This is a genomic window from Rhodococcus oryzae, assembly GCF_005049235.1.
In the GTDB taxonomy this organism is placed as follows: domain Bacteria; phylum Actinomycetota; class Actinomycetes; order Mycobacteriales; family Mycobacteriaceae; genus Rhodococcus_G; species Rhodococcus_G oryzae.
This window is the reverse complement of sequence record NZ_SUMD01000010.1, coordinates 1-56,811: the sequence shown is the minus strand read 5'-3', so window position 1 is coordinate 56,811 and position 56,811 is coordinate 1. Positions and strand designations below refer to the sequence as shown.

At 69.0% G+C, this 56,811-nt stretch carries 52 protein-coding genes and 1 tRNA gene; 42 read left to right on the top strand and 11 right to left on the bottom strand.

The features are described 5' to 3' along the window. The first annotated feature begins 126 nt into the window (after positions 1–126). The 4 genes from FCG67_RS19325 (at position 127) to FCG67_RS19310 (ending at position 5,535) form a co-directional block, all read left to right on the top strand. On the top strand, positions 127–783 hold the full coding sequence (locus tag FCG67_RS19325; RefSeq protein WP_211243272.1) for a HEAT repeat domain-containing protein: 657 nt from the start codon (positions 127–129) through the stop codon (positions 781–783). A 79-nt stretch (positions 784–862) separates the two neighbouring features. Beyond that, a complete protein-coding gene (locus FCG67_RS19320) occupies positions 863–4,093 on the top strand; it encodes an arabinosyltransferase domain-containing protein (RefSeq protein WP_425467861.1) in 3,231 nt (1,076 codons plus the stop codon). A gap of 162 nt (positions 4,094–4,255) precedes the next feature. After that, positions 4,256–4,561, top strand: coding sequence for an ArsR/SmtB family transcription factor (locus FCG67_RS19315; protein ID WP_136911313.1), 306 nt, complete (start codon positions 4,256–4,258; stop codon positions 4,559–4,561). Then, a complete protein-coding gene (locus FCG67_RS19310) occupies positions 4,558–5,535 on the top strand; it encodes a TIGR03086 family metal-binding protein (protein WP_136911312.1) in 978 nt (325 codons plus the stop codon). The genes FCG67_RS19315 and FCG67_RS19310 overlap by 4 nt, the downstream gene beginning before the upstream one ends. A 51-nt stretch (positions 5,536–5,586) precedes the next feature. On the opposite strand, the gene bfr is transcribed toward FCG67_RS19310, so the two are convergent. Further along, complete coding sequence (gene bfr / locus FCG67_RS19305) at positions 5,587–6,072, bottom strand: bacterioferritin (protein WP_097213714.1); 486 nt, start codon at positions 6,070–6,072, stop codon at positions 5,587–5,589. Positions 6,073–6,161: 89 nt separating this feature from the next. Further along, on the bottom strand, positions 6,162–6,368 hold the full coding sequence (locus tag FCG67_RS19300; protein WP_136911311.1) for a (2Fe-2S)-binding protein: 207 nt from the start codon (positions 6,366–6,368) through the stop codon (positions 6,162–6,164). A gap of 195 nt (positions 6,369–6,563) precedes the next feature. Between FCG67_RS19300 and FCG67_RS19295 the strand changes: the two genes are divergently transcribed. The 3 genes from FCG67_RS19295 to FCG67_RS19285 are packed head-to-tail and all read left to right on the top strand — an operon-like array spanning position 6,564 to position 10,232. Beyond that, on the top strand, positions 6,564–7,595 hold the full coding sequence (locus FCG67_RS19295) for an iron ABC transporter substrate-binding protein (RefSeq protein WP_136911310.1): 1,032 nt from the start codon (positions 6,564–6,566) through the stop codon (positions 7,593–7,595). A gap of 4 nt (positions 7,596–7,599) precedes the next feature. Next, a complete protein-coding gene (locus FCG67_RS19290) occupies positions 7,600–9,165 on the top strand; it encodes an ABC transporter permease (RefSeq protein WP_136911309.1) in 1,566 nt (521 codons plus the stop codon). Continuing rightward, positions 9,162–10,232 (top strand): ABC transporter ATP-binding protein, encoded by a 1,071-nt coding sequence (locus tag FCG67_RS19285; RefSeq protein ID WP_136911308.1) that lies wholly within the window; start codon positions 9,162–9,164, stop codon positions 10,230–10,232. Before FCG67_RS19290 ends, FCG67_RS19285 begins: the two co-directional genes overlap by 4 nt. On the opposite strand, the gene FCG67_RS19280 is transcribed toward FCG67_RS19285, so the two are convergent. Then, the gene (locus tag FCG67_RS19280) at positions 10,229–10,867 is read right to left on the bottom strand and encodes a TetR/AcrR family transcriptional regulator (protein WP_136911307.1); all 639 of its coding nucleotides are present in this window, start codon (positions 10,865–10,867) and stop codon (positions 10,229–10,231) included. The two genes, FCG67_RS19285 and FCG67_RS19280, sit on opposite strands and share 4 nt — an antisense overlap. Positions 10,868–10,967: 100 nt before the next feature. On the opposite strand from FCG67_RS19280, the gene FCG67_RS19275 reads away from it, so the two are divergent. From FCG67_RS19275 to FCG67_RS19265, 3 genes are all read left to right on the top strand, one after another. Continuing rightward, positions 10,968–12,761: an N-acyl-D-amino-acid deacylase family protein gene (locus tag FCG67_RS19275; RefSeq protein WP_136911306.1), complete on the top strand. Its 1,794-nt coding sequence runs from the start codon at positions 10,968–10,970 to the stop codon at positions 12,759–12,761. Further along, positions 12,758–13,603 carry an alpha/beta fold hydrolase gene (locus tag FCG67_RS19270; protein ID WP_136911305.1) on the top strand — a complete coding sequence of 282 codons (846 nt, stop codon included), beginning with the start codon at positions 12,758–12,760 and terminating at the stop codon, positions 13,601–13,603. The genes FCG67_RS19275 and FCG67_RS19270 overlap by 4 nt, the downstream gene beginning before the upstream one ends. A gap of 131 nt (positions 13,604–13,734) precedes the next feature. Next, positions 13,735–14,283, top strand: coding sequence for an arsenate reductase/protein-tyrosine-phosphatase family protein (locus tag FCG67_RS19265; RefSeq protein ID WP_136911304.1), 549 nt, complete (start codon positions 13,735–13,737; stop codon positions 14,281–14,283). Positions 14,284–14,305: 22 nt separating this feature from the next. On the opposite strand, the gene FCG67_RS19260 is transcribed toward FCG67_RS19265, so the two are convergent. Genes FCG67_RS19260 through FCG67_RS19250 form a run of 3 tightly spaced genes read right to left on the bottom strand, consistent with a single transcriptional unit; the run spans position 14,306 to position 17,419 of the window. After that, entirely contained in the window at positions 14,306–15,442 is a 1,137-nt protein-coding gene (locus tag FCG67_RS19260) for a sulfotransferase family protein (protein WP_136911303.1), read from the bottom strand. 20 nt (positions 15,443–15,462) lie between these two features. After that, positions 15,463–16,245, bottom strand: coding sequence for an SDR family oxidoreductase (locus FCG67_RS19255; RefSeq protein ID WP_136911302.1), 783 nt, complete (start codon positions 16,243–16,245; stop codon positions 15,463–15,465). 7 nt (positions 16,246–16,252) lie between these two features. After that, positions 16,253–17,419 carry a DUF1214 domain-containing protein gene (locus FCG67_RS19250; protein ID WP_136911301.1) on the bottom strand — a complete coding sequence of 389 codons (1,167 nt, stop codon included), beginning with the start codon at positions 17,417–17,419 and terminating at the stop codon, positions 16,253–16,255. A 91-nt stretch (positions 17,420–17,510) separates the two neighbouring features. Here FCG67_RS19250 and FCG67_RS19245 point away from each other — a divergent pair, with 91 nt between their 5' ends. The 5 genes from FCG67_RS19245 (at position 17,511) to FCG67_RS19225 (ending at position 23,532) form a co-directional block, all read left to right on the top strand. Further along, positions 17,511–18,482 (top strand): IclR family transcriptional regulator, encoded by a 972-nt coding sequence (locus FCG67_RS19245; RefSeq protein ID WP_136911300.1) that lies wholly within the window; start codon positions 17,511–17,513, stop codon positions 18,480–18,482. 95 nt (positions 18,483–18,577) lie between these two features. Further along, a complete protein-coding gene (gene cysD / locus FCG67_RS19240) occupies positions 18,578–19,504 on the top strand; it encodes a sulfate adenylyltransferase subunit CysD (RefSeq protein WP_136911299.1) in 927 nt (308 codons plus the stop codon). Then, on the top strand, positions 19,504–21,366 hold the full coding sequence (gene cysN, locus FCG67_RS19235; RefSeq protein ID WP_136911298.1) for a sulfate adenylyltransferase subunit CysN: 1,863 nt from the start codon (positions 19,504–19,506) through the stop codon (positions 21,364–21,366). The genes cysD and cysN overlap by 1 nt, the downstream gene beginning before the upstream one ends. Next, on the top strand, positions 21,363–22,490 hold the full coding sequence (locus FCG67_RS19230; protein ID WP_136911297.1) for a 3'(2'),5'-bisphosphate nucleotidase CysQ: 1,128 nt from the start codon (positions 21,363–21,365) through the stop codon (positions 22,488–22,490). The genes cysN and FCG67_RS19230 overlap by 4 nt, the downstream gene beginning before the upstream one ends. 7 nt (positions 22,491–22,497) lie before the next feature. Continuing rightward, entirely contained in the window at positions 22,498–23,532 is a 1,035-nt protein-coding gene (locus tag FCG67_RS19225) for a TIGR03617 family F420-dependent LLM class oxidoreductase (RefSeq protein ID WP_136911296.1), read from the top strand. Here FCG67_RS19225 and FCG67_RS19220 read toward each other — a convergent pair. Beyond that, the gene (locus tag FCG67_RS19220) at positions 23,492–24,367 is read right to left on the bottom strand and encodes a helix-turn-helix domain-containing protein (RefSeq protein ID WP_136911295.1); all 876 of its coding nucleotides are present in this window, start codon (positions 24,365–24,367) and stop codon (positions 23,492–23,494) included. The two genes, FCG67_RS19225 and FCG67_RS19220, sit on opposite strands and share 41 nt — an antisense overlap. A 101-nt stretch (positions 24,368–24,468) precedes the next feature. Here FCG67_RS19220 and FCG67_RS19215 point away from each other — a divergent pair, with 101 nt between their 5' ends. The 3 genes from FCG67_RS19215 to FCG67_RS19205 all read left to right on the top strand — a co-directional run bounded on the left by FCG67_RS19215 (position 24,469) and on the right by FCG67_RS19205 (position 26,618). Beyond that, positions 24,469–25,164, top strand: coding sequence for an SDR family NAD(P)-dependent oxidoreductase (locus FCG67_RS19215; RefSeq protein WP_136911294.1), 696 nt, complete (start codon positions 24,469–24,471; stop codon positions 25,162–25,164). A 125-nt stretch (positions 25,165–25,289) separates the two neighbouring features. Then, positions 25,290–26,129: an SDR family NAD(P)-dependent oxidoreductase gene (locus FCG67_RS19210; RefSeq protein ID WP_136911293.1), complete on the top strand. Its 840-nt coding sequence runs from the start codon at positions 25,290–25,292 to the stop codon at positions 26,127–26,129. Positions 26,130–26,249: 120 nt separating this feature from the next. Beyond that, on the top strand, positions 26,250–26,618 hold the full coding sequence (locus FCG67_RS19205; protein ID WP_136911292.1) for a nuclear transport factor 2 family protein: 369 nt from the start codon (positions 26,250–26,252) through the stop codon (positions 26,616–26,618). A 135-nt stretch (positions 26,619–26,753) separates the two neighbouring features. Here the strand turns inward: FCG67_RS19205 and FCG67_RS19200 are convergent. Then, positions 26,754–26,829, bottom strand: a tRNA-Arg gene (locus tag FCG67_RS19200). A 136-nt stretch (positions 26,830–26,965) separates the two neighbouring features. On the opposite strand from FCG67_RS19200, the gene FCG67_RS19195 reads away from it, so the two are divergent. After that, on the top strand, positions 26,966–29,383 hold the full coding sequence (locus FCG67_RS19195; RefSeq protein WP_136911291.1) for a phosphoketolase family protein: 2,418 nt from the start codon (positions 26,966–26,968) through the stop codon (positions 29,381–29,383). 18 nt (positions 29,384–29,401) lie between these two features. Here FCG67_RS19195 and FCG67_RS19190 read toward each other — a convergent pair whose 3' ends face one another. Continuing rightward, positions 29,402–30,169: a DUF305 domain-containing protein gene (locus tag FCG67_RS19190; protein WP_136911290.1), complete on the bottom strand. Its 768-nt coding sequence runs from the start codon at positions 30,167–30,169 to the stop codon at positions 29,402–29,404. A gap of 1 nt (position 30,170) precedes the next feature. Then, the gene (locus FCG67_RS19185) at positions 30,171–31,091 is read right to left on the bottom strand and encodes a thioredoxin-like domain-containing protein (protein ID WP_136911289.1); all 921 of its coding nucleotides are present in this window, start codon (positions 31,089–31,091) and stop codon (positions 30,171–30,173) included. Between the two features lie 121 nt (positions 31,092–31,212). On the opposite strand from FCG67_RS19185, the gene argS reads away from it, so the two are divergent. The 22 genes from argS (at position 31,213) to FCG67_RS19075 (ending at position 54,389) form a co-directional block, all read left to right on the top strand. After that, complete coding sequence (gene argS, locus FCG67_RS19180; RefSeq protein ID WP_136911288.1) at positions 31,213–32,865, top strand: arginine--tRNA ligase; 1,653 nt, start codon at positions 31,213–31,215, stop codon at positions 32,863–32,865. After that, the gene (lysA, locus tag FCG67_RS19175) at positions 32,862–34,289 is read left to right on the top strand and encodes a diaminopimelate decarboxylase (RefSeq protein WP_136911287.1); all 1,428 of its coding nucleotides are present in this window, start codon (positions 32,862–32,864) and stop codon (positions 34,287–34,289) included. Before argS ends, lysA begins: the two co-directional genes overlap by 4 nt. Further along, positions 34,282–35,595, top strand: a complete 1,314-nt coding sequence (locus tag FCG67_RS19170; RefSeq protein WP_136911286.1) for a homoserine dehydrogenase — start codon at positions 34,282–34,284, stop codon at positions 35,593–35,595. Before lysA ends, FCG67_RS19170 begins: the two co-directional genes overlap by 8 nt. Continuing rightward, positions 35,588–36,676, top strand: a complete 1,089-nt coding sequence (gene thrC, locus FCG67_RS19165; protein ID WP_077042250.1) for a threonine synthase — start codon at positions 35,588–35,590, stop codon at positions 36,674–36,676. The genes FCG67_RS19170 and thrC overlap by 8 nt, the downstream gene beginning before the upstream one ends. A 29-nt stretch (positions 36,677–36,705) precedes the next feature. Next, positions 36,706–37,638, top strand: a complete 933-nt coding sequence (gene thrB, locus FCG67_RS19160) for a homoserine kinase (RefSeq protein WP_136911285.1) — start codon at positions 36,706–36,708, stop codon at positions 37,636–37,638. A gap of 364 nt (positions 37,639–38,002) precedes the next feature. Continuing rightward, the gene (gene rho / locus FCG67_RS19155; RefSeq protein WP_136911284.1) at positions 38,003–40,066 is read left to right on the top strand and encodes a transcription termination factor Rho; all 2,064 of its coding nucleotides are present in this window, start codon (positions 38,003–38,005) and stop codon (positions 40,064–40,066) included. A 234-nt stretch (positions 40,067–40,300) separates the two neighbouring features. Further along, positions 40,301–40,534: a 50S ribosomal protein L31 gene (gene rpmE, locus FCG67_RS19150; protein ID WP_027503018.1), complete on the top strand. Its 234-nt coding sequence runs from the start codon at positions 40,301–40,303 to the stop codon at positions 40,532–40,534. Positions 40,535–40,683: 149 nt separating this feature from the next. Beyond that, positions 40,684–41,763, top strand: coding sequence for a peptide chain release factor 1 (gene prfA, locus FCG67_RS19145; protein WP_077042248.1), 1,080 nt, complete (start codon positions 40,684–40,686; stop codon positions 41,761–41,763). Between the two features lie 60 nt (positions 41,764–41,823). Beyond that, positions 41,824–42,723: a peptide chain release factor N(5)-glutamine methyltransferase gene (gene prmC, locus FCG67_RS19140; protein ID WP_136911283.1), complete on the top strand. Its 900-nt coding sequence runs from the start codon at positions 41,824–41,826 to the stop codon at positions 42,721–42,723. Between the two features lie 42 nt (positions 42,724–42,765). Continuing rightward, a complete protein-coding gene (locus FCG67_RS25250; protein ID WP_136911282.1) occupies positions 42,766–43,434 on the top strand; it encodes an L-threonylcarbamoyladenylate synthase in 669 nt (222 codons plus the stop codon). Further along, positions 43,431–44,783 carry a serine hydroxymethyltransferase gene (locus FCG67_RS19130; protein ID WP_136911281.1) on the top strand — a complete coding sequence of 451 codons (1,353 nt, stop codon included), beginning with the start codon at positions 43,431–43,433 and terminating at the stop codon, positions 44,781–44,783. Before FCG67_RS25250 ends, FCG67_RS19130 begins: the two co-directional genes overlap by 4 nt. Beyond that, complete coding sequence (locus FCG67_RS19125; RefSeq protein WP_136911280.1) at positions 44,770–45,990, top strand: glycosyltransferase family 4 protein; 1,221 nt, start codon at positions 44,770–44,772, stop codon at positions 45,988–45,990. The genes FCG67_RS19130 and FCG67_RS19125 overlap by 14 nt, the downstream gene beginning before the upstream one ends. 19 nt (positions 45,991–46,009) lie before the next feature. Next, positions 46,010–46,498 (top strand): Cg1360 family ATP-synthase-associated protein, encoded by a 489-nt coding sequence (locus FCG67_RS19120; protein ID WP_136911279.1) that lies wholly within the window; start codon positions 46,010–46,012, stop codon positions 46,496–46,498. Positions 46,499–46,818: 320 nt separating this feature from the next. Beyond that, positions 46,819–47,637, top strand: a complete 819-nt coding sequence (gene atpB, locus FCG67_RS19115; RefSeq protein ID WP_484335619.1) for a F0F1 ATP synthase subunit A — start codon at positions 46,819–46,821, stop codon at positions 47,635–47,637. Between the two features lie 70 nt (positions 47,638–47,707). Next, positions 47,708–47,956, top strand: a complete 249-nt coding sequence (locus FCG67_RS19110; RefSeq protein ID WP_027503025.1) for an ATP synthase F0 subunit C — start codon at positions 47,708–47,710, stop codon at positions 47,954–47,956. A gap of 7 nt (positions 47,957–47,963) precedes the next feature. Then, complete coding sequence (locus tag FCG67_RS19105; protein ID WP_136911277.1) at positions 47,964–48,524, top strand: F0F1 ATP synthase subunit B; 561 nt, start codon at positions 47,964–47,966, stop codon at positions 48,522–48,524. A 5-nt stretch (positions 48,525–48,529) separates the two neighbouring features. Then, on the top strand, positions 48,530–49,354 hold the full coding sequence (locus FCG67_RS19100) for a F0F1 ATP synthase subunit delta (RefSeq protein WP_136911276.1): 825 nt from the start codon (positions 48,530–48,532) through the stop codon (positions 49,352–49,354). 67 nt (positions 49,355–49,421) lie between these two features. Next, positions 49,422–51,065 (top strand): F0F1 ATP synthase subunit alpha, encoded by a 1,644-nt coding sequence (atpA, locus tag FCG67_RS19095; RefSeq protein WP_136911275.1) that lies wholly within the window; start codon positions 49,422–49,424, stop codon positions 51,063–51,065. Between the two features lie 49 nt (positions 51,066–51,114). Beyond that, on the top strand, positions 51,115–52,086 hold the full coding sequence (locus FCG67_RS19090) for a F0F1 ATP synthase subunit gamma (RefSeq protein WP_077042242.1): 972 nt from the start codon (positions 51,115–51,117) through the stop codon (positions 52,084–52,086). Positions 52,087–52,090: 4 nt separating this feature from the next. Continuing rightward, entirely contained in the window at positions 52,091–53,539 is a 1,449-nt protein-coding gene (atpD, locus tag FCG67_RS19085) for a F0F1 ATP synthase subunit beta (RefSeq protein WP_072753560.1), read from the top strand. A gap of 6 nt (positions 53,540–53,545) precedes the next feature. Further along, the gene (locus FCG67_RS19080) at positions 53,546–53,914 is read left to right on the top strand and encodes a F0F1 ATP synthase subunit epsilon (protein ID WP_027503031.1); all 369 of its coding nucleotides are present in this window, start codon (positions 53,546–53,548) and stop codon (positions 53,912–53,914) included. 52 nt (positions 53,915–53,966) lie between these two features. Next, positions 53,967–54,389, top strand: coding sequence for a DUF2550 domain-containing protein (locus tag FCG67_RS19075; RefSeq protein ID WP_246045165.1), 423 nt, complete (start codon positions 53,967–53,969; stop codon positions 54,387–54,389). A 49-nt stretch (positions 54,390–54,438) separates the two neighbouring features. On the opposite strand, the gene FCG67_RS19070 is transcribed toward FCG67_RS19075, so the two are convergent. Then, complete coding sequence (locus FCG67_RS19070) at positions 54,439–55,032, bottom strand: cob(I)yrinic acid a,c-diamide adenosyltransferase (protein ID WP_136911273.1); 594 nt, start codon at positions 55,030–55,032, stop codon at positions 54,439–54,441. Positions 55,033–55,114: 82 nt separating this feature from the next. On the opposite strand from FCG67_RS19070, the gene murA reads away from it, so the two are divergent. Next, positions 55,115–56,386: a UDP-N-acetylglucosamine 1-carboxyvinyltransferase gene (gene murA, locus FCG67_RS19065; protein ID WP_136911272.1), complete on the top strand. Its 1,272-nt coding sequence runs from the start codon at positions 55,115–55,117 to the stop codon at positions 56,384–56,386. The last annotated feature ends 425 nt before the right edge of the window (positions 56,387–56,811 follow it).

Sequence of the window (56,811 nt, the reverse complement as noted above, 5' to 3'; positions counted from 1 at the left end):
CGGTACGGGATCGCTATGGTTTGTTCCGTGGCCCTACTAGTTCACCTGACGCCCGAGAAGAACGCTCGGCGAATCCGCCGTTCGGGCATCATCCCCGCGCGTGGCTCGGGGCGCGGAGTGTTCTGTATGCCGGTGCTGCCGTCCTATGTGCTGTCGCATCAATGGTTGCGCGAGCTGCGCCGCGGCGGGCAGCGACTGATCGTCGCGGTGCATTTCCGGATACCCGACGACGAACCTGTTCTTGTCGGACACTACTCAGACGCCAGCATAGAAATGACTGCCGCCGAGGCTGTTTCGATGATTCTCCACGCCGAGGACGCGCGCGGATACCAGATCGTCGTACCTCGTTCGATCGCCCCCGCCGAGCTGCATCGGGTTCGGCACGTACGGCAGGTGACGGGGTGGCGGTATCACCCGGACGCACACGGTCGTCCGCCCTGCGCCTGTCCGGCATGCCTGGGACGTGGAGAATTCAAGGCCGCCGACCTTCGCCGCCGGTTCCCCATCGAACCCCCGGAGCTCACGAAGCCTCAACTACTGGACCAACTACGTAACGCGGACGATGATGACGAGCTGATCGACGCTCTCTGCGGCTTGGCCCGTCGTAGTCGTGGCGATGTCGCCGATATCGTGCCCCTGCTCGACCATGCCAACCCCGAGGTCCGTTACGCACTCGCGTTGGCACTGCGCAGTTACCGTGGCAGCGAGGTCCGCGGACTGCTGGCCCGCTTGGCTGCCGATCCCGATCCTGAAGTGCGCGAGGCGGCGGCGACGCGCCCGTAGCAACTGGCCACCTGGATCCTCTGGACGGAAGAGACCATTTGGAACGTTTCGGATGGACGGCCGTCTAGCATCGGTCGGCGTGACCGTTAGCGCCGTAGACGAACGACCGCAGCCCAGCCGACCGGACCCAGCAGGGGTGGCCCGAGTGGAGGCCGGTCGGGTTCGCCTCCTTGCCGTGGTGTCGTCCGTTCTCGCGATCCTGGCCGCACTCTCGGTACCGATCCTCCCGGTGCAGCAGGAGAGCGCGAGTCTGTCCTGGCCGCAGGCGGACTCGATCGCCGGCGTCGACGCTCCGCTGGTGTCGTACGCACCCCTCGAATTCGACGCGACCATCCCCGCCGCCGCGGCGGCGCAGCTGTCCGACACCGGGGGAGTCGTGGTCTCGACCGCCCCGGTCGGGGCGGCGGACGCGGCCCGCTACGGCGTCGTCGCCCGGGTCACCGCCGGGGCCGACGGCGGGCCCGCGCAGTTCGAGATCGTCCAGCGCGACCACACCCTGCTCTCGATCCCGGTCGACGAACTCGACGGGCGTTCGGTCACCGTCACCTCGAACGCGGAGCGGACCACCGCCACGCTCGCGGGTGACGACCCGATCACCCTCGCGGGCGACTTCCGGCCGCAGATGGTGGGGGTGTTCAGCGACCTCCGGGGCGCCGTTCCGGAGGGCCTGGCCGTGCGCGCGGACCTCGATACACGGTTCACGTCGACGCCCTCGGCGATCAAGCTCGTCGCGATGATCGTCGCGGCGCTCGCGACCGCCGTCGCCCTCGTCGGGCTGCACCGCATCGACGGCCTCGACGGTCGCCGGGCCCGGCGGTTCCTGCCCGCGCGCTGGTGGAGGTTCCGTCCGATCGACGCGGTGGTGATCGGAACGCTGCTGCTGTGGCACTTCATCGGCGCCACCACCTCCGACGACGGTTACCAGTTCACGATGGCCAGGACGTCGCTCGAGTCGGGCTACATGGCGAACTACTTCCGCTGGTTCGGCGTCCCGGAGACGCCGTTCGGCACCCCGTACTACGACCTGCTCGCGCTGCTGACGACGGTGTCCACGGCCAGCCCGTGGGTCCGGCTCCCCGCACTGGTCGCGGGGATCGTGTGCTGGCTGGTGATCAGCCGCGAGGTGGCCCCGCGACTCGGCGCCGCGGTCCGTAACAACCGGGTGGCGTTGTGGACCGGCGGTCTGGTGTTCCTCGCGTTCTGGCTGCCCTACAACAACGGCCTGCGGCCCGAGCCGATCGTCGCCGCCGGTGTGCTGCTGACGTGGTGCTCGGTCGAGCGTGCCATCGCGACAAGGCGCCTGCTCCCCGCCGCCGTCGCAGTGCTGGTCGGCGCGCTCACGGTGACCGTCGGGCCATCCGGGATCATCTGCTTCGGCGCGCTGATCGCAGGCGCCAGGCCGGTGCTGGCGATCGTCGCCGCGCGCGCCAAGGCCGTCGGCTACCTCGCCGTTCTCGGACCGATCATCGCGGCGGGCCTGGTCATCCTGGTCGCCATGTTCGCGGACCAGACCCTCACCGGTGCCCTCGAGATGCAACGCGTGCACGCGATCCCGCCGACGAACGCGTGGTTCGAGGAGTACAAGCGGTACGACTGGCTGTTCATGATCAACGCCGACGGGTCCCTGGCCCGACGGTTCGGGGTGTTCGTGATGGTGCTCTCGATCGTCGCGAGCCTGGTGGTGATGCTGCGCCGCGGCGGGCGGATCCCGGGAACCGCGGCGGGCCCGTCCCGCCGGATCATCGGCATCACGATCGCCGCGATGGTGCTGATGATGTTCACGCCAACGAAGTGGACGCACCATTTCGGGATCTACGCCGGCCTGGCCGGTTCGCTCGCCGTGCTGACCGCCGTCGCCGTCGGCCCGCTGGTGCTCCGGTCGCGCCGCAACCGGGCACTGTTCGCGGCCGCGGTGCTGTTCGTCCTCGCGCTCGCCTTCACCAGCAGCAACAGCTGGTGGTACATCTCGGCCTGGGGCGTCCCTTTCTGGGACAAGCCGGTGATGATCGCCGGGGTCGGCGCGGGCACCATCCTGCTCGCCGCCACGGTGGTGATGCTGCTCGTCGCCGCCTGGTGCTTCCTCCGGGAACCCCACGAGGATCCGGCCGACCGGCCGGGCCGACTCTGGTCGATTCCCCCGCTGACGGTCGCGGCCGGGGCGTTGGTCGTGTTCTTCGTGCTCTCGATGACCAAGGGCGCGATCGCCCAGTACCCGTCCTTCTCTGTCGCAAAATCCAACTTCGGTGCCCTCGCCGGACACGCTTGCGGCCTGGCCGAGGACGTACTGGTCGAGACCGACACCAACGCCTCCATGCTGCAACCGCTCACCACCACACCGGCGAACGCGCTCGCAGCGCAGAGCGCCGGATTCACCCCGAACGGGGTGGCCGGCGACCTGACCTCCGACGAGAAGGCCGCCTCCGAGGGCATGGCCACCTCCCTCGACAACGAGGACGCCAAGTCCAGCAACGCGGCAGGCACCGCCGGCGGACAGGGCGCCTCCGGCATCAACGGCAGCTCCGTCGCGCTGCCCTTCGGTCTGGACCCGGCCCGGACGCCGGTCCTCGGCAGCTACGGGGCGAAGGGCCCGGCGTCGCTGACCTCGGACTGGTACGCCCTGCCCACCGGCGGCGACCTCGTCTCGATGTCCGTCGCGGGCCGGGTGTACTCGGTGAACTCGGACGGGATCGAGACCCCGGGTGCCCGCGTCGAACTCGACTACGGAGTGCGCGGGGCGGACGGGACCGTCCAGCAGTTGGGCAGTGCGCTGCCCATCGACATCGGCCCGGCCCCCTCGTGGCGCAACCTCAGGGTGCCGCTCGACCAATTCCCGGCCGAGGCGAATGCCGTCCGGATCGTCGTCGACGACAGCGACACCGACCCCGATCAGTGGGTCGCCGTCACGCCGCCGCGGGTCCCACAGACCCAGACCCTCGACGCCCTGCTCGGGTCGACCACACCCACGATGATCGACTGGGAAGTGGCGCTGCAGTTCCCGTGCCAGCAGCCGTTCAACCATCGCCTCGGCGTCGCCGAGATCCCGGAGTACCGCATCCTCGGGGACCGCCCCGGTGCGGCGATGACGAGCCTGTGGCAGGACCACTTCGGCGGCGGCCCCCTGGGGTGGATCGACCTGACCGCCACCGGCCGCACCCTGCCGACCTACCTGAAGGACGACTGGAGCCAGGACTGGGGCAGCCTGGAGAAGTACACCCGCCGCGACGCGAATTCCGTACCGGCACAACTCGACACCGCGACGGTGCCGCGCTCGGGCACGTGGACTCCGGGGCCGATCAACATCGCCTGGTGACGCGGCCGGGATTCGATTCCCGCCTTCGCTCGATCGTCGGGGCCGGCCATCACTGGTCGGTCCCGACGCGTATGTGCACCAGCTTTGCGGCGAGTGGGTACCTCGCTCACTGCGCCAGTGACAGCATCGACAGATGCGTTAGTCGCTGCTAACGTATTTCTTGTGACTGACCCGTTGACTGCCGCTGCCGAGCCGAACCGGCGACGCATCCTGCAGTTGCTGGCGGGGCAACCGAGGACCGTCAGTGAGGTCGCTGCCGAGTTTCCGGTGACCCGGTCGGCGATCTCCCAGCACCTCCTGGTGTTGGCCGACGCCGGGCTGGTTGAGGCCGAAAAGGTCGGCCGACAGCGGATCTACCGAGTCCTGCCGAGTGGGCTGCTCAAGTTGCAGGCCGAGATCGACAAGTTCTGGACCGACGAACTCGACCAACTGGTCGCCGACGCACACACCCTGAGGAGCAAGTCATGAGCTACACGAAGATAGCGGTCCTGCCGGTCAGCCCTGACGAGGCGTTCGCACTGATCACCGAGCCGGAGCGGTTGCGCCGCTGGCTGACCGTCTCGGCGGTGGTCGATCTGCGCGCGGGCGGCTCCTACCGGTGGACGGTCACCCCGGGTCACATCGCGGCGGGCACCTTCCGTGAGGTCGATCCCGGCCGCCGGATCGTGTTCGGGTGGGGCTGGGACGGCAATGCCGACCTGCCATACGACGCGTCCACGGTGACCGTGACGGTGGAGCCCGCGGACGCCGGTTCGCTGGTGACGCTGGTACATGAGGGGCTCACCGAGGAGCAGGCGAAGTCTCATGCCGAGGGCTGGGATCACCACTTCGAGCGTCTCGAGCGCCTGGCAACCACCGGCGATGCGGGCCCCGACGAATGGGCCTACGCGCCGGAGAACCTCACCCCCGTGGTGGCGGCGGAGGCGGCCTTGGCGGTGCTGCAGCCGATCCTGCGCAATCTGACTGCCGAGGATCGCTCCAAGCCGACGCCGTGTGCGGACTTCACCTGTCACGAGCTCGCCGAGCACCTTTTCACGTCGCTGGTCCAGTTGGGCGCCACGGAAGGCGCCCCCGAGTCCGACCCCGCATCGGGATCGCTGGAGAACCGCGTCTCGACCCTCGCAGGCCGGGCCATCGACGCCTGGCACACGGTCGACCTCGACGGCACCGTGCCCGGCCCCGGCGGCTCGCAGATGCCGGCATCGTTCGCCGCCGGCATCCTTCCGCTCGAACTCACCCTCCACGCCTGGGACTTTGCTCAGGCGAGCGGCCAGTCCCTGCACATCTCCGACGAACTCGTCGACTATGTCCGCGGTCTCGCCGAGACGATCGTCCCCGCAGTCCGGGGAACGGCATTCGCCGACGAGGTCACCCCGGCGGGGGACGCCACCCCGATCGATCGGCTCGCGGCGTTCTCCGGGCGTACACCGATCGTCGCGTGAGAGCGACGAGCCCGGCAGGTGGTCACCTGCCGGGCTCGGGTGTCTGCGGGGTCAGCCGGCGGTCGGCGGCTGATCCACGGTCTGCGCGAGGTAGAGCTGCTCGCCGAGCTTGTCGATCAGCTCGAGCTGGGTCTCGAGGTAGTCGACGTGGTCCTCCTCCTCGGCGAGGATCTTCTCGAAGATGCCGGCGCTGGTGTGGTCGCCCTTCTCGCGGCACATCGTGATGCCGGGGCGGAGGCGCTGAACCACCTCGACCTCGATCGCCAGGTCGGATTCGAACTGCTCCCGGATGGTCTGTCCGATGCGCAGCGGCAGCAGCCGCTGGTAGTTCGGCAGGGCCTCGAGCATGAGGATCCGGTCGGTGAGCAGCTCCGCGTGCTGCATCTCCTCGAAGGATTCCTCTCGCGTCTTCTCCGCGAGCTTGGTCAGGCCCCAGTTGGCCTGCATCTTCGAGTGCAGGAAGTACTGATTGATCGCTGTGAGTTCACTGGTCAACTGCTCGTTGAGAAGAGCAATGACCTCATCGTCGCCGCGCATGACACCTCCGGTGGGGGTGGGCTGGACACTAGAGTCAGCCTAACCCTCACCGGGTGAATTCACTCGGTGTATTTGTGCACGAATCGCAACTAGGCGCTGATCGCTTCTGCCTCGCATTCGACGACGGTGGCGTAGTGCTGTTCGATCATCGACTTGATCCGGTCGCGGCACATGCCGCAGCCGCGCCCGCGCCCCGCACCGCAGCCCAGCGCGACGTGCTTGGCGGTGCGAGCCCCCGCAGAGATGCATTGCTGCACGTGTTCTTCGGTGGCTGCTTCGCAAACGCAGACGTACATGTCGAGATCCTCCAGCCCGGCTTTCCCTAGGGAAGGCTACACTAAGGATCGGCTCGTGAAAAGGGTAGGCTACCCCAACTTTTTGATCTTGATCGTGGGCCGATCACGGTCCGCGAGCGCACCCACGGGTGTACGTTGCTGAGGCAATCCTCATCGGGGATTCCCCGATGGTCGCAGCGGCCGAAGGGCACCGTCATGACAGCAGGATGGAAGACGATCGCGGGCGCGACGTTTCTGGCATCGACGCTGGTGGGCCTGACCGCCTGCGCGAACGACTCGGACACCCCGGCGAACGAACCCGAGCAGATCACCGTCTACAACGCCCAGCACGAATCGCTCACCCAGGAATGGGTCGACGCATTCACCGCCGAATCCGGGATCACGGTGAACCTGCGCAACGGCGGCGACACCGAACTCGGCAATCAGATCGTCGCCGAGGGTGGCGCGTCCCCGGCCGATGTGTTCCTCACCGAGAACTCGCCCGCGATGGCGCTCGTCGAGAACGCGGGGTTGTTCACCGACCTCGATCCCGACACCCTCGCGCAGGTGCCCCAGCAGTATCGGCCGTCCACCGGGAAGTGGACGGGGATCGCGGCGCGCTCGACGGTCTTCGTCTACAACAAGGACAAGCTGCCGCAAGACCAGCTGCCGAAGTCGCTGCTCGACCTGCAGGACCCGAGCTGGAAGGGGCGATGGGCAGCCTCGCCGTCGGGCGCCGACTTCCAGGCCATCGTCAGCGCACTGCTCGAGCTCAAGGGGGAGGACGTGACGCGGGCGTGGCTGGCGGGCATGAAGGAGAATGCCGTCGCCTACAAGGGCAACAGCGCCGTGATGAAGGCCGTCAACGCGGGGGAGGTGCCCGGCGGGATCATCTACCAGTACTACTGGTTCGGAGACCAGGCCAAGACGGGCGAGAACAGCGCCAACACCGCGCTGCACTACTTCAAGAACGAGGACCCGGGTGCGTTCGTCAGCGTGTCCGGCGGCGGCGTGCTCGAGTCGAGCAACAAAGCCGTTGCCGCACAGCAGTTCCTGAGGTTCGTGACCGGAAAGGCCGGCCAGGAGATCTTGCAGAAGGGCGACTCGTTCGAGTATGCGATCGGCAGCGACGTCCCGTCGAATCCGGCGTTGGTGCCGCTCGCTGACCTGCAGGCGCCGACCGTCGATCCGTCGAAACTCAACAGCCAGAAGGTCACCCAGCTGATGACCGAGGCCGGCCTCCTCTAGTGCGATGATCGCGCCCACGCTCGCGCGCCCCCGATCCGGGCGGTCGGAGCGACGGCGGGTGCCGCCGGTCGTCGCTGCGGTGGTCGCGGTGCTGGTGGCGGTCACCCTCATTCCGCTCGGGTACGTCATCGCCACCACGATCGCCACCGGCTGGGAAACGGCATCGGCGTTGATCTTCCGGCCCCGGGTCGGGGAGCTGCTGCGCAACACCGTCGCGCTCGTGGTCATCACCGTGCCCGTCTGCATGGTCCTCGGGGTCGGCGCCGCGTGGATCGTCGAGCGCACCACCGTGGTCGGGCACCGGTACTGGGCCCCGGTCCTGGCCGCGCCGCTCGCGGTGCCCGCGTTCGTCAACAGCTACGCGTGGGTGAGCGTGATCCCGTCCCTGCACGGGCTGTGGTCCGGGGTGCTGGTCGCCACGCTGTCCTACTTCCCGCTGGTCGCGCTGCCCGTCGCCGCGACGCTGCGCCGGCTCGACCCTGCCATCGAGGAGTCGGCGGGCGCGCTCGGGGCCGGTCCGTACCGGGTCTTCTTCCGGATCGTCGTGCCGCAGCTGCGGCTGCCGATCCTCGGCGGGGGACTGCTGATCGGGCTGCACCTGCTCGCCGAGTACGGGGCGTTCGCGCTGCTCCGCTTCGACACCTTCACCACCGCGATCTTCGAGCAGTTCCAGTCCACCTTCAACGGCGCCGCAGGCAGCATGCTCGCGAGCGTGCTGGTGCTGTGCTGCCTCGTCCTGCTCGTCGCCGAGGCCGCGGCAAGGGGCTCGGCTCGATACGCGCGGGTGGGCTCGGGCGCGCCCCGCCGACCGGACCGGATCCGGTTGCGGTGGAGCGCGATTCCCGCCGCGCTCGGGCTGGTGGCACTGACCGTCGCGGCCCTCGGCGTCCCGCTGTGGACCATCGCGCGCTGGCTGCGGATCGGCGGCACGGAGGTCTGGCGGACGAGCACGCTGTGGCCAGCGTTCGCGCAGACCCTCGCCCTCGGGCTGCTCGGCGCCGCGGTGACAACCGCGCTGGCGTTCCCCGTTGCCTGGATCGCGGTGCGGCGCCCGGGGGTGTTCAGCAGGATCGTGGAGGGCTGCAACTACGTGACGAGCTCGCTGCCCGGGATCGTCACCGCGCTGGCGCTGATCACCGTCACCATCCGCTACGCGAACCCGCTCTACCAGACCGTCATCGTGCTGATCACCGCCTACGTGCTGATGTTCCTGCCGCGGGCCCTGGTGTCGCTGCGCTCGGGCCTGGCACAGGTCCCGGTCGGGCTCGAGGAGGCCTCGGCCGCGCTCGGCCGCTCGCAGGCGAGCACCTTCGTGCGGGTGACGCTGCGCCTGACCGCGCCCGCGGCCGCGGCGGGCGCCGCGCTGGTGTTCATGGCGATCGTGACGGAACTGACCGCGACGCTGCTGCTCGCGCCGAACGGCACCCGGACGCTCTCCACCCGATTCTGGTCGCTGACCAGCGAGCTCGACTACGCCGCCGCCGCGCCCTTCGCGCTGGCGATGATCCTGCTGGCGTTGCCCATGACCTACCTGCTGCTCCGCCAGTCCCAGAAGGCGGCCGGCCTGTGAGCGAGGTGGAGATCGAATCCCTGTCGAAGTCCTACGGCCCGACCGCAGTCCTGGACGCGGTGAGCCTGCGGGTCGAGCGCGGCACCACCACCGCGGTGGTCGGCTCGTCGGGCTGCGGGAAGACCACCCTGTTGCGGGTCGTCGCGGGTTTCGACAGCCCCGACGCCGGGACGGTGTCGATCGCCGGGGCCCTGGTCGCGCGGCCCGGCCGGGTGGTGCCCCCGCACCGACGGCGGGTCGGCTACGTGGCCCAGGACGGCGCGCTGTTCCCGCATCTCAGCGTCGCGGGCAACATCGGCTTCGGCCTGCGGGGCGCGCGAGTGCGGGACCGGGCGAGATCCGGCAGGCGGGTCGCGCAGCTGCTGGAGATGGTCTCGCTCGACGAGTCCTATGCGCGGCGGCGGCCGCACGAGCTGTCCGGCGGGCAGCAGCAGCGGGTCGCGCTGGCCCGCGCGCTCGCCCGCGAGCCCGAGGTGATGCTGCTCGACGAGCCGTTCAGCGCCCTGGACGCCGGCCTGCGGGCCTCGACCAGGAAGTCGGTGGCGCAGACGCTCGACGCGGCGGGGGTGACGACGATCCTGGTGACCCACGACCAGGAGGAGGCCCTCTCCTTCGCCGGGCAGGTCGCGGTGATGCGGGCGGGCCGGTTCACCCAGGTCGGCGCGCCGGAGCAGGTGTACCACCGTCCGGTGGACATTTTCACCGCCGAGTTCCTCGGCGAGTGCGTCCTGCTCCCCGCGGTCGTGGCGGGCGGCGTCGCGGAGTGCGTCCTCGGCCGTATCCCGGTGCGGGCGAGCGCGTTCGAGGGTCCGGGCCGGATGCTCTTACGCCCGGAACAGATCGTGGCCTCGGACCTGGGTGCGGCGCCCGACGGACGCAAGGTCGGCACGGTGACGGCGACCGAGTTCCTCGGCTCGCAGGCGCTGCTCGACATCACCCTCAATTCCTCGCCGACGCACATCAGGGTCCGTCAGGCCGGCACCCGCACGCCCGCGGTCGGCTCGCTGGTGGCCATCGAGGTGCTGGGCGAGGCCGAGGTGTTCCCGGTCGCGGACCGAAACGGTTAGGGCGAGGCGGTATCCGGCCGCGCCGCGGCCAGCGCAAGGGCGATCTGCTCGACGTCGAGGCCGGCGGCGGGCAGCAGGTGGTAGAAGGCGCGCTCGCACAGCTCGATCACCTCGACTCGGGTCATGGTGGGCTCGTCCAGCCAGGACAGGACCACCTCCTCCATGAAGGCCTGCCAGCCCTGCACGGCCGCGTCGACGGCGGGGGTGGTGGGCAGCCCGAGTTCGGCCAGCGCCCGCACGATCCAGTCGGTGAAGGTGCGCCGCATCCCGCGATAGATCCGGCGCATGCCCTCCTCGCCGCTGCCCGCCAACCGCATCACGGCCAGGTAGCTCGTCGGGTGCGCGACCACCGCGTCGACGAAGGTCTCCACGCCGGCGCGGAGCTGGGCGGACGTCGGCAGCGCCTGGTCGGGCGTCATCCGCTGCTGCAGGGCCTTCGCGCTGGCCTCGAGCACCGCGTTCCGGAAGCCCTGCTTGTTCTTGAAGTAGTGGAACAGCAGCGGCGGCGACACCCCGGCCTCCGCGGCCACCCGGTCCATGGACAGGTCGTCGAAGGGCTCCGTCTCGAGCATCCGCACCGCGACCTCGAGGATCTGGGCGCGCCGATCGGCGGGGGAGCGAGGGGCAGCGGCCATGCCGAGCACTCTATTGAGTAATGCTCAACCGGTCCATTGACTTCTACTCAACGGGATATGTAACCTCGGGTAACACTTACTCGATGTGAGGAGCGCGACAATGTCCGAGTTCGACATCGTGGTCAACGGCGGCCTGTGGTTCGACGGCACCGGGACCGACGGTCAGCTGCGCAATCTCGGGATCCGGGACGGCGTCGTCGTGACGGTCTCCACCGCTGCGCTCCCCGTCGGACCGGACACCGAGGTCATCGACGCGGCAGGCAAGTGGGTGCTCCCCGGCTTCGTCGACGTGCACACCCACTACGACGCGGAGGCGCTGGTCAGCCCCGGGCTGCCCGAGTCGGTCCGCCACGGCGTCACCACCGTCGTCCTGGGCAACTGCTCGCTCTCGACCGTCTACTCCACCCCACGCGAGTGCGCGGACCTGTTCAGCCGGGTCGAGGCCGTGCCGCGCGAGTCGGTGCTGCGGATCCTGGAGGAGAACAAGACCTGGCGCGGGCCCGCGGAGTACGTCGACGCGCTGAACGCGCTGCCGCTCGGGCCGAACGTCGCCGGTTTCATCGGCCACTCCGACATCCGCACCCATGTCCTCGGTCTCGGCCGCGGCACGGACAAAAAGACCAAGCCCACCGCCGCCGAGCTCGACCGGATGGGCTCGATGCTCATCGAGGCCATCGACGCCGGGTTCCTCGGACTGTCCTCGATGACCAACGCCCTCGACAAGATCGACGGCGACGAATACCGTTCGCGCTCACTGCCGTCGACGTACGCGCGCTGGCGCGAGTTCCGTTTCCTCAACCGGATCCTGCGCGATCGCGGCAAGATCCTGCAGAGCGCGCCGACGATCAACCTGCACCCCAACGTGGCCGCGTTCTTCGTCGAGAGCTCGGCGATCGGGCGGAAGAAGGCGCTCAAGACCTCGCTGCTCTCCGGCGCCGACTCGAAGGCGTACCCGGCGATCGTGTACTTCATGCTGACGGCGGCGCCGCTGCTGAACCGCTTCGCCAAGACCAACTTCCGCTGGCAGCACCTGCCGGTTCCGTTCACCGTGTACGCGGACGGCATCGACCTGGTGGTGTTCGAGGAGTTCGGCGCGGGTGCCGCCGCCCTGCACCTCAAGAACGAGGTGGAACGCAACGCGCTGCTCCAGGACGAGGACTACCGCCGCTGGTTCCGCAAGGACTACGACAACAAGTTCTCACCGCGCATCTGGCACCGCAATTTCTACGACGCGGTCATCGTCGGCTGCCCCGACGAGACCCTGATCGGCAAGACCTTCGGCCGGGTGGGCGACGAGAGGGGGGTCCACCCGGTCGATGCGTACCTGGACCTGGTGGTGGAGTACGGCAAGGCGCTGCGGTGGCGGACCACGGTCGCGAACCACCGGCCGAAGTTCGCCGACAAGCTGGCCGCCAGCCCGGGCGTGCAGATGGGGTTCGGCGACGCGGGCGCGCACCTGCGCAACATGGCGTTCTACAACTACCCGATCCGACTCCTCAAGCGCGTCAACGACGCCCGGTCCTCGCGCAAGCCGTTCCTCACGATCGAGCGTGCGATCCACCGGCTCACCGGCGAGCTCGCCGACTGGTACGGCATCGACGCGGGCCACCTGCGCGAGGGCGACCGCGCCGATCTCGTGGTGATCGATCCCGCGGGTCTGGACGCCTCGGTCGACGGACTGTTCGAGGAGTCGGTGCCCGAATACGGCGGCCTGCGCCGGATGGTGAACCGGAATGACGCCGCGGCGGTGGCCACTGTCATCAACGGCAGGCTCGTCTACCGGGACGGCGAGTTCACCCCCGGCTTCGGCGTCGAGAAGACCGGACAGTTCCTGCCCGCGGGCGCCAAGGCGCCTTCGGTTGGCGGGCGGGTACACGCCGGGGCCACTGTATGAGCGGCGACCGGATCGCCTCGTACAGCCGGGACGGGCTGGTCTTCGACGTCCGCGACACCGGGCCACTCGACGGTGTCCCGGTGGTGCTGCTGCACGGCTTCCCGCAGGACTCGCGTTCCTGGGATCGGCTGGCGCCGCTGCTGCACCGGCGCGGCTTCCGGACCCTGGCGCCCGACCTGCGGGGGGCCTCGCCCGGTGCCCGGCCGCGGTCTCGCCGGGCCTATCGCAGTTCGCAGCTGACCGCGGACGTGGTTGCCCTGATCGAGCAGGCGGGTGCGGGACCCGTGCACCTGGTCGGCCACGACTGGGGAGCCGCAGTCGCATGGACCGCCGCCGCGAACCGCCCCGACCTGGTCCGCACCCTGACGACGCTGTCCGTGCCGCACCCGGCCGCCTTCGTCCGGGCGGTGCTCACCAGCCGTCAGGTGCTCAAGTCCTGGTACATGCTCGCCTTCCAGGTCCCCGTGCTCCCTGAGCTGGTGCTGTCCCGTGACACGTTCCGCCGGAAGCTGATCGCCACCGGGGCGTCGCCGGACGATGCTGCCCGTGATGCCGGGTCGCTGCGGGAGCGGGCCAGGGCCCGCGGCGGACTGAACTGGTATCGCGGCATGGTCTTCACGACGCTGGGCCGGACATCGGCCAGGGTGCGGGTACCCACCCTGCATGTGTTGGGCGACCGCGACACCGCGATCGGGCCCGTCGGTGCCGCGTTGACGCCGCGGTACGTCGACGCCCCGTACGCCTTCGAGGTACTCGAGGGTGTCAGCCACTGGATCCCCGACGAGGTGCCGGAGCGGGTGGATGCGCTGCTCGGTGAACACCTGGCGGCGCACTCGCGGTAGCCCAGCGGGGCCCGCCCCGGAATGAACGGGGCGGTGAACCCCTCGGGTACCTGCGATGAACATCCAGCGATACGCCCGTTGACGCGATTTCCCGGCTCGCGGACGCCATTCGGCGTCGATACAGTCCGGCCATGCACGTCTTGTTCGTCTGCAACGGCAACGTGTGCCGCTCGGCCATCGCCGAGCGCCTCGCGATCGCCATTGCCGCGGATCTGGGACCGGTCTCTGCCGGTGCGGCGACGCTCAGCGCGGAGAGCGCGGGGACCAGGGCGTTGGTCGGGTTCCCGATGGAGCCGGTCGCGGCCGAGGTGCTCCGCGGGCTCGGCGGCGATCCGTCGGGCTTCGTCGCTCGTCGGTTGCGGCCCGAGATGATCGAACGGGCCGATCTCGTGCTGGCCATGTCGGAGTCCGTGCGGGACGAGGCGGTGCGACAGCTGCCGGAGGCCGCGGATCGGACCTTCACGCTGCCGGAGGCACACCGCATCGTGTGGCTGACCGGGGCGCGGACCGTGCGCGAGATCGCCGCGGGCCGCGACGATGTCCGGCCCGGCGGCGAGTCGATCAGCGATCCGGTGGGTTTGCGCCGGGAGGCGTTCGAGCGGGTGGGGGAGGAGATCGCGGAGGCACTGCTGCAGGTGATCCCCGCCCTGCGCGCCGGCGTGGTGCCGGAGGTCGCGTGAGAGGGCGGGGATCGGGTGCGGCTCAGGCGCCGAAGCGTTCCTCGACCTCGGCTGCGGTGAGACCGAACTCCTCGAGGGTGTACTTGTGGGCGGGCCGCCGGTCACCGGACCGGCTCTCCTCGTGCATCGCCTCCATTGCCTGCTGGGCCTGCGTGGTCAGCGGGAGGTCGAAGCGGGTGTAGATACCCTCCACGGTGCCGAGCGGGTCGGCGACGAAGTCCTGGTAGTCGACGTCGATGAACTGGGCCGGATCGTGCTGGGCCCGTGCGGCGTTGAACTGCTCCAGGCCGCGTGCCCACAGTTCGAGCTGGCTGCGCCCGATCACCTCGCCCTTGAACTTGTTCGACCAGCCGTCGGTGGCCTGCTCGGCCAGGCTGCACACGGACGGGATGATCGTGCTCGGCGCGCGGTGGGTCTGCACGATCAGCGCGTCGGGGTACACCGCGAGCAACTCGTCGAGCGCGAACAGATGGCTCGGGTTCTTCAGTACCCACCGGCGGTCCCGATCCGGCAGTCCGATCAGCTGCAGGTTCTTCTTGTGCCGCGCATAGGCATTGGTCCAGTCCTGCCCCTCGAGCCACTTCGAGTAGGTCGGCAGGTTGGCCAGGCACTCGTAGGACACCGACTTGAAGGTCTGGCGCAGCAGCTGCCAACACTCCTCGACCTCGCCCGCCGACATGTAGTGCACGCCCATGAACTCGGGGTGCTCGATGTGGTGCTTGCTGAACTGGGCCTCGATGCCCTGGAAGACCGGGTTCGACTCCCAGCTCTCGCGCGGCGGACGTGGCTGCGGCATCTCCGTCAGCCACATCTCCAGGCCCTGGTGCGCGGGATCGACGGTGAGCAGCCGGTGCAGGGCGGTGGTGCCGGTCCTGGGCAGTCCGGTGACGAAGATCGGCCGCTCGATCGGCACGTCGGCGTGTTCGGGGTGCTGCTTCCAGGCGGCCTCGCTGAGCAGTCTCGCGACCAGGGCGCCGCGCAGGAAGACCCGAGAGATCTTGCTGCCGAACGGCGTCAGGTCCTCATCGCTCGCGTAGGAGTCGAGCAGGACTCCGAGCGCCTCTGTGTAGTCGTCGGTGCCGAAGTCGGTCAGGCCGGTCATCCGGGTGGCGGAGGCGTGCAGGTCCTCGACGGTCCCGACGGTGGTGCGTTCAGTCATGGTGCTCGGTGGCCCTTCGCCTAGTGGTGGAATTCGCCGCAGTTGACGTCGAGGCACTGGCCGGTGATGGCGCTGGCCATCGGGGAGGCCAGGAAGATCACCGCGTCCGCGATCTCCTCCGTCTCCGGCAGCCGCTTGAGGTCGGTGGCCGCCGCGGTGTGTTCGTAGATCTGCTCGACGGTGATCCCGAACTTCTTCGCCTGGTGCTCGAAGTACTGCTTGAGGGTGTCGCCCCAGATGTACCCGGGCGCGACCGAGTTGATCCGAATCCCCTTGGGGCCCAGCTCGGTGGCGAGCGACTGCGACATCGCCAGGAGGGCGGACTTGGCCATCTTGTAGCTGCCGTAGCGCTCCTGCGAGTGGCGCAGCACCATCGAGTTGATGTTCACCACCGCGCCCTTGCTCTCCTCGAGGGCGGGGGTGAACAGCTGGGTCAGCCGCAGCGCGCCGAGCACGGTCAGCTCGATGCTGTCGCGGATGTGCTGGTAGTCGGTGCGCGCGAGCGGCTTCATCGACGGAACCGAGAACGCGTTGTTCACCAGGACGTCCACCTTGCCGTAGGCGTCGACGCTGGCGGCGATCAGGTTCTCGGCGGAGGCCTGGTCGGTGATGTCGGTGGACACCGTGACCGCGCGCCTGCCGAGGTCGGTGACCTCCTTGGCCACCTCGTCGAGCCGGGACTGGGTGCGGGCGGCCAGCACCAGGTCGGCCCCGGCGGCGGCGCACCGCAGCGCGAGGGTGCGGCCGAGCGCGGGTCCGACACCCGAGATCACAACGACTTTGTCCTGCAAGAGATTTGTCATGGTCGTACTACCCCAGCATCCGGTTGGCGACGGCGGCCTGGCGTGCCGCGATGCGGGCGGTCCAGTCCTCCGAGGTGATCTTGTTCTGTTCGTGGAACGGCAGCTTCGACGCGACCTCGTCCAGGTTCACCACCTCGACCGTCGGTCCGTCGGCGGGGGTGAACTCCCGAGAGGTGCGCTGCCAGCGGAACTGCAGGTATCCGCGCGGGTGCCCGACCGTCTCGATCCAGTTGGTGACGCCGGGATTGCGCTCGCTGACCACCATCCGGATCATCCCGTCGGGATCGGCCTGGGCCTGCGCGTTGTTCAGCGAGGTCTGGTGCCCTGTGTAGTCGAGCGAGATGTACCAGAGGCTGCCGAGCTGGAAGCCCTGGTACGGCGCATCGGATTTCGGGACGGTGATGATCATCGCCTGGTCATCGGTGAGCTCGTAGTGGCCGACGGACGAGAACTGGGTGGCCAGGCCGCCGGGGGTCAGCCGCGGTTCGGTCATCGTGTTCACCGGGAGCTTGAGGTAAAACCACTCGGGAAACTGTAGCCAGGTCTTGACCCGGCTTACCAGGGCCTTGCCCGCCCTGGCGTAACGCTTCTCGGTCTCCTCCTTGGTGAGGGCGTCGCCGGGCACGCCGATCCGGTCCACCCGATCGATCCGGATGGTGCCGCGCTGCTGGCTCCAGTCGCTGTAGACCTCGCGGACGACCAGCTGCGAGGAGTCCGGTGCGAGGGTGAAGTGGTTGGTGCGGCCGTCGGCCGGGCCGGGTCCGAATGTCACGACGAACGAACCGTCGTCCTCGATGTGCAGTTCGCGGTCGTCGAAAGCCGTCACGCTGCCCGGCACGTTGGCGTTGGTGTAGTTGCCGCTGAGCACCTGGAAGCTCAGATCGGCCGTGGTGCCGCGCCTCCCGGTGACGACGTACTCCGCGTCGCCGTTGATCCGGGCGCCGAAGTACAGGGTGTCCGGGTTGTCGAGGCCCATCTTCATGTACGGGCCGGTGCCCTGGATGAAGGTGGGGTGCGTCTTCTCGGTGGCCCACGCGGCGTGCACGGTGGCCAGGATCCCGCCCGCGAGGTACTGGTAGCCCTCGAGCAGGTCCTGTTCGGACCGGATGTGTGGGGCGGCCTCGACCAGCTTCTCGGCCTCGGCGATGGCCTCGGCCAGGGGTTCTGTCAGCACTCCCGCTCCTCGCGTTCAAGTGGTACAAATATGTACCTAGGTGGTAGACCGGTGATGGTCCGACAATAGAACGTGTTCTAAGGAGTGGTCAATGGCTGAAGAGCAGGACACCGTCGCCGGGCGTCGCTCACCCCCGACCGAGCGGGTGGTGCAGGTTCTCGACTACCTGGTGGCCCGCCAGGAACAGCGCTTCGGGCTGTCCGAGCTGGCCCGCGCGCTCTCGATCAGCAAGCCGACCTGCCTGGGGATCCTCTCCGCACTGGTCTCCGGCGGCTATCTCACTCGCGATCCGGCGTCGAAGACCTATGGGCTCGGCCCCGCGCTGATCGCCGCCGGGCGGGCGGCGCAGCGGGGCTTCGCGGTCGGTCCGATCGCGCGCACCCATCTCGACCGGCTCGCCGCCGAGTTCGGGTCCGTCTGCACGGCGTCCGCGGTGGTGGGCGACCGGATCATGATCCTCGAGGTGGCCACGCCGGCTGGGATGAAGGGCGGACGGACCGCAGTCAAGGTGGGGCAGGCGTACCCGTTCGCGCCCCCGGTGGGGCTCATGTACGTGCTGTGGAGCGCCGACGACGACCTGAAGGCGTGGCTGCGTCGCGAGCCGACGCTGCCGGTGGTGCTCGATCGCGACCTGTTGCGCGAGGTCGTCGAGGACTGCCGCGATGCGGGTTACCTCGTCGAGCGGCTGACCCCGATGGGGCGCAGGCTCTTCTCGCTGATGCAGGGCGTCGCCGGGCAGGACCTGCCGTCCGAGATCCGCGAGCTGCTGGGCGAGATGGTCTCGAGCCTGGGTGAGCGGGTGTACCTGGGGCGTGAGCTCGCCGCTGATGCCGAGTATCCGGTGAGCCTGATCGCCGCGCCCGCCTACGACGCTGACGGGCATCAGTCGCTGGTCCTGACCCTGGACGTGGGCTCCTCGATCAGCGGCGCCGAGATCGAACGTCGCGGAAAGGCCCTCGCGGCGGCGGCCGACGCGGTGACGGCGGAGGTGGGTGGGAGATGGCCGGACCGGCGCGCGGATCCGGGTCCGGTGTCGATCGGCGAGGGGATTGACCCGACCTAGAACACGTTCTATTGTCGGCTCAGACTTCAATTTCGAACCGCCTCGGTACAAAAATGTACCGACGCTCGGACCCCGATCCAGTCGAGGAGCCGCACATGACAACCCGACACGCACCACCCGCCTACGAGCTGTCCCACCTGGGCGCGCTCGAGGCGGAAGCGGTGCACATCTTCCGTGAGGTGGCCGCCACCTTCGAGCGCCCCGTCCTTCTGTTCTCCGGGGGCAAGGACTCGGTGGTGATGCTGCACGTCGCCGCCAAGGCCTTCTGGCCCGCGCCGCTGCCCTTCGCGGTGATGCACGTCGACACCGGCCACAACTTCGACGAGGTGATCGAATTCCGGGACCGCGTGGTCGACGAGCTCGGCCTCCGCCTCGTGGTCTCGCGGGTGCAGGACGACATCGACGCGGGCCGCGTCACCGAGGAGCAGGGGCCGCGGGCCAGCCGCAACCGGCTGCAGACGCACGCCTTGCTGCGCGGTATCCGCGACAACGAGTTCGACGCGGTCTTCGGCGGGGCCCGCCGCGACGAGGAGAAGGCGCGCGCCAAGGAGCGGGTGTTCAGCTTCCGCGACGAGTTCGGGCAATGGGATCCGCGCGCGCAACGACCCGAGCTGTGGAACCTCTACAACGGCAAGCACCGCAAGGGCGAGCACATCCGGGTGTTCCCGCTGTCCAACTGGACCGAACTCGACATCTGGCAGTACATCCTCGAGGAACAGATCGAGCTGCCGGCCATCTACTACGCGCACCGCCGCCAGGTGGTGCCGCGCGACGGAATGCTGCTGGCGCACACCAGGTTCCTGACGCTGCTCCCGGGGGAGGAGTCGTACGAGGAGCTCGTCCGGTTCCGGACCGTCGGCGATGCCACCTGCACCGGCTGCGTGGAGTCCTCGGCGGCCACCGCTGCCGCCGTCGTCACCGAGGTGGCGGCCAGCCGCATCACCGAGCGGGGGGCCACCCGCGCCGACGACCGGATCTCCGAGGCCGGGATGGAAGACCGCAAGAAGGAGGGGTACTTCTGATGTCGCAGTCCCACCACGCCCTGCAGCTGCTCCGCGTCGCCACCGCGGGCAGCGTCGACGACGGGAAGTCGACGCTGATCGGCCGGCTGCTCTACGACTCCAAGTCGATCTTCGAGGATCAGCTCGAGGCGGTCGAACGCAGCAGTCGCGAGCGCGGCGACGAGTACGCCAACCTCGCCTTGCTCACCGACGGGCTGCGCGCAGAGCGGGAGCAGGGCATCACCATCGATGTCGCGCACCGGTATTTCGCCACCCCGCACCGCAAGTTCATCATCGCCGACACCCCCGGTCACGAGCAGTACACCCGCAACATGGTCACCGGGGCCTCCACCGCGGACCTCGCGCTGATCCTGGTCGACGCGCGCAAGGGCGTGCTGGAGCAGACCCGCAGGCACGCCTTCCTGTCCACCCTGCTCGGGATCCCGCACCTGGTGCTGTGCGTGAACAAGATGGACCTGGTCGACTGGTCGCAGGAGCGCTTCGAGGAGATCAAGGAGGAGTTCCGTCAGTTCGCGATCAAGCTCGACGTGCACGACCTGACGTTCATCCCGGTCTCCGCGCTCAAGGGCGACAACATCGTCACCCGCACCGAGAACATGCCCTGGTACGAGGGCTCCTCGCTGCTGCACCACCTCGAGGACGTGCACATTGCCTCGGACCGCAACCTCATCGACGCGCGCTTCCCGGTGCAGTACGTGATCCGGCCGCAGCGCCAGACTGACGCCGAGCTGCACGACTTCCGCGGCTACGCGGGCACCGTCGCCAGCGGCGTGTTCAAGCCGGGCGACGAGGTCGTCGTGCTGCCCTCGGGCTTCACCTCCACGGTCGAGGCCATCTTCGGTCCCGGCGGAACCGTGATCGAGGAGGCGTTCGCGCCGTCCGCGGTGACGATCTCGCTGGCCGACAACCTGGATGTCAGCCGCGGCGACGTGCTCTGCCGGCCGAACAACCGCCCGCAGGTAGGCCAGGAGATCGACGCGATGGTCTGTTGGCTCACCGAACAGTCCTCGCTCTCCGAGAACACCCGATACACCCTGATGCACACCACCAAGTCCACCAAGGCTCAGGTGGTCCGGCTCGACTACCGGCTCGACGTCAACACCCTGCACCGGGACGAGGTCGCGCAGTCGTTGTCGCTCAACGAGATCGGCCGGATCCAGCTGAAGACGCAGCAGCCGCTGCTGTTCGACCCGTACCGTCGCAGCCGGGTGACCGGCAGCTTCATCCTGGTCGACGAGTCGACCGGCAACACCGTCGCGGCAGGCATGATCCTCGGGCCGACGCTCAAGGAGTCGAAGGTCGTCTGGCACGCCGCGTCGGTCTCCCGGGCCGAGCGCGCCACCAAGGGCGCCACGGTGTGGCTGACCGGGCTGTCCGCGTCCGGGAAGTCCACGGTCGCCGTCGAACTCGAGCGACGGCTGGTGGCCTCCGGCGTGCCCGCCTACCGGCTGGACGGGGACAACCTGCGGCACGGGCTCAACTCCGACCTCGGCTTCGGTGCCGCGGACCGGGCCGAGAACGTCCGGCGGGTCGGCGAGGTCGCCCAGCTGCTCGCCGACGCGGGGATGGTCGCGGTCGCCTCGTTGATCAGTCCGTATCGGGAGGACCGGGACCGGGTGCGGGCCCAGCACATCGCGGCAGGCCTGCCGTTCATCGAGGTGTTCATCGACACCCCGATCGAGCAGTGCGAGGCCCGCGACCCGAAGGGCATGTACGCCAAGGCGAGGGCCGGTGAGATCACCGGCTTCACCGGCGTCGACGACCCGTACGAGGCGCCGACGAACGCCGAACTGGTGCTGCGACCCGAGGACGGCGATCCCGTCGCCCAGGCCGCCACGATCATGGAGTATCTGAACCTATGACGACCGATGCCGTGCTCGCCGGCGAACTGGCCACCCGTGCGGGCGAACTCCTCCTGGAGCTGAGAAACCGCGAGCTGGGCGAGGCCCCGCTCGAGAAGACACAGGCGCGTGAGCTCGGGCGCAGGGGCGACAAGGAGGCGAACACGCTGCTGCTGGGGCTGCTCGGGGAGCACCGTCCGGCTGACGCCGTGCTGTCCGAGGAGTCCGCGGATGACCTTGCCCGCCTGGACAATCCGCGGGTGTGGATCATCGATCCGCTGGACGGCTCGCGGGAGTACGGGCTGCCGGGACGGCCCGACTGGGCGGTGCACGTCGCGCTGTGGGAACGCGGCGCGGGGATCACGACGGCCGCCGTCGCCCAGCCCGCGCTTGGTGAGGTCTACGTGAGCGGGTCGGCTCCCCTGGCGGGTCCGGCAGGACGGGTCCGCCCTCGAATCCTGGTGAGCGACAGCCGCCCTCCGGAATTCATCGGCCCGCTCGCCGAGCGGATCGGCGCCGATGTCGCGCCGATGGGCTCGGCCGGCGCCAAGGCGATGGCGGTGCTGCGCGGCGAGGCCGACGCCTACGTGCACGCCGGTGGCCAGTGGGAGTGGGATTCGGCGGCGCCCGTCGGGGTGGCACAGGCCGCCGGCCTGCACTGCTCGCGGATCGACGGGACACCGCTGATCTACAACGAGGCGCATCCCTACCTGCCGGACCTCGTCATCTGCAGGCCCGAGCTGGCCCGGCCGCTGCTCGACGGGATCGCCGAGCTGACCGGTGCGCCCGCAGACAGCCCCCGGGTGGCGATGGTGCGCGAGTACCTGAGCAGCCTGGTCACCCACGACGCGAGCAAGGTGCGGCTGGCGGCGGACTGCCTCCGGGTCGAGAACGGCCAGCGCACGGGCGATTCCGGGCCCGAGATCATCGCCGAGCTGGAGCACGGCGACCAGTACAAGCCGATCACCGGCATCCGGGACCTGGAGTTCCGGGAATGGGGGCCGAACGTGGTGGCCCGGTTCCTGCTCGACATGGGCGCGGGCGCGCACGTCGTCACCGTCGCGATCACCGAGCACTTCTCGATACCGGGCGGGGAGATCGAGTCGATCCTGGCGATCATCGAGCCGCACCCGGCGGCCGGGTGACGGCGGCGTGAAGGTCTTCACCGGAGCGGATCCGCGGATGGGGCTCGGCGACGTCGGCGCCTATGCCCGGAGGGTCGAGGCCGCGGGCTACGACGGCATGCACGTCTCGGAGACGGTGCACGATCCGTTCCTGCTCGCGCTGATCGCGTTGCAGAGCACCTCCCGGATCGTGGTGCGGACGTCGGTCGCGCTGGCCTTCGTCCGCAGCCCGCTGCTCACCGCGTACACGGGATGGGACCTGGCGAGGATGTCCGGCGGCCGGTTCCACCTCGGCCTCGGCAGCCAGATCAGGCAGAACATCGAGCAGCGGTACGCGATGCCCTGGGCCGAGCCGGCTGCGCGGATGGCGGAGTACGTCCACGTGGTCCGGGCGGCGTTCGAGACGTTCCGGACCGGGACGCTGACGCCCTTCGAGGGCGAGCACTACGGCTTCACCCGGATGCAGCCGTACTTCAATCCGCACGACGCGACCGACGCCGAGATGGCCTGCCCGCCGATCTACCTGGGCGGGGTGGGCCGCCGGATGTGCACCGTGGCGGGTGAGGTGGCGGACGGGCTGATCACGCACCCCACCGGCTCGAGCCCGTCGTTCCTGGAGCAGGACGTCCGCCCGGCGCTGGCGGCAGGCGCGGCGGCCGCGGGCCGCAACCCGGACGACTGCGAGCTCGTCGCGGGATTCCAGGTGATCACCGGCGAGACGCAGGCCGACCTCGATACCGAGAGAGAGCGACATCGGCGCCAGTTCGCCTTCCTGTACTCGACCCCGGAATACCGTCGCGAGCTCGAACGCTGCGGCCTCGGCGATCTGCGCGAACCGCTGGCCCGGATGGTCCGGACGAACGACTGGGACCGGCTCCGGGAACTTGTCACCGACGAGGTGCTCGACGCGATGCTGCCGTCGGCGCGCTACGGGGAGCTGCCCGAGCTGATCCACGAGCGGATCGGCGGGCTCGCCGATGCGGTCACCCTGCCGCTGCCCGCGGATCCGTCGCGTGACCCCGCTATGGCCGATGTGGTGCGGCGACTGCGCGATCTGGACTGAGCGGCGCCTCGCCGATGACCCGGAGCAGGTCGAGCGCCGCGGCATCGGGGCTGCCTGCCTCCGCGGAGTAGGCGACGATACGCAGGTCGGCGCCCTGCACGGTCAGCACGTCGCAGTCGAGCGTGATCGTCCCGACCTCGGGGTGCTCGATCGTCTTGCGGTCGGCGGTGTGCGTGGTCACCTCGGCGCGCTCCCAGAGCTCGGCGAACCGGGGCGATTCCGCGCGGAGCCCGCGCACGAGGTCGGCGAGCTCGCTGTCGCGCGGGTAGCGGGCGCTCGCCTGACGGAGGTCGGCGACGACCGCGGACTCGAGCGCCACTCGCTCCTCGGGACTGTGGCGCACCCGGGCCGGTGCGCCGAGGAAGATCAGCCACGGCAGGTTTCGTGCACGGGCGTCGCCGGTCAGCGGTGCGCCCATCAGCGCATCCCACAGCGGATTCGATGTGACGAGCGTCCAGCGCGCGTCATAGACGGCGACCGGTAGGTCGCGCATCCGCTCGACGAGGCGCTGCACCCCCGGCGTCACATGCGCGTCGACGGTGCCTGCCGACGGTGTGAGCAGGCCGGCAAGCAGGTACAGGTGGTCGCGTTCGGCGGCCGTCAGCCGGAGCGTGCGGGCCAGCGCCGAGAGCACCTGCGGTGAAGGATGTTGCGAGCGCCCCTGTTCGAGCCGCGTGAGGTAGTCCACCGAGACGCCTGCCGCGTGCGCGACCTCTTCGCGTCGTAGGCCGGGGGACCGCCGCTTGGGGCCGACCGAGATGCCTGCCTCGCCGGGATCAACCCTGTCGCGCCAGGCGCGCAGCATCCGGCCGAGCTGCCGTTCGTCAGCACTCATGCCTCGAGTATCGCCCGTCTCGTATCCGCGAGGGTGGTACTGGCGTTCCCAGGATGACGGGACGCCTGGGCAGCGGGCTCGTGGCGGCCGAAAGTGGGGACATGACCATCACACTCATCACCGGAGCCAACAAGGGCCTCGGATTCGAAACCGCCCGCGCCCTCGTCGAGGCAGGCCACTGCGTCTACCTCGGGGCCCGCGACGCCGGTCGGGGGGAGGCCGCGGCAGCCGCGCTCGGTGCGCGGCACGTCCCGCTCGACGTCACCGACGACGCGTCCGTCGCCGCGGCGGCCGCCCACATCGAGCAGCGCGACGGCGTGCTCGACGTGCTGGTGAACAACGCCGGCATCGGAGGGACGTTCGACCATCCACGCGACACCCGCGCGGACCAGGTGCGGGAGGTGTACGAGACCAACGTCTTCGGCATCGTCCGCATGATGCACGCGTTCATCCCGCTGCTCGATCTGTCGGCGGCGCCCGTCGTGGTCAACGTGGGCAGCGGCATGGGATCACTCGCGGTCACGACCGACCCGGATCGGATCGAGGCCGGTCTCGTCGGCATCGGGTATCCCTCGTCCAAGACCGCGGTGAACATGATCACCACGCAGTACGCGAAGGCGCTGCCGCGGTTCCGCGTCAACGTGGTCGACCCCGGCTACACCGCGACCGACCTCAACGGAAACAGCGGCACTCAGACCGTGGCGGAGGGCGCCGCGATCATCGTTCGGATGGCGGGCATCGGCGTCGACGGCCCGACGGGGTCGTTCTTCGCGGCATCCGGGCCGGTCGGCTGGTGATGCGGGTCATCCGTTCGGTCGAGTAGTCGCGCGCGGCAACTGTTCCACCCATCGGGCCGACGGCGCCCCGGGCGCTCCGGTGCGGCCTAGCCTCGGTGGCAATCGAACTCAGGACGGAGATTGCCATGGAATCGGCCCAGCAGGTGTTCAAAGGCAAGGTTGCGGTCATCACCGGCGCCTCGAGCGGAATCGGCGCCGGCCTCGCGCGGCATGCAGCGGGTCTCGGGATGCGGGTGGTGCTGGCCGATGTCGACGCGGAGCGGACCGAGTCGCTGCGGGAGGAGCTCAGCGCGCAGGGCGCCGAGGCGGAGGCCGTGGTGACCGACGTCGCCGACCCGGCCGCGGTCGAGGCGCTGGCCGAGCGGGCCTGGCGGCGATTCGGTGGGGTGGACATGCTGGTCAACAATGCCGGGATCATGGCGTTCGGGTACTCCTGGGAGATCCCGGCGGAGCGCTGGGACGCCATGCTCCGCGTCAACATCGGCGGGTACGTCAACGGCCTGCGCGCCTTCGTGCCGCGGATGCTCGAGGCCGAGACCCCGGCGTGGGTGGTCAACGTGTCCTCGGTCGGGGGCCTGCTGCCCAGCCCGCTCATGGCCCCCTACAGCGTCACCAAGTTCGGCGTGCTGGCGCTCACCGAGAGCCTGCACTACGAGATGCAGATGAAGAAGGCACAGATCCGGGTGTCCGTGGTGACGCCGGGGCACGTCAAGAGCGACATCTTCCGGGCCGCGCGTCCCGGCGCGGACACCCCGCCCGAGGTGCAGGGCTTCCAGCAGTGGCTCCAGAACGACGCGGACGAACACGGACTCACCCCGGACGAGCACGCGGAGCGGGTGTTCGCGCAGGTCGCCGAGGGTCGGTACTGGGTGGTGCCCCAGCCCGAGGCCCTCGATCCGGCGCTGCAGCCCCGCACCGACATGATCCTGGGCCGGGTCACTCCCGTGGTGGCGTTCGGCGGCTGACCGCGCCGCGGTTCCGCGAAATGGTTTCTGGCGCAACGAACCCGGACCGTCGTCCTGGAAGGCGGCGGAGCCGCGTGAGAGGGTTTCCGCACACGAACACCACCAACCGAAGGGGAACCCATGAATCCGGAGTCTGTCGTCACCGAGTTCTGCGCGCTCTGGGCGCAGGCCGATCCCGATGCGATCGTCGAGTTTTTCGCGGAAGATGCCGTCTACCACAACATCCCGATGGAACCGGTGGTCGGGAAGTCCGCGATCAAGGACTTCATCACGGGCTTCATCGGATCGTTCGGCGGCATCGCGTTCAACGTGCACCACCAGGTGGCCAACGGCTCGATCGTGATGAACGAGCGCACCGACGTGTTCGCCATCAACGGCAAGCAGATCGACCTGCCTGTCGTCGGTGTCTTCGAGATCGCGCCGGACGGCAAGATCGTGGCCTGGCGGGACTACTTCGACATGACGCCGCTGACGGCGCTCGGCAGCTAGCCGACGGGACCGCATTGCGCTCACATTCTGTGCGCGCAATGGCGGTTTCCGCGCCTTCGCGCCACACAGTGTGAAGAGAGTCCGCTGATCGCGGCTGAGAAAATGCACCGATCCATCGATGGTTCCTGGTGATGGTGGTGCCCCCGGCAGGATTCGAACCTGCGGCCTTTCGCTCCGGAGGCGAACGCTCTATCCCCTGAGCTACGGGGGCCCGCCGAAACTTCCGGCGTGCCATTGGGCGGGGTTAGCGTAACCCACGATCGGCCGGATCCATATTTGGACCCCCCGGTTGGGTAAAGTGCCTGGTACGCACCCGGTGTCCGCCACGAATACCGAAGGGCTCGTCGATGGCCGATCAGTATTACCCCGATGCCGAACTCGACCTGGACCTGCGCTGGTGGGCCGCCGCCAACTATCTGACGGTCGCCCAGATCTACCTGCGGGACAACGCATTGCTGCGAGAGCCGCTGCGCGCCGAACACATCAAGCCGCGGCTGCTCGGACACTGGGGGACCAGTCCCGGACTGTCCGCGATCTATGCCGTGCTCAACAGGCACATCCGCCGCACCGACGCGGACTGGCTGTACGTCACCGGTCCGGGCCACGGCGGCCCGGCGCTGGTGGCGGCCACCTACCTCGAGGGCACCTACTCGCAGATCTATCCCCAGGTCAGCGCGGATGCGGCCGGGATCGGGCGGCTCTGTCGGCAGTTCTCGTCGCCGGGCGGGGTGCCGAGCCACGTGAGCGTGCAGACCCCGGGCAGCATCCACGAGGGCGGCGAACTCGGCTACGCGCTCGCACACGCCGCCGGAGCCGCGTTCGACCGGCCCGACCTGTTGGTCGCGTGCGTGATCGGCGACGGGGAGGCGGAGACGGGCCCACTGTCCGCCTCCTGGAAGCTGCCTGCCTTCCTCAACGCGCGCCGGGACGGTGCGGTGTTGCCGATCCTGCACCTGAACGGCGCGAAGATCGCCGGACCGACGGTCCTCGGGCGCAGCACCGACACCGATGTCGCCGCCTACCTCTCCGGTCAGGGGTGGGCGCCGGTCTTCGTCGAGGGCGACGACCCGAGGCTCGTGTTCCGCGCGCTGTGGGCCGCGGTGGATTCCGCGCACGAGTCGATCACCGCGATCCAACGGGCGGCCCGCGCCGGTACCGCCTCCGCAGACACGCCCCGATGGCCCGCGATCGTGCTGCGCACCCCGAAGGGCTGGACCGGTCCGCACACCGTCGACGGCGTGCTGGTCGAGGGCACGCACCGGGCCCATCAGGTGCCGCTGTCGGCTGTGCGCACCAACCCGGCCCATCTCGCACAGCTCGAGCGATGGATGCGGTCCTACCGACCGGACCAGCTCTTCGACGAGAACGGCACGCTGGCAGCCGAACTCGCGGCTCTGGCGCCCGCGGGAGACAAGCGGATGGGATCGACCCCCTACGCGAATGGCGGGCGGCTGCGCCGGGCGTTGCCGGTCCCGCCACTCGAGCGGTACGCCCTCGACGTGCCCGCGCCGGGGACGACATTCCACGAGACCACCCGGGTGCTCGGCGAGATGCTGCGCGACATCTACGCCGAGGGCACCCGATCCGACGGCGGTGGCGACTTCCGGCTGTTCTGCCCGGACGAGACCGCCAGCAACCGGCTCGGCGCGGTATTCGAGACGACGGACCGCTGCTGGCAACTGCCCGTCACCGACCACGACGACGGGCTCGGCCCCGACGGTCGGGTGATGGAGGTCCTCAGCGAGCACCTGTGCCAGGGATGGCTGGAGGGATATCTGCTGGCCGGCGGGCACGGGGTGTTCGCGAGCTACGAGGCGTTCGCGATGGTCAGCGTCTCGATGCTGATCCAGCACGCCAAGTGGCTCCAACACGCGCGGACACTGCCCTGGCGGGAGCCGGTCTCCTCGCTGAACGTGCTCCTCACCAGCACCTGCTGGCGCAACGACCACAACGGTTTCAGCCACCAGGGCCCGGGCATGATCGACGCGGCCATCCCGTTGTCACCCGAGGTGGTCCGGATCTGGCTGCCGCCGGACTCGAACACGCTGCTCTCGATCGCCGACCACTGTCTGCGCAGCACCGACCACGTCAACCTGATCGTCGTCGACAAGCAGCCGCACCTGCAGTACCTGACCCTCGAGGAGGCCGACCGGCACTGCGCCGCAGGCGCTTCGGTGTGGCGGTGGGCGGGGACCGAGGACGACGGGGCAGGCAGGCCGGACGAGCCGGACGTCGTGCTGGCGGCGGCCGGGGACGTGCCGACCGAGGAGATCCTGGCCGCGGCCGAACTGCTGCGGGTCTGGGTGCCCTACCTGCGGGTGCGGGTGGTCAACATCGTCGACCTGATGGCGCTGATGCCCCAGGACGTGCATCCGCACGGGTTCACCGTCGCCGGCTTCGCCGAGCTGTTCACCGAGGACACCGACGTGGTGTTCGCCTTCCACGGGTACTCGCGCGCGGTGCACCAGCTGCTGCACGGGCGACCGAACGCGGACCGCTTCCACGTCCGTGGGTTCAATGAGCAGGGCACGACCACCACGCCGTTCGACATGGTGGTGCTCAACCGGATGAGCCGGTACGACCTGGTGCTCGAGGCGCTGCGCCGCGCCCGCCGGGTGCCCCAGCGCGGCGACGAGCTCGCGCGATACTGCCGGGGTCAGCTCGAGCGGCACCGCGATCACGTCGTCGCGCACCTCGAGGACATGCCCGAGGTGCGCGAGTGGACGTGGGGGTCGACCGCCCCCGCCGAGCCCACGACGCGTTGACCGTGGGCAGGCGGTCGGTCAGTTCATCGGCAGGGGAGCCGCGCCCTTCTCCTGGAGCATCGCGGTGATCCGGTCCGCCTCGCTCTGCTGGGTGTCGACCATGGTCTGAGCCAGCATCTGGACGGTCGGAACCTCGGCATGCTGTGCGCCGTACTCCATCATCGGCAGGCCGCCCTGGTGATGACGCAGCATCAGCTGCAGGTAGAGGACGTCGGCGGCCGGGCCGCGGGCCTGCCGCAGCGCGGCCATGTCCTCGGAGCTGGCCATTCCGGGCATCGCTCCCGTCGACGCGGGCGCTCCGGCCTCGGAGGTCATCGCGCCCATGTCGTGGCCGGACTCCGCGTGCCCGTGCCCGTCCCCGCCGTGCCCGGACTCGTCCGAGCTCATCCAGGTCATGTAGTCACCGGTCGGGAGCAGCGGCTGATTCCACAGCGACAGCCAGCCGGTCATCTGGCCGATCTGGTTCTGCTGGGTGGTCAGGATGTCGTACGCGAGGTCGCGGACCATCGGGTCGGTGGCATTGGCGATCGCGATCGCCGACATCTCCACCGCCTGGTTGTGGTGCACGGTCATGTCCTGCGCGAACCCGACGTCCACCGAACCTGCACCCGGGTTGGCGGCGCCGTCGTCGCGCAGCGGCAGGCTCGCCAGGAACCCGATGGCGAACCCGATCGCGACGGCGGCGATCAGGCCCAGCACGGCGAGGGCGGTGCGCTGACTGCGCTTGCCGCCCTCGGGTGCCTGCGTCCCGACTGTGTCCTGGTCGGCTCCGGTCTGATCAGTCATGTCAGCCAGCCGGCGCCGGTGCCGGGGCCTCGGGGACGGCGGGCGGGACCTGGAGGTCCGACAGCTGCAGTCCACCGGGCAGTCCGCCGGGCGCTCCGCCGGTGCCCAGCTCGCCCTGATCCTGTGCCAGGCCCTCGCCGTTCATCGGCACCGCGTCGGGGCCGGGCGCCGAGCCGTCGAACGCAGGCGGGTTGTCCGGGTCGAACGCGCCCGGGATGGTCGAGCAGCTGGCGCCGACCTCGGGGTAGACCCCGAAGTTGTTCAGGCGCAGCGCGGCGATGAACTGGCTGATCCGCGGGTCGCTCGCGTCGTCCAGCTTGAGCTGGTGTCCCCAGCTCTGCAGGGAGATGGGGGAGTCGAGGCCCGGGTACGGCGACATCAGCATGTAGGACTTGCCGTCGACCCGGTCCGCGAGCGCGTCACGCTGGTCGTCGGAGACCTTGTCGGGGTTGTAGGCGATCCACACGGCGCCGTGTTCGAGCGAGTGCACGGCGTTCTCCGTGCGGATCGCGTTCGGGTACACGATGCCGGTGCAGGTGGCCCACGTAGCGTCGTGCGGGCCGCCGTACGGCGGGGTCTGGTCGTAGGCCACCCGCTGCGTCGCGCTCACGTGCAGCGCCGGGGGGTACTCGTTCCGGACGACGCCGTCGATCTCGATCGAGGGATCCTTGTTCTCGGAGCTCGGCGCGAACTTGTCGGCCTCGGCCTTGTCCTGGTACTTCGGGAAGAGGTTCACCGCGAGCACACCGATCAGGGCCAGCACGGCAATCACCGCACCGATGGTCAGCCAGGGGATGTTGCGTTGCTTGGGGAGCCCGGCCTTGGGCTTGGCGCCGCCGGCACTCTTGTTGGCGGCTTTGATGGCCTTGGCTGACTTGGCGCCCGAGTTCTTGGCGCCGCGATTTTCCGAACCGCTTGGCATCGGTGAGTGCTCTTTCGGTGGTGGGACAGTCACATGGAGGCGGTGGGTCCCGCCGGGGCCCCACTCTACGTTCAGTGCCTGAGCGCAGGCGGTGAACGGCCAGACCATAGGATAGATACCTGTGACTCCTGCCGACCTTGCCGAACTGCTCCGAGGGACCGCCGCGAAGGTCCTCGCCGAGCGTGGGCTCGACGCGAGCGTCCTCCCGGCGACGCTCGCCGTCGAACGCCCGCGCAACCCCGAGCACGGGGACTACGCCAGCAACGTGGCCATGCAGGTCGGCAAGAAGGCGGGCGCCAACCCGCGCGACCTGGCGACCTGGCTGGCCGACGCGCTGACCGCCACCGACGGCATCGAGACCGTCGAGGTGGCAGGTCCGGGATTCCTCAACATCCGGCTGGCCGCGGCCGCCCAGGGCGTCATCGTTGCGAACGCCATCGCCGCGGGCGAGGCCTTCGGTTCGTCCCAGGCGCTGGCGGGAAAGCGGATCAACCTCGAGTTCGTCTCGGCGAACCCGACGGGTCCGATCCACCTCGGCGGCACCAGGTGGGCCGCGGTCGGCGACGCGCTCGGACGCATCCTCGCCGCCCAGGGCGCAGCCGTCACCCGCGAGTACTACTTCAACGACCACGGCGCCCAGATCGACCGGTTCGCGCGGTCGCTGATCGCCGCGGCCAACGGCGACCCGGCGCCCGAGGACGGCTACGCGGGGGCGTACATCTCCGACATCGCCGCGGAGGTCGTCCGGCAGCGCCCGGACGCGCTCGCGCTGCCCGCCGACGAGCGTCAGGAGGCGTTCCGGTCCATCGGCGTGGCGCTGATGTTCGACCACATCAAGAAGACCCTGCACGAGTTCGGCACCGACTTCGACGTGTACTTCCACGAGAACTCGCTCTTCGAGTCCGGTGCCGTCGAGACGGCGGTGGCGACCCTCAAGGCGTCCGGGAACCTCTACGAGGAGGACGGCGCCTGGTGGCTCAAGAGCACCGACTTCGGTGACGACAAGGACCGCGTTGTCATCAAGAGCGATGGCAACGCGGCGTACATCGCGGGCGACATCGCCTACTTCCAGGACAAGCGTTCGCGCGGCTTCGACCTGTGCATCTACATGCTCGGCGCCGACCACCATGGCTACATCGGCCGGCTCAAGGCCGCGGCCGCCGCGTTCGGTGATGACCCGGACACCGTCGAGGTGCTGATCGGTCAGATGGTGAACCTGGTCCGCGACGGCGTCGCGGTGAAGATGAGCAAGCGGGCGGGCACGGTCATCACCCTCGACGACCTGGTCGAGGCGATCGGCGTCGACGCCGCCCGGTACGCGATGATCCGGTCGTCCGTGGATTCGAGCCTGGACATCGACCTCGAGCTGTGGACCAGCACCACCAGCGAGAACCCCGTCTACTACGTGCAGTACGCGCACGCCCGGCTCGCCTCGCTTGGCCGCAACGCGGCCGAGCTTGGCATCTCCACCGAGAACCCGAAGCTGGAATTGCTCACCCACGACCGGGAGGGCGACCTCATCCGGACCATCGGCGAGTACCCGCGGGTGGTGGCCGCGGCGGCCGAGCTGCGGGAACCGCACCGGATCGCCCGGTACATGGAGGAGCTCGCAGGCACCTACCACCGCTTCTACACCGACTGCCGCGTTCTGCCGCAGGGCGACGAGCCCGCGGGCGATCTGCACACGGCCCGGCTGGCCCTGTGCGCGGCGACCCGCCAGGTCCTCGCCAACGGCCTCGCCGTGCTCGGCGTCAGCGCACCGGAGCGAATGTGAGCGCGCATCCGGCGGGACCCAAGCATGCCGAGATCCCACACGCACCCGGACTGCCGCCGCGGCCGGAGTCCGCGGCCGAGCTGACCGCACTGCCCGCCGCCGTCTGGCCTCGCAACGCCGCCCGCGGCGAGGACGGCGTGGTCCGGCTGGCCGGGGTGCCCGTCACCGAGCTGGCGGAGCAGTACGGCACGCCGCTGTTCGTCATCGACGAGGACGACTTCCGGTCCCGGTGCCGCGACATGGCCCGTGCCTTCGGCCCCACCGGCAAGGTGCATTACGCCTCGAAGGCGTTCCTCTGCGGTGAGATCGCCCGCTGGGTCGCCGAGGAGGGACTGTCGCTGGACATCTGCTCCGGCGGCGAGCTGGCCATCGCGCTGCACGCGAACTTCCCGGCCGAGCGAATTGCCATGCACGGCAACAACAAGTCCGTCGCCGAGCTCGAGGCCGGGGTGGCCGCGGGTGTCGGGCACATCGTGCTCGACTCGACCCAGGAGATCGATCGGCTGGACCTCGTCGCCGGTGCGCACGGCGTGGTGCAGGACGTGCTGATCCGCGTCACGGTCGGCGTCGAGGCGCACACCCACGAGTTTATCGCCACCGCCCACGAGGACCAGAAGTTCGGGTTCTCGCTCTCGGACGGATCGGCACTGGACGCCGTCCGCCGCGTGTTCGCCACCGAGAACCTGCGGCTGGTCGGGCTGCACAGCCACATCGGCTCGCAGATCTTCGAGGTCGACGGATTCGAGCTCGCCGCGCACCGCGTGATCGGGCTGCTCCGCACCATCGTCGCCGAGTTCGGGGTGGACAAGTCCTCGCAGATCTCGATCGTCGACCTCGGCGGCGGGATGGGGATCTCGTACCTCGCGAGCGACGACCCGCCGCCGGTGGACGACCTGGCGGCCAAGCTCGCGCACATCGTCGCCACCGAGTCGGCGCTCGCCGGACTGCCGGTGCCGACCCTCGCGGTCGAGCCGGGCCGGGCGATCGCGGGACCGGGCACCGTGACCCTGTACGAGGTCGGCACGGTCAAGGATGTTCGCTTGGGTGCCAACGCAACCCGGCGATACATCAGCGTGGACGGCGGGATGAGCGATAACATCCGCACGTCGCTGTATCAGGCCGAGTACGATTCGCGCCTGGTCTCGCGCGACAGCGTGGCCGACCCGGTGGTCGCCCGCGTGGTGGGGAAGCATTGCGAGAGTGGCGACATCGTCATCCGGGACGCCTGGATGCCGGAGGACGTCAACGCGGGAGATCTGCTCGCGGTCGCCGCCACTGGCGCATACTGCTATTCGATGTCCAGCCGCTACAACCTGCTCACCCGGCCTGCCGTGGTCGCGGTGCGTGATGGTCAGTCCCGACTGATCTTGCGCAGGGAAACAGTGGAAGATCTGCTCAGCTTGGAGGTACAGCAACATGACTGAACCGAGTGGCAATGCCGCGATCGGTGTGGCGGTCCTCGGCCTCGGCAACGTGGGCAGTGAGGTCGTGCGAATTCTGCGCGAGCACGCCCGCGAGCTCGAGGCGCGGGTCGGCGCACCGGTGGTGCTGCGCGGTATCGCGGTGCGCCGGATCGAGGGTGACCGCGGGGTTCCGGCCGAGTTGCTGACGACCGACGCGGACTCTCTGGTCACGCGCGCGGACGTGGACATCGTCGTCGAGGTGATCGGCGGCATCGAGGTGCCCCGCAAGCTCATCCTCGCCGCCCTCAACTCGGGCAAGTCGGTGGTCACCGCGAACAAGGCGCTGCTGGCCGACTACACCGGCGAGCTCGCCGAGGCGGCCGAGAACAAGAGCGTCGACCTGTACTTCGAGGCCGCGGTCGCGGGCGCGATCCCGGTGATCCGCCCGCTGACCCAGTCGCTCGCGGGTGACCGGGTCAACAAGGTCGCCGGAATCGTCAACGGCACCACCAACTTCATCCTCTCCGCGATGGACGAGACCGGCGCCGATTACGCCGACACGCTCGCCGAGGCGGGCCGGCTCGGCTATGCCGAGGCCGATCCGACCGCGGACGTGGAGGGCTACGACGCCGCGGCGAAGGCCGCGATCCTCGCGTCGATCGCGTTCCACACCCGGGTCACCGCTGCCGACGTGTACCGCGAGGGCATCTCGAAGATCAGCTCGGCGGACCTCGAGGCCGCCAAGTCGCTGAACTGCACGGTGAAGCTGCTCTCGATCTGCGAGCGGGTCAACGGCGCGGACGGCTCCGAGCGGATCTCGGCCCGGGTCTACCCGGCGCTCGTCCCGCTCGATCACCCGCTCGCCTCGGTGAACGGCGCGTTCAACGCGGTCGTGGTCGAGGCCGAGGCCGCGGGACGGCTCATGTTCTACGGACAGGGCGCCGGTGGCTCGCCGACCGCCTCGGCCGTGATGGGCGACCTCGTGATGGCGGCCCGGAACCGGGTGCACGGCGGCCGCGGCCCCCGTGAGTCGAAGTACGCGGACCTCAAGATCGCGCCGATCGGCGAGATCCCCACCCGTTACTACGTCAACATGCAGGTCGCGGACCGTGCGGGCGTGCTGTCGGCGGTCGCGGCGGAGTTCGCCAAGCACGACGTCAGCATCTCGACGGTCCGTCAGGAGGGCATGGGCAACGGCGCCGGGCTGATCGTGGTCACCCATCTGGCGACCGACGCGGCCCTGTCCGAAACCGTTGCGGCCCTCGGCAAGCTCGAGTTCGTGACCGCGGTCACCAGTGTTCTCCGATTGGAAGGTTCCAGTGAATAGCCCCCGCCTGCACACTCCCGTTCACACCCCCTGGCCTGGGCTGATCGAGGCGTACCGCGATCGACTCGCCATCGGGCCGAACTGGAAGACGATCACGCTGCGTGAGGGCGGCACCCCGCTGCTGCCCGCCGCCCACCTGTCCGAGATCACCGGGTGCGAGGTCCACCTCAAGGTCGAGGGTCTCAACCCCACCGGGTCGTTCAAGGACCGCGGCATGACCATGGCTGTCACCGACGCGCTCGCGCGGGGCCAGAAGGCCGTGCTGTGCGCCTCGACGGGCAACACCTCGGCCTCGGCCGCGGCCTACGCGGCCGTCGCGGGTATGACCTGTGCGGTGCTGGTGCCGCAGGGCAAGATCGCGATGGGCAAGCTGGCCCAGGCCGTCATGCACGGCGCGAAGATCATCCAGGTCGAGGGCAACTTCGACGACTGCCTCGAGCTGGCCCGCAAGACCACCGCAGAGTTCCCGACCATCGGCCTGGTGAACTCGGTCAACCCGGTGCGCATCGAGGGGCAGAAGACCGCGGCGTTCGAGATCTGCGATGCGCTGGGCAAGGCGCCCGACATCCACGCCCTCCCGGTCGGCAACGCGGGCAACATCACCGCGTACTGGCGTGGGTACTCGGAGTACTACGCGGACGGGATCACCTCGGTTCGTCCGCGCATGCTCGGCGTGCAGGCGGCGGGCGCGGCTCCGCTGGTGCACGGTGCCCCGGTCAAGGACCCGGAGACCATCGCCACCGCCATCCGCATCGGCTCGCCCGCGTCCTGGGACGGTGCCGTCGCGGCCAAGGAGGAGTCGAACGGCGTCTTCCGCGCCGCCACCGACGAGGAGATCCTCGAGGCCTACCGGCTCATCGCCCGCACCGAGGGCGTGTTCGTCGAGCCCGCGTCGGCGGCCTCGGTCGCCGGCCTGCTCGCCGCGCACAAGGAGGGCTGGCTGGACGCCGGCCAGACCGTGGTGTGCACCGTGACCGGTAACGGACTCAAGGATCCCGACACGGCGCTCGCGGGAATGCCTGCTGTGCAGCCGATCCCGGTCGACCCGGTGGCGGTTGCCGCGGCGCTCGAGCTCGTCTAGTGGTCGCACCGCGCATCGGAGGGAGCACGATGACTCAGACGCTGCCCGCCGGGCTCACCGTGACCGCACGGGTGCCCGCGTCGACGGCGAACCTCGGTCCGGGCTTCGACACGCTGGGGCTGGCGCTGGCGCTGTACGACGAGATCACGGTGACGACCACCGATGCGGGGCTGACGATCCGGGTGGAGGGCGAGGGCGCCGAGGACGTGCCCTGGGGCCCCTCGCATCTGGTCGTGCGTGCGATCGAGCGGGGGCTGGAGTCGATCGGAGTCTGGGCCGACGGTCTGGACGTTGTGTGCCGCAATGCGATTCCGCATTCGCGCGGGCTCGGATCGTCCGCGTCGGCCGCGGTCGGCGGGCTCGCGGTGGCGAACGGGCTGGCGAGCAAGCTCGACCCGGCGCTGGCGCTCACCCAGGAGCAGCTGGTCCAGCTGTCCTCCGAGTTCGAGGGCCATCCCGACAATGCGTCCGCGAGCGTGCTCGGCGGCGCAGTGGTGTCCTGGTCCGAGGACACCGGCGTCGCGGACTCGCCGCGCACCTACGCCGCGGTGCGGCTGGACGTGCACCCCGACATCCGGGTGGTGGCGCTGGTGCCGTCGGAGCGTTCCTCGACGGCGCAGACGCGGGGCCTGCTCCCGGAACTGGTTCCGCACGCCGATGCCGCCTTCAACGTCAGCAGGGGAGCGCTGGCCGTGGTGGCCCTGACCAGTCGTCCGGACCTCCTGATGGCCGCGACCGAGGATCGACTGCACCAGGGCCAGCGGGCGTCCGCGTTGCCGCTGACCACGCGCTGGATCGAAACACTGCGGCAGGCCGGCATCGCGGCGACGGTGTCGGGTGCAGGTCCCACCGTGCTGGCGCTGTCGACCAGGGCGTTCCCCGACGAACTCCGCGCCAAGGCGGAAGCGGACGGGCTCCGGGTGCTCGACCTCGGCGTGGCGGACGGTGTGCAGGTCGGTTGACCGGCTGATCGGACGGGATACCGGCGGGTCGGTCCTTGCCCGCGGCCCGGTTGGAGGCTATCCTGAGGGTCGTTCGCCCATCGTGCGCATCAGACGCCGGTGTTCTACCAGGGCATTCACTCCGAGAATTGGCTCCCGTACCCCGGGACTGCCGAGGCAAGAGTAGACGCACCTGGCTCGATTCCCTCGCGTGATTTCCGCGGTGATCGACTTGGAACGTGCCTGTTCGAGAGGCCACGGGGGTGGACGAGCCGATAGTTCCATCCAGCGAACACGTCCGGCATAACCGAGTTCAGCGAGTGAGCTGAGCTTCGGGACGAACCCTCGACACGCGCCGCGCGAGCGAGGGAAGGAAAGGATCTCCGTGACCGATACGGACCTGATCGCCACACCTGCTCTCGATACCCCGGTTGACTCCGCGGCGAGCCAGGCCGGCGGCACTGCACGAACTTCAGAAGCCACCGGCGACGCGGTGGCAGCCTCCACCAAGCGCGCCGAGGCCCGGCGCGGTGCCGGCCTGTCCGGCATGGTGCTGGCCGAGCTGCGCGGACTCGCGACCGAGCTCGGCATCAAGGGAACGTCCGGCCTGCGCAAGGGCGACCTGATCGCGGCCATCAAGGAGCGTCAGGGCGGCGGCGGCGCCACCAAGACGGCGCCCAAGGTGGCTCCCGTCGAGGCCGCGGCCAGCGAGGCCGCGACCGCGCCGCAGCGGGTCGCCGAGGTTGCCCCCGCCGCCGAGTCGGCCCCCGCTACCACCGAGCGTCCGGCAGCCCAGGCCGCCGAGTCCGCCGAGGGCGAGCAGGGTGGCCGCCGAAACCGGCAGCGCCGCGGGTCGTCTCGCCAGGCCGGCTCTCCCGAGCAGGGTGAGTCGACGGCATCGACGGCCCCCGCGGCCGAACAGGGCGGCGACCGCCAGCCCCGTCAGGACCAGGGCGGTGAGCGCAACCGTCGCGACCGCAACCAGGGCGAGCGTGGCCAGGGTGAGCGCAACCAGGGCGAGCGTGGCCAGGGTGAGCGGAACCAGGGTGAGCGGAACCAGGGTGAGCGTGGCCAGGGTGAGCGTGGCCAGGGCGAGCGCAACCAGGGTGAGCGTGGCCAGGGCGGCAACGGCCCGCGCGGCGAGGGTCGCAATGACAACCGCGGCGGCGAGGACGAGGACGGCCGGGGTCGGCGGGGACGCCGGTTCCGTGAGCGTCGTCGTGGACGCGACCGCGGCGAGGGCGGCGGCGCAGGCGCGGACCGCGACCTCGAGATCCGCGAGGACGATGTCCTGCAGCCGGTCGCGGGCATCCTCGATGTGCTCGACAACTACGCCTTCGTGCGGACCTCCGGATACCTGGCGGGCCCGAACGACGTGTACGTCTCGATGAACCTGATCCGCAAGAACGGACTCCGTCGCGGTGACGCCATCACCGGTGCCGTCCGCGTCGCCCGTGAGGGTGAGGGCGGCGGCGCCGCTAGCAGCCAGCGTCAGAAGTTCAACCCGCTGGTCCGCCTGGACACCGTCAACGGCGGCGACGTCGAGGCGGCCAAGCGGCGGCCCGAGTTCGGCAAGCTGACGCCGCTCTACCCGAACCAGCGCCTGCGCCTCGAGACCACGCCGAACATTCTCACCACCCGTGTCATCGACCTGGTGATGCCGATCGGTAAGGGCCAGCGCGCCCTCATCGTCAGCCCGCCTAAGGCCGGTAAGACCAGCGTGCTGCAGGCGATCGCGAACGCCATCGCCACGAACAACCCCGAGTGCTACCTGATGGTCGTCCTGGTCGACGAGCGTCCGGAAGAGGTCACCGATATGCAGCGTTCGGTGAAGGGTGAGGTCATCGCCTCCACCTTCGACCGGCCGCCGTCAGACCACACCTCGGTCGCCGAGCTCGCCATCGAGCGGGCCAAGCGCCTCGTCGAGGAGGGCAAGGACGTCGTCGTGCTGCTCGACTCGATCACCCGACTCGGCCGTGCGTACAACAACTCGTCGCCCGCCTCGGGACGAATCCTGTCCGGTGGTGTCGACTCGACCGCGCTGTACCCGCCGAAGCGGTTCCTCGGCGCGGCCCGCAACATCGAGAACGGCGGCTCGCTCACGATCATCGCCACCGCGATGGTCGAGACCGGCTCCACCGGTGACACCGTGATCTTCGAGGAGTTCAAGGGCACCGGCAACGCCGAGCTCAAGCTCGATCGCAAGATCGCCGAGCGTCGGGTCTTCCCGGCGGTCGACGTCAACCCGTCCGGCACCCGTAAGGACGAGCTGCTGCTCAACCCGGACGAGGCCGCGGTGCTGCACAAGCTGCGACGGGTGCTGTCCGGCCTGGACTCGCACCAGGCGATCGATCTGCTGATCGACCGGCTCAAGAAGAGCAAGAACAACCTCGAGTTCCTCATGCAGGTCTCCAAGACCGCGCCGGGAGCGATGGGCGACGACGACTAGTAGTCGCGTGCGACGAGGCAGGCCCCGGAAACCGCACGGTTTCCGGGGCCTGCCTCGTGTCGGCGCCGGTCGGGAACAGATTGCGGCACCTGGTCGTTAGGACTTGATGCACGCGTTCTGGCAGAATGAACGATCGCGCCCGTGGCACTCGCCGCGTGCGAGTACAACAATGTCCGGTTCCGGTTCACGGCTTCGATTGGCGAAGGCGACCCGGCGACCACCGAAAGGGACACCATGAAGGCAGGAATCCACCCCAACTACGTGGCGACCACCGTCGTCTGCGGTTGCGGTAACACGTTCGAGACCCACAGCACCAAGGAGTCCGGACGCATCAACGTCGAGGTCTGCTCGCAGTGCCACCCGTTCTACACCGGCAAGCAGAAGATCCTCGACACCGGTGGACGCGTCGCGCGCTTCGAGGCTCGCTACGGCAAGCGCGCCGGCAAGAAGGCCGACGCCGACAGCTAGCTGTCCCGCCGACGCCCGTCCTGTGTTCCATTGCAGGCCGGGCGTCGGTTTTTTTGTACCCGTGGTGCGCGCGCCGGACCCGGCGCCAACATCCACCCATTGCACTGCCCGGCATCCCCTCGGGGGTGTCGACAACCGAGGAGCGAACCATGGCGGGGACCACCCAGCCGTCGGCGATCGATGACATCCTGGCCGAGCACGCCGGCCTCGAGCTGCAGCTGTCCGACCCGTCCTTGCACAACGACCCCTCGGCCGCCCGCCGGGTCGGCAAGCGGTTCGCCGAGCTCGCTCCCATCATGGCCACCCACACCAAGCTGCAGGCCGCGCGCGAGGACCTGGAGGCCGCTCGCGAGCTGGCCGCCGACGATTCGAGCTTCGCCGCCGAGGTGCCCGAGCTGGAGGCCAAGGTGGCCGAGCTCGACGTCGCCCTCACCGACCTGCTCGCGCCGAGGGACCCGCACGACGGCGACGACGTGGTGCTCGAGGTGAAGTCCGGCGAGGGCGGCGAGGAGTCCGCGCTGTTCGCCGCGGACCTGGCCCGGATGTACCTGCGGTACGCCGAGCGGCACGGCTGGCGGGTCGAGGTCCTCGACGCGAACATCTCCGATCTCGGCGGCTACAAGGACGCGACCCTGTCGATCAAGTCGAAGGGCGACACCCGCGACGGTGTCTGGGCCCGGCTGAAGTTCGAGGGCGGCGTGCACCGCGTCCAGCGGGTACCCGTGACCGAGTCCCAGGGCCGGGTGCACACCTCCGCGGCCGGCGTGCTGATCTACCCGGAGCCCGAGGAGGTCGAGGAGGTGCAGATCGACGAGACCGATCTGCGCATCGATGTGTACCGCTCGTCCGGCAAGGGTGGTCAGGGCGTCAACACCACCGACTCCGCGGTCCGGATCACCCACCTGCCCACCGGCATCGTGGTGACCTGCCAGAACGAGCGCTCGCAGCTGCAGAACAAGGCTCGCGCGATGCAGGTGCTCGCGGCCAGGCTGCAGGCCGCGGCAGAGGAGGCCGCTGCCGACGAGGCGTCGGCAGGCAGGCAGAGCCAGGTGCGCACCGTTGACCGTTCCGAGCGCATCCGTACCTACAACTACCCGGAGAACCGGATCACCGATCACCGGATCGGGTTCAAGGCGCACAACCTCGACGCCGTGCTCGACGGCGATCTGGACGCGCTGCTGGACGCGCTCGGCAAGTCGGACCGGGAGGCCCGGCTCGCCGTCGAGTAGCCACGTGGCCGCGGTCGGGTAATGCGGGGTTCCGGCGGCGGCCCATGGCAGGCTGGACGGGTGAGTCGTCAACCCATCCGCCTCGCGATCCTCGAGGCCACCACGCTGCTCGAGGAGGCGGGCGTACACAGTCCCCGCACTGATGCAGAACTGCTCGCCGCCCATGTCGTGGGGGTGGAGCGGACCAGGCTCGGACTGGTGCCGCTCGTCGACCCCGAGGTGCTCGAGCGGTATCGCGCGCTGGTCGCCCGGCGCGCCGAGCGGGTTCCGTTGCAGTACCTCACCGGCGTGTCGTCGATGGGCGACATCGACCTCCAGGTCGGTCCGGGGGTCTTCGTGCCCAGACCGGAGACCGAGCTGCTCTTCGCGTGGGCCCTCGCCTTCCTGGAGGGACATCCCGCGCATCCACCGGTGATCCTCGATCTGTGCACGGGAACCGGGGCGCTGGCGCTCGCGCTGGCGAACGCCCGCCCGGACGCGATCGTGCACGCGGTGGAACTGGACCCCGCTGCGCTGGCCTGGACCAGGCGCAACGCCGAGGCCAGGGCGACCGAGGGCGACACCCCGATCACGCTGCATCAGGGCGACGTCACCGACCGATCGCTGCTCACCGAGCTCGAGGGCAAGGTCGACGTCGTGGTGTCGAATCCGCCGTACATCCCCGAGGGCGCCGAGCTCGATCCCGAGGTGGCGGAGTTCGACCCGCACCTGGCGCTGTTCGGCGGGCCGGACGGGCTGTCGGTGATCACCCCGATGGTCTCCAACATCGCGCGCTGGCTGAAGATCGGCGGCGCGCTGGCCATCGAGCACGACGACACCAACGGCGGTCAGGTGGCGGCCCTGCTGCGCGAACGACGGGTTTTCGGCCAGGTCGCCGAGCATCCGGATCTGGCGGGTAAGCCCCGGTTCGTGGTCGCCCGCCGGGTCGCGACGGACACCGAGGCGGCCCGCGGGCACTGACCACCGTCGGCGACGGATCGACGCGGATGGAAGGATGGGGGAGTGAGCATCGTCTACGACTGCCGGAACACCGATTCGCGCGAGGCGGGCATCGCTGCCGCGACGAACTCGCTCAAGGCCGGGCGCCTGGTCGTCGTGCCGACCGACACCCTCTACGGACTCGCGGCCAACGCCTTCGACGGCGAGGCCGTCACCGCGTTGCTGCGCGCCAAGGGCCGCGGCCGGGACATGCCCGTGCCGGTGCTCGTCGGCTCGTGGAACACCATCGACGGACTCGTCTTCACCGTGCGGCCGCAGGCGCGTGAGCTGATCCGCGCCTTCTGGCCCGGTGGGCTGAGTCTCGTTGTGCAGCAAGCGCCCTCGTTGGCGTGGGACCTGGGCGACACCAGGGGGACCGTGATGTTGAGGATGCCGCTGCACCCCGTGGCGCTCGAACTGTTGCGGGAGGTGGGACCTCTCGCCGTGTCGAGCGCGAACATCTCCGGGCACGCACCGGCCGCCACCGTCGAGCAGGCCCGCGATCAGCTCGGCGGCGCCGCATCGGTGTATCTGGACGGTGGCCCCGCCCAGCACGCTGTCGCCTCGACGATCGTGGACCTGACGGCCGACGAGCCGCGCATCCTGCGCGAGGGGGCAGTCGCGGCCGCGGACATCGCGGAGGTGCTCGGCGTGACCATCGAGAGCCTGCTGCCGGGACGGGTACCGGAGTGAGCGAGGCGGGTTCCCCGCGGCAGGCCCACGCCGATCAGGCGTTCTGGGGCCCGGACTTCTCCGAGCTCGAACGGACGGACCCGGAGATCGCCGAGATCACCCTCGCCGAGCTGGACCGGCTGCGCGGCGGGTTGCAGCTGATCGCCAGCGAGAACCTGACCAGCCCAGCGGTGCTGGCGGCGCTGGGGTCGACGCTGAGCAACAAGTACGCCGAGGGGTACCCGGGTCACCGGTACTACGGCGGATGTGCCGAGGTCGATCGCGCCGAGAGCCTGGCGATCGAGCGGGCCAAGACGCTGTTCGGGGCCGAGCACGCCAACGTACAGCCGCATTCGGGGGCCAACGCCAACCTCGCGGTGTACGCCGCGTTCGCGAAGCCCGGCGACCCGGTGCTGGCGATGAGCCTGCCGCACGGCGGTCATCTCACCCACGGGTCCAAGGTGAGCTTCTCGGGCAAGTGGTTCACCCCGATCCCGTATCACGTGGACAAGTCGACCGAGCTCATCGACTACGACGAGGTCCGTGACCTCGCGTTGACCCATCGGCCCCGGATCATCGTCGCGGGCGCGACCGCGTATCCGCGACTGATCGACTTCGCGAAGTTCCGGCAGATCGCCGACGAGGTTGGCGCCATCCTGTGGGTCGACGCCGCACATTTCATCGGACTGGTGGCGGGCGGGGCGATCCCGTCGCCGGTGCCGTACGCCGATGTCGTCTCCGCGACCACACACAAGGTGCTGCGGGGGCCGCGCGGCGGCATGCTGCTGTGCCGGGCCGAGCACGCCAAGGCCGTCGACAAGGCGGTCTTCCCGTTCAGTCAGGGCGGCCCGCTCATGCACTCGATCGCGGCCAAGGCGGTCGCGCTGAAGGAAGCGGCGACTGACGACTACCGGGCCTACGCCTCGAACGTGGTCGACAACGCCGCGGCGATGACCAAGGCGCTCGAGGCGGGCGGCATGCGCGCGGTGTCCGGCGGCACCGACACCCACCTGGCGCTGCTGGACCTGCGCGAGCTCGGGGTGACCGGGGCCGAGGCCGAACGGCGATGCGATGCGGCCCGAATCACGTTGAACAAGAACGCGATCCCGTTCGATCCGGCGCCGCCGATGGTGGCGTCCGGGATCAGGGTCGGATCCGCGGCGGTGACCACGCAGGGTTTCGACACCGACGACTGCGCGGCGGTCGGTGCGCTGATCGCCAGGGCGGTGCGGGCCGAGGACGGCACCACCGCGGGCGACGCGGAGCTGGCCGATGTGGCGCGCGAGGTCTCGGATCTGGTGGCGCGCAAGCCCGCCTATCCCCGGCCCGTGACGCAGACGAGTGCAGCGGCAGGGGATGGCGCGCGGTGACGGTAGCCTCTTCGACGTGATCGTCGCCCATTCAGAATTGCTCGCTCAGTCGGGCCGGGGGGCCGGGGTCCCGATCAGGGAACTGCTGCTGGTGCTCTTCACCGCTGCGGTCATCACGTTCCTGGCGACCGGGGCCGTCCGGTTGTTCGCCCTCAAGTTCGGCGCCGTTGCCGTCCCGCGCGACCGCGACGTGCACGTCACGCCCACGCCCCGGCTCGGTGGCGTCGGCATGTACGTCGGATTCGTCGCCGCCCTTCTGTTCGCCCAGCAACTGCCAGCGCTGGCCAGGGGTTTCGACTACAACACCAAGGACATCCCGGCGGCGCTCGTCTCCGGCGGCGTGATCGTGCTGGTGGGGATCATCGACGACAGGTGGGGGCTGGACGCGCTCACGAAGTTCGTCGGCCAGGTGACCGCGGCGGGTGTGCTGGTGGTGATGGGGGTCAGCTGGTTCGTGCTGTACCTGCCCTTCAATGGCACCACCCTGGTGCTGGACCAGTTGCAGTCGGGCCTGGTGACGGTGCTGATCGCGGTCGTGATGATCAATGCCATGAACTTCGTCGACGGTCTCGACGGGCTCGCGGCCGGCCTCGGCCTGATCGCGGCGCTGGCGATCTGTGTGTTCTCGGTCGGCCTGCTGCACGAGCAGGGCGGTGACGTGAGTGCGTATCCGCCCGCGATGCTGGCCGCCGCGCTGGCGGGCGCGTGCCTCGGCTTTTTGCCGCACAACTTCCAGCCGGCCCGCATCTTCATGGGGGACTCGGGGTCGATGCTGATCGGCCTGATGCTGGCGGCCATCTCGACCAGCGCCTCCGGCCGGATCCCGCTCAGCGCCTACGGCACCAGGGACATCCTCGGTCTGCTCTCGCCGCTCCTGCTGGTGGGCGCGGTCATGTTCATCCCGATCCTCGACCTCCTGCTCGCGGTGGTCCGCCGGACGAGGGCCGGACGCAGCCCCTTCAGCCCCGACAAGATGCACCTGCACCACCGCCTGCTGCAGATCGGACATTCGCACCGGCGGGTGGTCCTGTTGATCTACTTGTGGGTCGGTGTGCTCGCGTTCGGCGCAGTCGGCTCGGCCCTGCTCGACCGGCGGATCGTCGTCCTGCTGGTGGCGGGTGGCCTGGTGTTTGCGCTGGTCGTGACCGCCGTGCCGTCGCTGCGCCTGAAGCAGGTCCCCGGTCGCGATCGGGCCGACAGTTCGTAGCCCGCTAGGCTGGCGGACCGTGACCTTCTCTCCGGAACCCGTGCCCGACCAGTCCGCTCCGCTGCGTGCAGCGGTTCGCTATGGCGTGATCGGCCTGATCGCGCTCGCGGTGATCGGCTCGATCATCGCCTTCGTCGCGGCCGGCCTGCCCGGACTGTGGGGTGCGTTGATCGGCGTCGCCGTCGGCGGCGGCTTCATCCTGTGCACCGCGCTGGCGGTGCTGTTCACCGAGAAGCTCCCGCCCGCCACCTCGGGTGCGGTGCTGTTGGGCAGCTGGCTGCTCAAGATGATCCTCGCGATCCTGGTCCTTGGCGTGCTCAAGGGCATGGACTTCTACAGCAAAGAGGCGCTGGTCATCGTCATGGTGCTGGCCCTGATCATCGTGCTCGGCGCCGAGACCTACGGGCTGCTCAAGGTGAAGGTGCCCTATGTCACTCCCACCCAGTCGGACGGCGCTCCCGCACAGCAGGACGGCGCCACCGGTGAGCCCGAATCCGACGAAAAGTAGTACGACGACCTGTCGTAATCGGTCAAGCAGGACCCCCATCTACACAACGTCGTAGTTGTATTGGTAGGGTCAGGGCCAAGCGAGAGCCGAAACTACGCGAAACACACATTTCGCCGGGTCAGGCATCCTCGCAGGTGACCACGATCGCTACTTCCGCGTGTTCGGAAATGGCTGGTCGGGGACCACCGAGTCGACGACAGTCCGCCGACACCGACAGACGCGGGGCCGAGCTAATCGGCCACAGCAGCTGACGAATACGCGAGCCGACCTTGTCGACTTGTTAGATCGTCAATGTCCGATCGAACCGCAGGCGATGCCGCCTGCGGCCACGACTACGGGAGAGACCGCTGAGCGTCACCACCCTGGCCGCGGAGTTCCATCCGCCGTCACTTGCAGACTTCTTCCCTCCCGCCGTGCTGTTCGAGGGCACGCCCTTCGAGCTCGACCGGCTGATGCTGATCCGCATCCTGATGACGGTGGTGCTCCTCGCCTTCTTCGCGATCGCGATGCGCAGCCCGAAGCTGGTGCCGCGCGGCGCGCAGAACATCGCCGAGATGGGCCTGGGGTTCGTCAAGAACCAGATCACCGATGAGGTGCTCGGCAAGGAGCAGGGCAAGCGCTTCCTGCCGGTCATCGCCACGATCTTCTTCGCGGTGCTGTTCCTGAACGCGTCCGGGATCATCCCGTTCCTGAACATCTCCTCGAATGCCCGAATCGGGATGCCGATCGTGCTGGCCGCCCTCGCGTACATCACGTTCAACTACGTCGGCATCAAGAAGTACGGCTTCTTCAAGTACGTGAAGAGCAGCATCGTCGTCCCCGGCGTGCCGGTCGCGCTGCACGTCCTGCTGATCCCGATCGAGTTCGTGTCGACGTTCATCCTCCGGCCGTTCACGCTGACCGTCCGTCTCATGGCCAACATGCTGGCCGGCCACATCATGCTGGTGCTGTTCTTCAGCGCCACCCAGTTCTTCTTCTTCGAGGCCGCGGCCGGAATGAAGATCTTCGGTGTGTTCTCCCTGGCAGCAGGTTTCGGGTTCACCCTCTTCGAGATGCTGGTGATCTTCCTGCAGGCGTACGTCTTCGCTCTGCTGACCGCCGTGTACATCGACCTCGCGCTGCACGCCGACTCGCACTGACCGCACTACACACAAACTGACCCATCCGCCGAATCCCGGTGGTGGGCAACGGAAAGGGAACGGAAACCAAATGAGCCTCGCGTACCTGGCACAGGAAGCCGTTGAGCAGACGACCACCGGCAAGGGCTACGGCGCCATCGGCTACGGCCTCGCGGCCATCGGCCCCGGCATCGGCGTGGGCATCGTGGTCGGTAAGGCCATCGAGGGCATCGCGCGTCAGCCCGAGCTCGCCGGCCAGATCCGTACCAACATGTTCCTCGGTATCGCATTCACCGAGGCCCTCGCGCTGATCGGCCTTGTCGCCGGCTTCATTTTCTGATCTCGCCATGTCAACCATTGCATTGATCGCGGCCGAGGAGGGCGAGGTTATCAATCCTCTCGTCCCCGAGACCTACGACATCGTGTGGTCGGCGGTCTGCATCGCGGTTATCGGGTTCTTCTTCTGGAAGTACATCCTTCCGAAGTTCCAGCAGGTGCTGGCGGACCGTACCGAGCAGATCGAGGGCGGCATCCAGCGCGCCGAGGAGGCTCAGGCCGAGGCCAAGGAGACGCTGGAGCAGTACCGCGCCCAGCTCGCCGAGGCACGGACCGAGGCCGCGGCCATCCGTGAGGATGCCCGCACCCAGGGCCAGCAGATCATCGCCGAGATGAAGGTCCAGGCACAGCTGGAGAGCGACCGCATCGTGGCCGCAGGCAGCAGCCAGCTCGCCGCTCAGCGTCAGCAGATCGTCACCGAACTGCGCAGCGATCTGGGCAAGACCGCGGTCGATCTGGCCGAGAAGGTCATCGGCGAATCGCTGGCCGACGAGGTCAAGCGGTCGGGTTCGATCGATCGTTTCCTCAGCGAACTGGACGCCGTCAGCGCTGACTCCGCAGCCGGAAAGTGAGCACCATGTACGCAGCAAGCCGTGAGGCGCTGACTCATACGAGGAGCGCCCTGGAATCAGCGTTGGCCGGAGTTTCGGCCGGCGCGGCGACTGCAGCTGCGGCACAGACCGGTGCCGAGCTGTTCACGGTGGTCGAGGTTCTCGACGGTCAGCGCACGCTTCGTGCCGCGCTGTCCGACCCCTCGGCCCCCGCGGCGGTTCGGCAGGCCTTGGCCGAGCAGGTGTTCTCGGCCAAGGTTTCGGCCGAGGCCCTCGTGACGCTGAAGGCGGCCGTGTCCCAGGACTGGTCGAGCTCGGCTGACCTGCGGAACTCGCTGGTGCTGCTCGGTCGGGAGTCGCTGCTCAAGGCGGCCGACGATCAGGGTCAGCTCGACACCGTCGAGGACGAGCTGTTCCGGCTCGGCCGCATCGTGGCGGGCGACTCGAGCCTCGAGCAGGCGCTGTCCGATCGCGCGACGCCCACCGCGGGCAAGCGCGAGCTGCTGTCCACGCTGCTCTACGGCAAGGTCACCGCGATCACCGAGGCCCTGGCCACCCAGGCCGCCGGCCGGTTGCGGACCGCACCCGCGGATGCCTTCAACGAGCTGTCGGAACTGGCGGCGGCGCGACGCGACAAGGCGGTCGCACACGTGCGCAGCGCCTCGGCGCTGTCCGCCGAGCAGGAGGAGCGGCTCGCCGCGACCCTGACCCGCACCTACGGCAAGCCGGTCACCGTGCACGTGGAGGTCGACCCCGAGCTCCTGAGCGGCCTTGTCGTTCGCGTGGGCGACGAGGTCATCGACGGCAGTGCGGCGGGACGTCTCGCGTCTCTGCGCAAGACCTTCAAGTAGTCCCGGCGAACACGGCCGACCTCAAACTCCAGATATTCGAAGACCAGATACCGAGAGCAGGAAAAACATGGCGGAGCTGACGATCTCCTCCGATGAGATCCGTAGTGCGATTTCGAACTACACCGCGAGCTACTCCCCGGAGGCCTCCCGCGAGGAGGTCGGAACGGTGTCCGACACCAGTGACGGCATTGCGCACGTCACCGGCCTGCCTTCGGCGATGGCCAACGAGCTGCTGGAGTTCCCCGGCGGCGTGCTCGGTGTGGCACTGAACCTGGATGCCACCGAGATCGGTGCTGTCATCCTGGGCGATTACGAGCACCTCGCAGAGGGCCAGCAGGTCAAGCGGACCGGCGACGTGCTGTCCGTGCCGGTGGGCGACGCCTACCTGGGCCGCGTGGTGAACCCGCTCGGCCAGCCGATCGACGGCCTCGGCGAGATCGAGTGCACCGAGACCCGCGCCCTCGAGCTGCAGGCCGCCTCGGTCCTCGAGCGTCAGCCCGTCGAGGAGCCGCTGCAGACCGGCATCAAGGCCATCGACGCGATGACCCCGATCGGCCGTGGACAGCGCCAGCTGATCATTGGCGACCGCAAGACCGGCAAGACCGCGGTCTGTGTTGACGCCATCCTGAACCAGAAGGCGAACTGGGAGTCCGGCGACGACACGAAGCAGGTTCGCTGCATCTATGTCGCCATCGGTCAGAAGGGCTCCACCATCGCGGGCGTCAAGGCTGCCCTCGAGGAGCAGGGCGCGATGGAGTACACCACCATCGTCGCGGCCCCGGCCTCCGATTCGGCCGGCTTCAAGTGGCTCGCCCCGTACACCGGTTCGGCCATCGGCCAGCACTGGATGTACCAGGGCAAGCACGTCCTCATCGTGTTCGACGACCTGACCAAGCAGGCCGAGGCGTACCGCGCCATCTCGCTGCTGCTACGTCGTCCGCCGGGCCGCGAGGCGTACCCCGGTGACGTCTTCTACCTGCACTCCCGCCTGCTGGAGCGCTCGGCCAAGCTCTCCGACGAGCTCGGCGGCGGCTCGCTGACCGCACTGCCGATTATCGAGACCAAGGCCAACGACGTCTCGGCCTACATCCCGACCAACGTCATCTCCATCACCGACGGTCAGGTCTTCCTCGAGTCCGACCTGTTCAACAAGGGCATCCGCCCCGCGATCAACGTGGGTATCTCGGTTTCCCGAGTCGGTGGCGCCGCGCAGACCAAGGGCATGAAGAAGGTCTCCGGTTCGCTGCGTCTCGAGCTCGCCCAGTTCCGTGAGCTGGAGGCCTTCTCGGCCTTCGCTTCCGACCTGGACGATGCCTCCAAGGCCCAGCTCGAGCGTGGACAGCGTCTGGTCGAGCTGCTCAAGCAGGACCAGTACTCCCCGATCGCCGTCGAGGACCAGATCATCTCGATCTACCTGGCCGGCGAAGGCGTGTTCGACTCGGTGCCGGTCGGCGACGTCCGCCGCTTCGAGTCCGAGCTGCTCGAGGACCTGCACCGCAACGCGGGCTCGGTCTACGAGGCCATCAAGGGTGGCAAGGCCCTCGACGAGACCTCGATCGCTGCTCTCAAGGCCGCGACCGACAAGTTCAAGGAAGGCTTCATCGCCGCCGACGGCAGCCGCGTGGTCAACGAGGCCGCGGCCTCGACCCTCGGCGCGGATGAGGTCAACCAGGAGCAGGTTTCCGTCACTCGCAAGCACGTCAGCAAGTGAGCGTGACGGCCGTGTCGGAATCTTGTGGGAAGGGAGTGTGACTGAGTAGATGGCAAGCCTGCGCGAACTGCGCTCACGTATCAAGTCAGTCAACTCGACCAAGAAGATCACCAAGGCGCAGGAGCTGATCGCGACCTCCCGCATCACCAAGGCTCAGGCCAGGGTTGCGGCGTCGAAGCCCTACGCCGAGGAGATCACCAAGGTGCTCTCCGCGCTGGCGAGCGCCTCCGGGTCGCTCGACCATCCGCTGCTGAACGAGCGGCCGGAGCCCAAGCGGGCTGCCGTGCTGGTCGTCACCAGCGACCGCGGTATGTGCGGCGGCTACAACTCCAACGTCCTCAAGGAGGCGGAGGAGCTGATCCAGCTGCTGCGCTCCGAGGGCAAGGAGCCGGTGCTGTACGCGATGGGCGCGAAGGGCCTGACGTACTACACCTTCCGTGATCGCGATCTGAAGGGCGCCTGGACCGGGTTCTCTCAGCAGCCGGGTTACGCGGATGCCGCCAAGGCGAGCCGGCACCTGGTCGAGCTGTTCATGGCCGGGTCGGGCGCCGAGGTTGCCGCGTACAACGGCGAGGGCACGGTCGAGGGCGTCGACGAACTGCACATCGTCTACACCCGCTTCGTGTCGATGCTGACCCAGACGCCGGAGGTCCGGCGCATGGCTCCGCTCGAGGTCGAGTACAAGGACGAGAACTTCGAGCTCGGGGAGGACATGCTCTCCGATTCGAACGGTGCAAATCCGACGGCGCAGTACGACTTCGAGCCGGAGGCCGGGACGCTGCTCTCGGCGCTGCTGCCGAAGTACATCAGCACCCGGATCTACTCCTCGCTGCTCGATGCGGCGGCCTCGGAGTCGGCTTCACGTCGTACCGCCATGAAGGCGGCAACGGACAACGCAAACGAGCTGGTGAACACCCTGAGCCGCCAGGCCAACCAGGTGCGCCAGGCACAGATCACCCAGGAAATCAGCGAGATCGTCGGTGGCGCGAATGCGCTCGCCTCGAGCGCAGGAAGTGACTAGACACATGACCGCAGCAGTAACCCAAACCAACGCGAACGGCTCGGGCACCACGTCCGGCCGGGTCGTGCGGGTCATCGGTCCCGTTGTGGACGTTGAGTTCCCGCGTGGCGCCGTTCCCGCCCTTTTCAACGCGCTGAACGCAGAGGTCACTCTGCCGACGGTCGCGAAGACGCTGACCCTCGAGGTGGCGCAGCACCTGGGCGACAACCTGGTGCGCACCATTTCGATGCAGCCGACCGACGGCCTGGTCCGCGGTGCGGCGGTCGTCGACTCCGGCAAGCCGATCTCGGTTCCCGTCGGTGACGTCGTCAAGGGCCACGTGTTCAACGCCCTCGGTGACTGCCTCGACACCCCGGGCCTCGGTCGCGACGGCGAGCAGTGGGGCATCCACCGCAAGCCCCCCGCCTTCGATCAGCTCGAGGGCAAGACCGAGATCCTCGAGACCGGCATCAAGGTCATCGACCTGCTCACCCCGTACGTCAAGGGCGGCAAGATCGGTCTGTTCGGTGGTGCCGGTGTCGGCAAGACCGTTCTGATCCAGGAGATGATCACCCGTATCGCCCGCGAGTTCTCCGGCACCTCGGTGTTCGCAGGCGTCGGTGAGCGCACCCGTGAGGGCACGGACCTCCACCTCGAGATGGCCGAGATGGGCGTTCTCCAGGACACCGCCCTTGTGTTCGGTCAGATGGACGAGCCGCCGGGAACGCGTATGCGCGTCGCCCTGTCGGCGCTGACCATGGCGGAGTACTTCCGCGATGTGCAGAACCAGGACGTGTTGCTCTTCATCGACAACATCTTCCGTTTCACGCAGGCCGGCTCCGAGGTCTCGACCCTGCTGGGTCGTATGCCCTCCGCCGTGGGTTACCAGCCGACGCTGGCGGACGAGATGGGTGAGCTCCAGGAGCGCATCACCTCGACCCGTGGCCGTTCGATCACCTCGCTGCAGGCGATCTACGTCCCCGCCGACGACTACACCGACCCGGCGCCCGCGACCACCTTCGCGCACCTCGATGCGACCACCGAGCTCTCGCGTCCGATTTCGCAGATGGGTATCTACCCCGCTGTGGACCCGCTGACGTCGACCTCGCGCATCCTCGAGCCCGGCATCGTCGGTGCGGAGCACTTCCGCGTCGCGAACGAGGTCAAGCGGATCCTGCAGAAGTACAAGGAACTGCAGGACATCATCGCCATCCTCGGTATGGACGAGCTGCAGGAAGAGGACAAGATCCTCGTCGGCCGCGCGCGCCGCATCCAGAAGTTCCTCGGCCAGAACTTCATCGTGGCCGAGAAGTTCACGGGTGAGGCCGGCTCCGTGGTGCCGCTCCGCGACACCATCGAGGCGTTCGACCGCGTCTGCAAGGGCGAGTTCGATCACCTGCCCGAGCAGGCGTTCAACAGCTGCGGTGGACTCGACGACGTCGAGGCCGCTGCCAAGAAGATCGCCGGGAAGTAGTCGACAATGGCTGAGATGACTGTTGAGCTGGTTGCCGTCGAGCAGCGGCTGTGGTCGGGTTCGGCGACGCTCGTCAGCGCTCAGACCACCGAGGGCGAGATCGGCATCATGTACGGACATGAGCCGGTCCTCGGCCAGCTGATCGAGGCAGGCGTGGTCGCCATCACCACCGCCGACGGCGAGCGCGTCGTCGCCGCGGTGCACGGTGGCTTCCTCTCGGTGACGGGCACCACCGTCACGATCCTGGCGGAGTCCGCGGACTTCGCGGGCGACGTCGACGTCGAGGCCGCCAAGGCGGTCCTGGCGGAGACGACCGAGGATCTCGAGGCGATCGCGATCGCCAAGGGTCAGCTCCGCGCCGTCGAGCGCGCCTGACCGGTACCCCGACAGCCGCGACGAGCAAGGCCGACGAGCAGTGACAACCGGAGTGACAGTTCTTTTCGTTCTGGTTGTCCTGCTCGCGGCGCTCGTCGCGGCTTTCGTGTATCGGTTGGGGGTGCTGCGCCGCGGCGGCACGGCGGCGATCGTCCGGACCACCCCCGCGGGCGCAGGCCAGGGCTGGCGGCACGGCGTGATCCGGTACGGCGAGGAGGACCTCGTCTTCTACAAGCTCTCCAGCCTTCGGCCGGGACCGGACTCGCGGATCAGCAGGCAGGGCATCGAGGTGGGGGATCGGCGCGGGCCCCGCGAGACCGAGTTCGACATCATGACCGACGAGATCGTGATCCTGTCGGTGCAGGACGGCGATCACGGCTACGAGGTGGCGCTCGACTCCGGCGCCCTCACCGCGTTCCTGTCCTGGGTGGAATCGCGTCCCTCGGGGCGCTCCATGCGTGGCCGTCCGGCCTGACGCCCACAACATCGAAGACCCCGGCTCATCGCAGGGGTCTTTTGTCGTTTCAGTGCCCGCCCGCGGATTCGGTGCCGCCCGCACCCGGCTTCCACAGCACGTCGCCCTCGGGGTTCGCCGCCCGGCTCAGGATGAACAGCAGGTCGGAGAGCCGGTTCAGGTACTTGGCGGGAAGCACACTGGTGTCCTCGGGGGAGGCGTCCACCGCCGCCCACGCGGATCGTTCGGCGCGACGCACCACGGTCCGGGCCACGTGCAGGAGCGCCGCAAGGGCGGTGCCGCCGGGCAGGATGAAGGAGTTCAGCGGCGCCAGCGGCTCGTTGTACTCATCGCACCAGCCCTCGAGTCGCTCGATGTAGCCGGCGGTGACCCGCAGCGGCGGGTACTTCGGATCCGCGACAACGGGGGTGGACAGGTCCGCGCCCGCGTCGAAGAGGTCGTTCTGGACCTGCCGCAGCACGTCGACGAACTCGGGTCCCGGCTGCCCGAGCGCGAGCGCAACGCCCAGGCTGGCATTGGCCTCGTCGCAGTCCGCGTACGCGATCAGCCGAGGGTCGTTCTTCGACACCCGTGAGAAATCGCTCAGACCGGTGGTCCCGTCGTCGCCGGTACGGGTGTAGATGCGGGTCAGGTGTACGGACATGACGTCACGGTACCGCTCGTGCAGATCCAATCGGGACCGCTAGCGGTCGGGCGCCGGTCGCGGCTGACTAGGCTGTCGCACTGTGAGTGAACGCTTTCTTGTCACCGGCGGCAACAGGCTGACGGGTGAGGTCTCGGTGGGCGGCGCTAAGAACAGCGTCCTGAAGTTGATGGCGGCTGCCCTTCTGGCGGAGGGCACGACCACCATCACCAACTGCCCCGACATCCTCGACGTCCCGCTGATGGCGGAGGTACTGCGCGGACTCGGCTGCGAGGTGGTGCTCGAGGGGGACGAGGCGCGCATCACGACGCCTGCCGAGCCGAAGTACCACGCCGACTTCCCGGCCGTGACCCAGTTCCGTGCGTCGGTGTGTGTGCTCGGGCCCCTGGTCGCGCGGTGCAGGCGCGCCGTGGTCGCGCTCCCTGGCGGTGACGCGATCGGGTCGCGGCCGCTGGACATGCACCAGTCCGGACTGGAATTGCTCGGCGCACGCAGCGAGATCCAGCACGGGTGCGTGGTGGCGGAGGCGGACGACCTGCACGGCGCCACCATCCGCCTGGCGTTCCCGTCGGTCGGTGCCACCGAGAACATCCTGATGGCCGCGGTGCTTGCCAAGGGCGAGACCGTCATCGACAACGCCGCCCGCGAACCCGAGATAGTGGACCTGTGCAACATGCTCAGGCGGATGGGTGCCCAGATCGAGGGCGCCGGTTCCACGACGCTGACCATTCGGGGCGTCAAGACCATGCAGCCGACCACCCATCGGGTGATCGGGGATCGGATCGTCGCGGCGACGTGGGGGATCGCGGCCGCGATGACCAGGGGCGATGTCCGGGTGCGCGGGGTCAACCCGAAGCACCTCTCGCTCGTGCTCGACAAGCTCCGGTCCGCGGGCTCGCAGGTCACGATGGAGCCGGACGGATTCCGGATCGTGCAGGAGGGCCGTCCCACCGCGGTGAACTACGCGACCCTGCCGTACCCGGGATTCCCGACTGACCTGCAGCCGATGGCGATCGGCCTGGCCGCCGTCGCGGACGGCACGTCGATGATCACCGAGAACGTCTTCGAGGCGCGCTTCCGGTTCGTCGAGGAGATGATCCGGCTCGGCGCCGATGCCCGCACCGACGGACATCACGCGGTGGTCCGCGGGATCCCGCAGCTCTCGAGCGCACCGGTGTGGTCCTCGGACATCCGGGCCGGCGCCGGCCTGGTGCTGGCAGGCCTGGTGGCGGACGGCGTCACCGAGGTCCACGACGTCTTCCACATCGACCGCGGATACCCGAGATTCGTCGAGAACCTGACGGCTCTCGGCGGTGTGATCGAGCGGGTGCCTGCCCCGGTTGTGGCGGGCTGATCGAGCCGTCGCGTCGGGGGAGCGCCGAGAGTGTCCGGCGTCACAATGATCGATTTCCCCCGAAATGCCGGTTCCGCCGCCTGGTCGAGCTCTCTGACCTGGCAATTTCTGAGTCGGAGGGGCCGCGACATGGCGATTTGCCACAGCGTTCGCCGCCGCGTAACTTTTGTCGAGTCAGAGCGACACGGACACCGACCCGGCCGAGAGGCGCGGGACACGAGGTTGGACGAAGGCGCCAGACAATCCCAAAGCTTGCTTGATCACTCAGCCCGGTTTTGACCGGGAGGCTTCGATGAGCTAGGCTGGAACAGTTGCCCCGGAGCGGCCGAGAACGAGTTTCTTGGTGGTGATGGTGTGTGCGTGTTCTTTGAGAACTCAACAGTGTGCCGATGAATGTCAGTGCCAAATTTTGGTACTCCACACCA

Excerpts from the sequence above, each read along its gene's own strand:
- FCG67_RS19325 (WP_211243272.1), top strand. The coding sequence starts at position 127 with ATGCCGGTGCTGCCGTCCTATGTGCTGTCGCATCAATGGTTGCGCGAG.
- FCG67_RS19310 (WP_136911312.1), top strand. The coding sequence starts at position 4,558 with ATGAGCTACACGAAGATAGCGGTCCTGCCGGTCAGCCCTGACGAGGCG.
- bfr (WP_097213714.1), bottom strand. The coding sequence starts at position 6,072 with ATGCGCGGCGACGATGAGGTCATTGCTCTTCTCAACGAGCAGTTGACC.
- FCG67_RS19300 (WP_136911311.1), bottom strand. The coding sequence starts at position 6,368 with ATGTACGTCTGCGTTTGCGAAGCAGCCACCGAAGAACACGTGCAGCAA.
- FCG67_RS19295 (WP_136911310.1), top strand. The coding sequence starts at position 6,564 with ATGACAGCAGGATGGAAGACGATCGCGGGCGCGACGTTTCTGGCATCG.
- FCG67_RS19290 (WP_136911309.1), top strand. The coding sequence starts at position 7,600 with ATGATCGCGCCCACGCTCGCGCGCCCCCGATCCGGGCGGTCGGAGCGA.
- FCG67_RS19280 (WP_136911307.1), bottom strand. The coding sequence starts at position 10,867 with ATGGCCGCTGCCCCTCGCTCCCCCGCCGATCGGCGCGCCCAGATCCTC.
- FCG67_RS19275 (WP_136911306.1), top strand. The coding sequence starts at position 10,968 with ATGTCCGAGTTCGACATCGTGGTCAACGGCGGCCTGTGGTTCGACGGC.
- FCG67_RS19270 (WP_136911305.1), top strand. The coding sequence starts at position 12,758 with ATGAGCGGCGACCGGATCGCCTCGTACAGCCGGGACGGGCTGGTCTTC.
- FCG67_RS19265 (WP_136911304.1), top strand. The coding sequence starts at position 13,735 with ATGCACGTCTTGTTCGTCTGCAACGGCAACGTGTGCCGCTCGGCCATC.
- FCG67_RS19260 (WP_136911303.1), bottom strand. The coding sequence starts at position 15,442 with ATGACTGAACGCACCACCGTCGGGACCGTCGAGGACCTGCACGCCTCC.
- FCG67_RS19255 (WP_136911302.1), bottom strand. The coding sequence starts at position 16,245 with ATGACAAATCTCTTGCAGGACAAAGTCGTTGTGATCTCGGGTGTCGGA.
- FCG67_RS19245 (WP_136911300.1), top strand. The coding sequence starts at position 17,511 with ATGGCTGAAGAGCAGGACACCGTCGCCGGGCGTCGCTCACCCCCGACC.
- cysD (WP_136911299.1), top strand. The coding sequence starts at position 18,578 with ATGACAACCCGACACGCACCACCCGCCTACGAGCTGTCCCACCTGGGC.
- cysN (WP_136911298.1), top strand. The coding sequence starts at position 19,504 with ATGTCGCAGTCCCACCACGCCCTGCAGCTGCTCCGCGTCGCCACCGCG.
- FCG67_RS19230 (WP_136911297.1), top strand. The coding sequence starts at position 21,363 with ATGACGACCGATGCCGTGCTCGCCGGCGAACTGGCCACCCGTGCGGGC.
- FCG67_RS19220 (WP_136911295.1), bottom strand. The coding sequence starts at position 24,367 with ATGAGTGCTGACGAACGGCAGCTCGGCCGGATGCTGCGCGCCTGGCGC.
- FCG67_RS19215 (WP_136911294.1), top strand. The coding sequence starts at position 24,469 with ATGACCATCACACTCATCACCGGAGCCAACAAGGGCCTCGGATTCGAA.
- FCG67_RS19210 (WP_136911293.1), top strand. The coding sequence starts at position 25,290 with ATGGAATCGGCCCAGCAGGTGTTCAAAGGCAAGGTTGCGGTCATCACC.
- FCG67_RS19205 (WP_136911292.1), top strand. The coding sequence starts at position 26,250 with ATGAATCCGGAGTCTGTCGTCACCGAGTTCTGCGCGCTCTGGGCGCAG.
- FCG67_RS19195 (WP_136911291.1), top strand. The coding sequence starts at position 26,966 with ATGGCCGATCAGTATTACCCCGATGCCGAACTCGACCTGGACCTGCGC.
- FCG67_RS19190 (WP_136911290.1), bottom strand. The coding sequence starts at position 30,169 with ATGACTGATCAGACCGGAGCCGACCAGGACACAGTCGGGACGCAGGCA.
- FCG67_RS19185 (WP_136911289.1), bottom strand. The coding sequence starts at position 31,091 with ATGCCAAGCGGTTCGGAAAATCGCGGCGCCAAGAACTCGGGCGCCAAG.
- FCG67_RS19170 (WP_136911286.1), top strand. The coding sequence starts at position 34,282 with ATGACTGAACCGAGTGGCAATGCCGCGATCGGTGTGGCGGTCCTCGGC.
- thrB (WP_136911285.1), top strand. The coding sequence starts at position 36,706 with ATGACTCAGACGCTGCCCGCCGGGCTCACCGTGACCGCACGGGTGCCC.
- rpmE (WP_027503018.1), top strand. The coding sequence starts at position 40,301 with ATGAAGGCAGGAATCCACCCCAACTACGTGGCGACCACCGTCGTCTGC.
- prfA (WP_077042248.1), top strand. The coding sequence starts at position 40,684 with ATGGCGGGGACCACCCAGCCGTCGGCGATCGATGACATCCTGGCCGAG.
- FCG67_RS19125 (WP_136911280.1), top strand. The coding sequence starts at position 44,770 with ATGGCGCGCGGTGACGGTAGCCTCTTCGACGTGATCGTCGCCCATTCA.
- FCG67_RS19110 (WP_027503025.1), top strand. The coding sequence starts at position 47,708 with ATGAGCCTCGCGTACCTGGCACAGGAAGCCGTTGAGCAGACGACCACC.
- FCG67_RS19105 (WP_136911277.1), top strand. The coding sequence starts at position 47,964 with ATGTCAACCATTGCATTGATCGCGGCCGAGGAGGGCGAGGTTATCAAT.
- FCG67_RS19100 (WP_136911276.1), top strand. The coding sequence starts at position 48,530 with ATGTACGCAGCAAGCCGTGAGGCGCTGACTCATACGAGGAGCGCCCTG.
- atpA (WP_136911275.1), top strand. The coding sequence starts at position 49,422 with ATGGCGGAGCTGACGATCTCCTCCGATGAGATCCGTAGTGCGATTTCG.
- FCG67_RS19090 (WP_077042242.1), top strand. The coding sequence starts at position 51,115 with ATGGCAAGCCTGCGCGAACTGCGCTCACGTATCAAGTCAGTCAACTCG.
- atpD (WP_072753560.1), top strand. The coding sequence starts at position 52,091 with ATGACCGCAGCAGTAACCCAAACCAACGCGAACGGCTCGGGCACCACG.
- FCG67_RS19080 (WP_027503031.1), top strand. The coding sequence starts at position 53,546 with ATGGCTGAGATGACTGTTGAGCTGGTTGCCGTCGAGCAGCGGCTGTGG.
- FCG67_RS19070 (WP_136911273.1), bottom strand. The coding sequence starts at position 55,032 with ATGTCCGTACACCTGACCCGCATCTACACCCGTACCGGCGACGACGGG.